At 56.6% G+C, this 56,044-nt stretch carries 49 protein-coding genes and 2 tRNA genes (1 of these 51 cut by a window edge); 34 read left to right on the top strand and 17 right to left on the bottom strand.

What is annotated here, in order from left to right:
* Positions 1-564: 564 nt before the first annotated feature.
* Entirely contained in the window at positions 565-1,500 is a 936-nt protein-coding gene (locus ACQQ2Q_RS18115; RefSeq protein WP_428188524.1) for a helix-turn-helix domain-containing protein, read from the bottom strand.
* A gap of 153 nt (positions 1,501-1,653) precedes the next feature.
* Here ACQQ2Q_RS18115 and ACQQ2Q_RS18110 point away from each other — a divergent pair, with 153 nt between their 5' ends.
* The 6 genes from ACQQ2Q_RS18110 (at position 1,654) to ACQQ2Q_RS18085 (ending at position 9,862) form a co-directional block, all read left to right on the top strand.
* Positions 1,654-2,886 carry an ABC transporter substrate-binding protein gene (locus tag ACQQ2Q_RS18110; RefSeq protein WP_428188523.1) on the top strand — a complete coding sequence of 411 codons (1,233 nt, stop codon included), beginning with the start codon at positions 1,654-1,656 and terminating at the stop codon, positions 2,884-2,886.
* 69 nt (positions 2,887-2,955) lie between these two features.
* Positions 2,956-3,879 (top strand): carbohydrate ABC transporter permease, encoded by a 924-nt coding sequence (locus ACQQ2Q_RS18105; RefSeq protein ID WP_428188522.1) that lies wholly within the window; start codon positions 2,956-2,958, stop codon positions 3,877-3,879.
* Positions 3,879-4,730, top strand: a complete 852-nt coding sequence (locus ACQQ2Q_RS18100; RefSeq protein ID WP_428188521.1) for a carbohydrate ABC transporter permease — start codon at positions 3,879-3,881, stop codon at positions 4,728-4,730. The genes ACQQ2Q_RS18105 and ACQQ2Q_RS18100 overlap by 1 nt, the downstream gene beginning before the upstream one ends.
* Positions 4,727-6,835 carry an alpha-galactosidase gene (locus tag ACQQ2Q_RS18095; RefSeq protein WP_428188520.1) on the top strand — a complete coding sequence of 703 codons (2,109 nt, stop codon included), beginning with the start codon at positions 4,727-4,729 and terminating at the stop codon, positions 6,833-6,835. The genes ACQQ2Q_RS18100 and ACQQ2Q_RS18095 overlap by 4 nt, the downstream gene beginning before the upstream one ends.
* Positions 6,828-7,925, top strand: a complete 1,098-nt coding sequence (locus tag ACQQ2Q_RS18090; protein ID WP_428188519.1) for an ABC transporter ATP-binding protein — start codon at positions 6,828-6,830, stop codon at positions 7,923-7,925. The genes ACQQ2Q_RS18095 and ACQQ2Q_RS18090 overlap by 8 nt, the downstream gene beginning before the upstream one ends.
* Positions 7,925-9,862, top strand: a complete 1,938-nt coding sequence (locus tag ACQQ2Q_RS18085; RefSeq protein WP_428188518.1) for a beta-galactosidase — start codon at positions 7,925-7,927, stop codon at positions 9,860-9,862. The genes ACQQ2Q_RS18090 and ACQQ2Q_RS18085 overlap by 1 nt, the downstream gene beginning before the upstream one ends.
* Before the next feature lie 121 nt (positions 9,863-9,983).
* Here ACQQ2Q_RS18085 and ACQQ2Q_RS18080 read toward each other — a convergent pair whose 3' ends face one another.
* Both ACQQ2Q_RS18080 and ACQQ2Q_RS18075 read right to left on the bottom strand, forming a co-directional pair.
* Positions 9,984-10,193 carry a cold-shock protein gene (locus ACQQ2Q_RS18080; RefSeq protein WP_428188517.1) on the bottom strand — a complete coding sequence of 70 codons (210 nt, stop codon included), beginning with the start codon at positions 10,191-10,193 and terminating at the stop codon, positions 9,984-9,986.
* Between the two features lie 441 nt (positions 10,194-10,634).
* Positions 10,635-11,555 carry a LysR substrate-binding domain-containing protein gene (locus tag ACQQ2Q_RS18075; RefSeq protein ID WP_428188516.1) on the bottom strand — a complete coding sequence of 307 codons (921 nt, stop codon included), beginning with the start codon at positions 11,553-11,555 and terminating at the stop codon, positions 10,635-10,637.
* 305 nt (positions 11,556-11,860) lie between these two features.
* Here ACQQ2Q_RS18075 and ACQQ2Q_RS18070 point away from each other — a divergent pair, with 305 nt between their 5' ends.
* The 8 genes from ACQQ2Q_RS18070 to ACQQ2Q_RS18035 all read left to right on the top strand — a co-directional run bounded on the left by ACQQ2Q_RS18070 (position 11,861) and on the right by ACQQ2Q_RS18035 (position 24,119).
* Entirely contained in the window at positions 11,861-12,655 is a 795-nt protein-coding gene (locus ACQQ2Q_RS18070) for an alpha/beta hydrolase fold domain-containing protein (protein ID WP_428188515.1), read from the top strand.
* A gap of 57 nt (positions 12,656-12,712) precedes the next feature.
* Entirely contained in the window at positions 12,713-13,912 is a 1,200-nt protein-coding gene (locus ACQQ2Q_RS18065; protein ID WP_428188514.1) for an efflux RND transporter periplasmic adaptor subunit, read from the top strand.
* A 119-nt stretch (positions 13,913-14,031) separates the two neighbouring features.
* The gene (locus tag ACQQ2Q_RS18060; protein WP_428188513.1) at positions 14,032-17,232 is read left to right on the top strand and encodes an efflux RND transporter permease subunit; all 3,201 of its coding nucleotides are present in this window, start codon (positions 14,032-14,034) and stop codon (positions 17,230-17,232) included.
* Between the two features lie 455 nt (positions 17,233-17,687).
* A complete protein-coding gene (locus ACQQ2Q_RS18055) occupies positions 17,688-18,794 on the top strand; it encodes a PAN domain-containing protein (RefSeq protein WP_428188512.1) in 1,107 nt (368 codons plus the stop codon).
* A gap of 562 nt (positions 18,795-19,356) precedes the next feature.
* Positions 19,357-20,250 (top strand): DUF5677 domain-containing protein, encoded by an 894-nt coding sequence (locus ACQQ2Q_RS18050; RefSeq protein ID WP_190235950.1) that lies wholly within the window; start codon positions 19,357-19,359, stop codon positions 20,248-20,250.
* 131 nt (positions 20,251-20,381) lie between these two features.
* Entirely contained in the window at positions 20,382-22,115 is a 1,734-nt protein-coding gene (locus ACQQ2Q_RS18045; protein WP_428188511.1) for a hypothetical protein, read from the top strand.
* A 222-nt stretch (positions 22,116-22,337) separates the two neighbouring features.
* Positions 22,338-22,772 carry a putative Ig domain-containing protein gene (locus ACQQ2Q_RS18040; protein ID WP_428188510.1) on the top strand — a complete coding sequence of 145 codons (435 nt, stop codon included), beginning with the start codon at positions 22,338-22,340 and terminating at the stop codon, positions 22,770-22,772.
* Between the two features lie 6 nt (positions 22,773-22,778).
* Complete coding sequence (locus tag ACQQ2Q_RS18035; RefSeq protein WP_428188509.1) at positions 22,779-24,119, top strand: hypothetical protein; 1,341 nt, start codon at positions 22,779-22,781, stop codon at positions 24,117-24,119.
* Positions 24,120-24,155: 36 nt separating this feature from the next.
* Here ACQQ2Q_RS18035 and ACQQ2Q_RS18030 read toward each other — a convergent pair whose 3' ends face one another.
* Entirely contained in the window at positions 24,156-24,782 is a 627-nt protein-coding gene (locus ACQQ2Q_RS18030) for a GrpB family protein (RefSeq protein WP_428188508.1), read from the bottom strand.
* Between the two features lie 233 nt (positions 24,783-25,015).
* Between ACQQ2Q_RS18030 and ACQQ2Q_RS18025 the strand changes: the two genes are divergently transcribed.
* Entirely contained in the window at positions 25,016-25,633 is a 618-nt protein-coding gene (locus ACQQ2Q_RS18025; RefSeq protein ID WP_428188507.1) for a hypothetical protein, read from the top strand.
* A 12-nt stretch (positions 25,634-25,645) separates the two neighbouring features.
* On the top strand, positions 25,646-25,858 hold the full coding sequence (locus ACQQ2Q_RS18020; protein ID WP_428188506.1) for a hypothetical protein: 213 nt from the start codon (positions 25,646-25,648) through the stop codon (positions 25,856-25,858).
* 92 nt (positions 25,859-25,950) lie between these two features.
* On the opposite strand, the gene ACQQ2Q_RS18015 is transcribed toward ACQQ2Q_RS18020, so the two are convergent.
* The 6 genes from ACQQ2Q_RS18015 to ACQQ2Q_RS17990 all read right to left on the bottom strand — a co-directional run bounded on the left by ACQQ2Q_RS18015 (position 25,951) and on the right by ACQQ2Q_RS17990 (position 30,469).
* Positions 25,951-26,361, bottom strand: coding sequence for a hypothetical protein (locus ACQQ2Q_RS18015; protein WP_428188505.1), 411 nt, complete (start codon positions 26,359-26,361; stop codon positions 25,951-25,953).
* 11 nt (positions 26,362-26,372) lie between these two features.
* Positions 26,373-26,606 (bottom strand): hypothetical protein, encoded by a 234-nt coding sequence (locus ACQQ2Q_RS18010; RefSeq protein ID WP_428188504.1) that lies wholly within the window; start codon positions 26,604-26,606, stop codon positions 26,373-26,375.
* A gap of 404 nt (positions 26,607-27,010) precedes the next feature.
* Positions 27,011-28,654, bottom strand: a complete 1,644-nt coding sequence (locus ACQQ2Q_RS18005) for a hypothetical protein (RefSeq protein WP_428188503.1) — start codon at positions 28,652-28,654, stop codon at positions 27,011-27,013.
* Positions 28,655-28,729: 75 nt separating this feature from the next.
* Positions 28,730-28,819, bottom strand: a tRNA-Ser gene (locus ACQQ2Q_RS18000).
* An 82-nt stretch (positions 28,820-28,901) separates the two neighbouring features.
* Entirely contained in the window at positions 28,902-29,933 is a 1,032-nt protein-coding gene (locus tag ACQQ2Q_RS17995) for a hypothetical protein (RefSeq protein WP_428188502.1), read from the bottom strand.
* Positions 29,933-30,469 carry a hypothetical protein gene (locus ACQQ2Q_RS17990; protein WP_428188501.1) on the bottom strand — a complete coding sequence of 179 codons (537 nt, stop codon included), beginning with the start codon at positions 30,467-30,469 and terminating at the stop codon, positions 29,933-29,935. Before ACQQ2Q_RS17990 ends, ACQQ2Q_RS17995 begins: the two co-directional genes overlap by 1 nt.
* A 402-nt stretch (positions 30,470-30,871) precedes the next feature.
* On the opposite strand from ACQQ2Q_RS17990, the gene ACQQ2Q_RS17985 reads away from it, so the two are divergent.
* The 6 genes from ACQQ2Q_RS17985 to ACQQ2Q_RS17960 all read left to right on the top strand — a co-directional run bounded on the left by ACQQ2Q_RS17985 (position 30,872) and on the right by ACQQ2Q_RS17960 (position 40,190).
* The gene (locus tag ACQQ2Q_RS17985) at positions 30,872-32,362 is read left to right on the top strand and encodes a type I restriction-modification system subunit M (RefSeq protein ID WP_428188500.1); all 1,491 of its coding nucleotides are present in this window, start codon (positions 30,872-30,874) and stop codon (positions 32,360-32,362) included.
* Between the two features lie 70 nt (positions 32,363-32,432).
* Complete coding sequence (locus ACQQ2Q_RS17980; protein WP_428188499.1) at positions 32,433-33,662, top strand: restriction endonuclease subunit S; 1,230 nt, start codon at positions 32,433-32,435, stop codon at positions 33,660-33,662.
* A gap of 7 nt (positions 33,663-33,669) precedes the next feature.
* Positions 33,670-36,684, top strand: a complete 3,015-nt coding sequence (locus ACQQ2Q_RS17975) for a type I restriction endonuclease subunit R (protein WP_428188498.1) — start codon at positions 33,670-33,672, stop codon at positions 36,682-36,684.
* A gap of 1 nt (position 36,685) precedes the next feature.
* Positions 36,686-37,429 (top strand): M48 family metallopeptidase, encoded by a 744-nt coding sequence (locus ACQQ2Q_RS17970; protein ID WP_428188497.1) that lies wholly within the window; start codon positions 36,686-36,688, stop codon positions 37,427-37,429.
* A gap of 1,068 nt (positions 37,430-38,497) precedes the next feature.
* Complete coding sequence (locus ACQQ2Q_RS17965; protein WP_428188496.1) at positions 38,498-39,259, top strand: DUF429 domain-containing protein; 762 nt, start codon at positions 38,498-38,500, stop codon at positions 39,257-39,259.
* 184 nt (positions 39,260-39,443) lie between these two features.
* On the top strand, positions 39,444-40,190 hold the full coding sequence (locus ACQQ2Q_RS17960; protein WP_428188495.1) for an NYN domain-containing protein: 747 nt from the start codon (positions 39,444-39,446) through the stop codon (positions 40,188-40,190).
* A 240-nt stretch (positions 40,191-40,430) separates the two neighbouring features.
* Here the strand turns inward: ACQQ2Q_RS17960 and ACQQ2Q_RS17955 are convergent, their stop codons facing one another.
* Entirely contained in the window at positions 40,431-41,015 is a 585-nt protein-coding gene (locus ACQQ2Q_RS17955; RefSeq protein WP_428188494.1) for a hypothetical protein, read from the bottom strand.
* A gap of 206 nt (positions 41,016-41,221) precedes the next feature.
* Here ACQQ2Q_RS17955 and ACQQ2Q_RS17950 point away from each other — a divergent pair, with 206 nt between their 5' ends.
* Complete coding sequence (locus ACQQ2Q_RS17950) at positions 41,222-41,806, top strand: recombinase family protein (RefSeq protein ID WP_428188493.1); 585 nt, start codon at positions 41,222-41,224, stop codon at positions 41,804-41,806.
* A 160-nt stretch (positions 41,807-41,966) separates the two neighbouring features.
* Here ACQQ2Q_RS17950 and ACQQ2Q_RS17945 read toward each other — a convergent pair whose 3' ends face one another.
* Positions 41,967-42,368 carry a hypothetical protein gene (locus tag ACQQ2Q_RS17945; RefSeq protein WP_428188492.1) on the bottom strand — a complete coding sequence of 134 codons (402 nt, stop codon included), beginning with the start codon at positions 42,366-42,368 and terminating at the stop codon, positions 41,967-41,969.
* Positions 42,369-42,527: 159 nt separating this feature from the next.
* Between ACQQ2Q_RS17945 and ACQQ2Q_RS17940 the strand changes: the two genes are divergently transcribed.
* Both ACQQ2Q_RS17940 and ACQQ2Q_RS17935 read left to right on the top strand, forming a co-directional pair.
* Positions 42,528-43,226, top strand: coding sequence for a hypothetical protein (locus ACQQ2Q_RS17940; protein ID WP_428188491.1), 699 nt, complete (start codon positions 42,528-42,530; stop codon positions 43,224-43,226).
* A gap of 692 nt (positions 43,227-43,918) precedes the next feature.
* Positions 43,919-44,071 (top strand): hypothetical protein, encoded by a 153-nt coding sequence (locus ACQQ2Q_RS17935; protein ID WP_428188490.1) that lies wholly within the window; start codon positions 43,919-43,921, stop codon positions 44,069-44,071.
* A gap of 462 nt (positions 44,072-44,533) precedes the next feature.
* Here ACQQ2Q_RS17935 and ACQQ2Q_RS17930 read toward each other — a convergent pair whose 3' ends face one another.
* Together ACQQ2Q_RS17930 and ACQQ2Q_RS17925 are read right to left on the bottom strand one after the other, a co-directional pair.
* Positions 44,534-45,526 carry a site-specific integrase gene (locus tag ACQQ2Q_RS17930; RefSeq protein ID WP_428188489.1) on the bottom strand — a complete coding sequence of 331 codons (993 nt, stop codon included), beginning with the start codon at positions 45,524-45,526 and terminating at the stop codon, positions 44,534-44,536.
* Between the two features lie 118 nt (positions 45,527-45,644).
* On the bottom strand, positions 45,645-46,706 hold the full coding sequence (locus ACQQ2Q_RS17925; RefSeq protein ID WP_428188488.1) for a PD-(D/E)XK nuclease family protein: 1,062 nt from the start codon (positions 46,704-46,706) through the stop codon (positions 45,645-45,647).
* A gap of 263 nt (positions 46,707-46,969) precedes the next feature.
* Here ACQQ2Q_RS17925 and ACQQ2Q_RS17920 point away from each other — a divergent pair, with 263 nt between their 5' ends.
* The 3 genes from ACQQ2Q_RS17920 to ACQQ2Q_RS17910 all read left to right on the top strand — a co-directional run bounded on the left by ACQQ2Q_RS17920 (position 46,970) and on the right by ACQQ2Q_RS17910 (position 50,415).
* Positions 46,970-47,824 (top strand): hypothetical protein, encoded by an 855-nt coding sequence (locus ACQQ2Q_RS17920; RefSeq protein ID WP_428188487.1) that lies wholly within the window; start codon positions 46,970-46,972, stop codon positions 47,822-47,824.
* 164 nt (positions 47,825-47,988) lie between these two features.
* On the top strand, positions 47,989-48,417 hold the full coding sequence (locus tag ACQQ2Q_RS17915; RefSeq protein ID WP_428188486.1) for a hypothetical protein: 429 nt from the start codon (positions 47,989-47,991) through the stop codon (positions 48,415-48,417).
* Positions 48,418-48,978: 561 nt separating this feature from the next.
* The gene (locus ACQQ2Q_RS17910; protein ID WP_428188485.1) at positions 48,979-50,415 is read left to right on the top strand and encodes a hypothetical protein; all 1,437 of its coding nucleotides are present in this window, start codon (positions 48,979-48,981) and stop codon (positions 50,413-50,415) included.
* Between the two features lie 64 nt (positions 50,416-50,479).
* Here ACQQ2Q_RS17910 and ACQQ2Q_RS17905 read toward each other — a convergent pair whose 3' ends face one another.
* Positions 50,480-50,728 (bottom strand): hypothetical protein, encoded by a 249-nt coding sequence (locus tag ACQQ2Q_RS17905; RefSeq protein WP_428188484.1) that lies wholly within the window; start codon positions 50,726-50,728, stop codon positions 50,480-50,482.
* A 350-nt stretch (positions 50,729-51,078) separates the two neighbouring features.
* Positions 51,079-51,168: transfer RNA gene (locus ACQQ2Q_RS17900), tRNA-Ser, on the bottom strand.
* Between the two features lie 303 nt (positions 51,169-51,471).
* Between ACQQ2Q_RS17900 and rplU the strand changes: the two genes are divergently transcribed.
* The 4 genes from rplU (at position 51,472) to ACQQ2Q_RS17880 (ending at position 53,430) form a co-directional block, all read left to right on the top strand.
* Complete coding sequence (gene rplU / locus ACQQ2Q_RS17895) at positions 51,472-51,786, top strand: 50S ribosomal protein L21 (RefSeq protein WP_428188483.1); 315 nt, start codon at positions 51,472-51,474, stop codon at positions 51,784-51,786.
* Positions 51,787-51,823: 37 nt separating this feature from the next.
* A complete protein-coding gene (gene rpmA / locus ACQQ2Q_RS17890) occupies positions 51,824-52,093 on the top strand; it encodes a 50S ribosomal protein L27 (RefSeq protein ID WP_428188482.1) in 270 nt (89 codons plus the stop codon).
* A 135-nt stretch (positions 52,094-52,228) separates the two neighbouring features.
* Positions 52,229-52,864, top strand: coding sequence for a GNAT family N-acetyltransferase (locus ACQQ2Q_RS17885; RefSeq protein WP_428188481.1), 636 nt, complete (start codon positions 52,229-52,231; stop codon positions 52,862-52,864).
* The gene (locus tag ACQQ2Q_RS17880; RefSeq protein WP_428188480.1) at positions 52,861-53,430 is read left to right on the top strand and encodes a GNAT family N-acetyltransferase; all 570 of its coding nucleotides are present in this window, start codon (positions 52,861-52,863) and stop codon (positions 53,428-53,430) included. The genes ACQQ2Q_RS17885 and ACQQ2Q_RS17880 overlap by 4 nt, the downstream gene beginning before the upstream one ends.
* A gap of 40 nt (positions 53,431-53,470) precedes the next feature.
* Here ACQQ2Q_RS17880 and ACQQ2Q_RS17875 read toward each other — a convergent pair whose 3' ends face one another.
* A complete protein-coding gene (locus ACQQ2Q_RS17875; RefSeq protein WP_428188479.1) occupies positions 53,471-54,331 on the bottom strand; it encodes an endonuclease/exonuclease/phosphatase family protein in 861 nt (286 codons plus the stop codon).
* A gap of 85 nt (positions 54,332-54,416) precedes the next feature.
* Between ACQQ2Q_RS17875 and obgE the strand changes: the two genes are divergently transcribed.
* Both obgE and proB read left to right on the top strand, forming a co-directional pair.
* A complete protein-coding gene (gene obgE, locus ACQQ2Q_RS17870; RefSeq protein ID WP_428188478.1) occupies positions 54,417-55,484 on the top strand; it encodes a GTPase ObgE in 1,068 nt (355 codons plus the stop codon).
* Positions 55,481-56,044: the 5' end (the start) of a glutamate 5-kinase gene (gene proB / locus ACQQ2Q_RS17865; RefSeq protein WP_428188477.1), read on the top strand. The gene runs 612 nt beyond the window's last position; only the first 564 of its 1,176 coding nucleotides appear in the window; the start codon lies at positions 55,481-55,483; its stop codon lies off the right edge, out of view. The genes obgE and proB overlap by 4 nt, the downstream gene beginning before the upstream one ends.

The following is a 56,044-nucleotide window of genomic DNA, read 5'->3' as shown; positions in this document are numbered from 1 at the left end:
CACGTTTCTCTTTCTTCCATATTCAATTGTCAAATAACCGACACTCATTCAAAAGCGTCAAACCTTCAATGCCCAAACACATAAAGCCCTGGGCCAAAACCAGCATCGCAGCCAATCTCAAATGAAGTCAACCGAAACAAAGCAGTCCGTCGCCAGAAGCGCCGCCCCTCTCGTTCGGTGAGCGGGTTCTAGAGCTACACCGACATGAAGTCAACATGACTTTCCAAAAAAAGTAAAAATAATCGCGATCCAGCACAAGACCGCAAAATGAGCGTCACAAATTGCCGGGCGACGCAATTTGGATGGCCATAAGGAGCGGTACTAGATACGTCCATTGATACCGATGGTTTCACAGCGTGTGGCGTGCGCCGATGGGCCCCTTCCGAGCATGACCAGAGACATATTGGAGCGTCAGGTCCGCGCAGGTTGAATGCGCCTGCCCAAAAATTCCACTCTCTCCTGCGATCAGGTGGCGGAACGGTCGCGCGTGTCGCCCGGTGCTGCAGAGCGTCACCCCCAAATCATGCGCGCCGGACGCCACGTTCAAAATTCCGCGTTCATCTCTCAGGCGCGCAGGTTCGTCGGTGTTGCCTTTTCGCGCATGCGCTTTTGAAAGGCCTTGGGTTTTATGTGAAAGCGTTGCGAGAAAGCCTCGTAAAAGCGCGAGACCGAGCCGAATCCGCATTCGAACGCGATGTCGGTGATGGGCCGGTCGGTGGAAATCAGTAGAGATTGCGCGGTATCCAGACGATGGCGCACGATCGCCTGATTGATGGTGTGGCCAACGGCGCGCTTGAATATCCCCATCGCATAATTGGGATGGAGCCCGACGCTTTTGCCGACGTCTTCGGCCGAGATACGGTCGAGCGCATGTTCGCTCACGAAGCGCAGCATTTTCTCGACATGTTCCATACGCTCTCCGTCATGGGCTGACAGATTTGCGATCGCCGCTCCCTCTTCGCGAAGGTCGCGCCAGCCGTCGCGCTCTATTCTCAGAACGCGTGCCGTCAACTCATTGCGGACAATCTCGATCAGGCTTTCATCGCCTGAGAGCAATTCCTCACGCCAGCGCGTAAAAATATCCCTGTCATAGGAGCGGATTTCCAGTGCCTCGATCATGGCACCGCGAAACACAGCGTCCCGAAACCGGTGCAAGTTGGCCAAACCCAGAAATACCGACATTGGCACGTAAAGACAGATGAACGCGGCACCCTCGCGGCGATCGATGACCTGATGCGGGATCATGCCCCAGAAGAGGCAAAGCCGGCCCTCGTTGACGGTGAGTTCGCGACCATCGAACCAGTATGTCATGTCTCCTTCAAGAACGAAATTCAGCTCGATCTGGCTGTGCATATGTGGGCCGGTCATGCGCTTGACTTCGGTGCTTTCGCCCGCACAGAAGCGATGGTCTCCAAATACGACGAGGGGATGCCGCGGATCCAGTTCTGGATGCGCGGGCACCGATTCATCGTGCTCTGCCTTGCCGAACTGAAGTCGCATCTTAGGATCCCGGAATTTTTTGGCCAAAAGTCGATAGAACTCTACCGCTTTTTTGCTGAAGATCAATGCGAAGTCTTGAGGAGAGGCTTGCGCTAGCCGTTCGCGGCTGCGTCGCATTTCATACCCTATGCTTGTGGTCGTTAGGAGGAGAACATGACCATTCTTAAGAACCTAAGCGGATTCACCTTTGCGTTTGCGCTGCTGGCGGGGACCGTCCAGGCAGGCCAAATCGTGCTCAATTCCGACCAGTCGGACCCTGTGCCGAAGAAGGCGATGGAAGAGCTGATCGCCGGCTTTGAAAAGGCAAATCCGGATATCACAGTCAAATGGAACAACTTTGACCACGAAGGCTACAAGGCCGCGATCCGCAACTTCCTGACGGCCGATCCGCCGGATGTGGCCGCCTGGTATGCCGGCAACCGCATGGCGCCCTTCGTTGATGCCGGTCTTTTCGCCGATGTGACGGATGTCTGGGAGAGTAACGACCTCGATCACCAGCTGAAATCGGCTGCCGCATCAATGACGATGGACGGCAAGAAATGGGGTGTGCCCTATACCTATTATCAATGGGGTATCTACTATCGGAAGGATATCTTCGCTGAACAAGGGATCACGCCGCCGAAAACCTGGGACGAGCTTCTGACCGTCTGCGAAAAGCTGAAAGCTGCCGGCATCACACCGTTCACGATCGGCACGAAGGCACTGTGGCCAACAGGCGGCTGGTTCGATTATCTCGATCTGCGCGTCAACGGCTACGAGTTCCACATGGATCTGACGGCTGGCAAGGTTCCCTATACCGATCCACGCGTCAAGGCCGTGTTCGACAAGTGGGCCGAACTGGTGAAACCTGGCTATTTCATTGCCAACCACGCAGCCATCGACTGGCAGGACGCAGTGCCGCAAATGGTGCAGGGCAAGGCTGCGATGTATCTGATGGGTAACTTCGCCGTTGCAACGATGGAAGATGGCGGCCTCAAGGAAGACCAGATCGGCTTCCTCCAGTTCCCGTCGATCAATGCCGACATTCCGATGGCTGAAGAGGCACCGACCGACACCTTCCACATTCCGGCAGGCGCCAAGAACAAGGAAGATGCCAAGAAATTCTTGGCCTATCTTGCGTCACCGGATGTGCAAACCAAGGTGAACGAAACGCTTGGCCAGCTTCCGGTCAACAACAAGTCCAAGACGCCTGAGGATCCTTTCCTGAAGCAGGGCTTTGAAATGCTGTCCAATGCCTATGCGCTTGCGCAGTTCTACGACCGGGACGCGCCGGCCGAGATGGCCAAGGCCGGCATGGAAGGCTTCCAGGAATTCATGGTGAAACCTGACAGAGTGGACCAGATTCTGGAGCGCCTCGAGAAGATCCGCGGCCGCGTCTACAAATAAACGCGATCCTCCCGGGTGGGGCGGCGGTTGCCCAACGGCGCCGTCGCCCGCCACACAATATCCCATAAGATGATAGGTGCTGTCGTGCCGAACGCCACATCCAGCCACCATGGTTTCTGGAAGCGAAATCAGCTCAAGCTCGCTCCTTGGCTGTTCCTGCTGCCAGCCATGGCTATGTTCGCAGTCTATGTTGTCATCCCCATCTTCCAGTCGATCTGGATCAGCTTTCATGACTGGGATGGCCTCGGCCAAATGACCTGGATCGGCCTTGGCAATTACGCAGAGCTATTGACCGACGACACATTCTATACGGCTCTCGAGAATAATGTCATATGGTTGGTGCTCTATCTGCTGTCGATCCCGGCAGGTCTGGCCGTAGCGCTCTTTCTCAACCAGTCTGTTTTTGGCATCCGGCTCTACAAGTCGCTGTTCTTCTTTCCCTTTGTGATCAGCCAGGTCGTCGTCGGTCTCATTTTCACCTGGTTTTATGCGCCGGACTTCGGACCGCTCTCGCTCCTCATCCAGAAGCTGACCGGCGAGCAGGTGGCTATTCTTGCCGATGAACGCTACGCCACCTATGGCATTATACTTGCGGGCCTTTGGCCGCAAACAGCCTATTGTATGATCCTCTACCTGACGGGGCTCAACAACATCAATCCCGAGCAGGTCGAAGCCGCACGTATGGATGGTGCCAAGGGGCTTTCCATGCTTTGGCATGTAATCTTGCCGCAGCTTGCGCCGGCAACCTTTATCGCTCTTGTGGTCACTGTCATTGGCTCGCTGCGATCCTTTGACCTTGTGTCGATCATGACAGCCGGCGGGCCTTATGGCTCGACGCAGGTCTTATCCTATTTCATGTATGAACAAGCCCTGTCGGAATACGGGTTCCGCATGGGATATGGCGCGGCCATCGCGGTTGTCCTGTTCCTGATCATGATGGTGTTCATCACGCTCTTCATTGTTCGCATGCTCGTCCAGGAAAGGAACGGCTGATGTTCCCGAAACCGATCGAGAAATCCGCACCGCTTGTCCAGGTTGGCTACAAGCTCTTGCTGCCCGTGGCGCTCGTTCTGTGGCTCTTGCCGCTGATTGGCGTTGCCATCACCTCCGTGCGACCGGCGGGCGATCTTGCAGCTGGCAATTATTTCGGCATTCCGTCCGGCTTTGCCGGGGTGACGAACTATTCCGCTGTGTTCGAAAATTCGCCCATCGGCTATTACATCCTCAATTCGTTCAAGATCACCATACCCTCGGTCATCGGTGCCGTGGCCCTATCCTGCCTTGCGGGCTTTGCTCTCGCCGTCTATCGCTTCAAGGGCAACCTCTTCCTGTTCTTCATTTTCGTTGCCGGCAATTTTATCCCCTTCCAGATCCTCATGGTGCCTGTGCGCGATCTGTCGCTGAAGCTTGGCCTTTATGATACCGTCACCGGTCTCGTTCTGTTTCATGTGGCCTTTCAGACCGGGTTCTGCACGCTCTTCATGCGCAACTTCATCAAGGGGCTTCCCTTTGCATTGATTGAATCAGCGCGGGTGGAAGGCGTGTCGGAATGGAAGATCTTCCGCCATATCGTCTTGCCACTCATGCGCCCCGCGATTGCTGCCCTCTCGGTGCTGATCTTCACCTTCGTCTGGAATGATTATTTTTGGGCAACCGTGCTGGTTCAGAGCCAGAATGCCATGCCGGTGACCGCCGGCCTCAATTCGCTCAACGGCCAATGGGTGGCCGCCTGGAACCTGGTTTCTGCGGGATCCATCGTTGCTGCCCTTCCACCGGTTGCCATCTTCTTTCTAATGCAGCGGCATTTCATTGCCGGCCTTACACTTGGAGCCACCAAGGGATGAGTAATATCCTGACGATCGGCGAGGGCGACCTTTGCCTGACCCTGAAATTGCCCGAAACCGGCATGCCGGAAATCGTGGCCTTCGGTAGCCGAACGCCGCAGGTGGACGATCCATTGCTGGATATCGAGCGTTCAAGCCGCAATAACGGCATGGACGAGGCAATGCCATCTGCGGTCCTGCTGCCAACCGGCGGGATGGGTTACTTCAACTGGCCCGCAATCTCGGGTCATCGGGACGGACGCGATTTCATTGTGCAGTTTTCGCAATGGACGTCCCGAACCGAGGGACGGAAAACCATCCTGACGGGTTGCGACGCGGTTTCGTTGATCGACCTCGAGATCATTCTGGGCACTCATGCCGGTGGGATCATTTCCATGGAGACCCGGTTGACCAATCGGGGTGCTGCGCCCTTCCAGCTCGACCGCTGTGCCGCTGCGACTTTCCTGATCGATGACAGCGAGGTGGCCGTCACCAGTTTCACCGGCATGTGGTGCCGTGAGTTCCAGATGCGTGAGGAAATGCTGGGCAATGGTGTCTGGCTGCAGGAAAACCGGCGCGGCCGTACCTCGCACGACCGGTATCCCATGCTGTCGCTGAGTGGAACGCAAACAAGTTTTGCAGTCGCACTCGGTTGGAGCGGAAACCACCAGATCGTGATTGATCGCATTGATGACGGGCGCCGTCTTGTCCATCTGGGTGAGCTGTTCGAACCCGGCGAAATCCGTCTGGCACCGGGCGAAACTTACCAAAGCCCGACTGCCTACGCTGCCTCCGACAGCATGGCCTTCCATGCGTTCTTAAGAGATGAGTTGCTCCCTTGGCCGAAAGGCCGGATGAGCCCGCGGCCAGTGACGCTCAACACCTGGGAGGGCAACTACTTCGATCACAAGGTCGACCACCTGAAGGCACAGGCAACGGCGGCAGCCTCGCTTGGCATCGAGCGCTTCGTGCTGGATGATGGCTGGTTTGGACGCCGCGATGACGACACGACGAGCCTCGGCGACTGGGACATCGATCCGCGCAAATATCCAGAAGGTCTGGGGCCACTGGTCGACCACGTCACGAGCCAGGGCATGGAATTCGGCATCTGGTTCGAGCCGGAAATGATCAATCAGCAATCGGAACTCTTCAAGGCGCATCCGGACTGGGCGCTGCAGATTGAAGGCCGCCCGCGTCTGCCATCACGCAATCAGCTCGTCTTGGATCTGACCCACAAGGATGTGGTCGAATATCTGTTCGAAAAGATCGACGCGGTGCTCGCCCATCATTCGATTTCATACATCAAATGGGACATGAACCGCGATCTGACCCATGTCGGTGGACGCGAAGGCTGTGCCCGCACATCCGCTCAAACCCACGCCGTTTACCGCCTTATGGACCGCATCCGCGACGCACATCCCCATGTAGAAATCGAAAGCTGCTCCTCCGGTGGTGGACGAATTGACTTTGGCGTTCTAGCCCATACTCACCGCGTATGGACATCGGATTGTACGGACGCACTGGAACGACTGGAAATTCAGCGCGGCGCCGGCCTTTTTCTTCCGCCGGAAATTCTCGGTAGCCATATTTCTGCAAGCCCCAACCACCAGACCGGTCGACGCCACAGCTTGGCCTTTCGAGCCATCGTTGCCATGGCCTACCATCTCGGCGTGGAACTCAACCCTCTGGAACTGACGGATGACGAGCGTGGCGAGCTATCGACTTATATCGAAACCCATAAGCGACTTCGCTCCCTACTCCATGCGCCGGGTGCCAATTTTCAACTGGAACCAGTGGACGGTAGATATGTCTGGGGCGCTGCCAGCGCAGACCGGATCGCCGTCTTTGTGGCACAGGGGCCGCAAATGGTGGGCGAACAACCGGCACCATTGAAATTACCGGAAAGCGTTACCGCCTATGGAGGCAAATGGCGCGTCGCCTCGATCCTGCCGGCGGCGCCTGAATTCCTGCGCTTCTCGGATGGCCAGCGGCGTCTGCTCAAGGGTGATTTGGCATTCGACCTCGACAGCCTCTCTGCGGTCGGTCTGCCTCTCCCTATGCTCAGGCCTGAAAGCGCGTTTTTGATCGAACTTGAACCGTCAAATGGAGGAACGGCCCATGGCTGATGTCAACTTGCGGAGTGTTGAAAAGCAGTTCGGTGCCGTCAAGGTGATCAAGGGCGTCGATCTCACCGTGAAGGACGGAGAGTTCTGCGTCTTCGTCGGTCCATCCGGCTGCGGAAAATCAACCTTGTTGCGCATGATTGCCGGCCTGGAAGACATCAGCGCCGGAGAACTGACAATTGGCGGCGAGGATATGACTACGGTTGGCCCCTCGGAGCGTGGCGTGGCGATGGTGTTCCAGTCCTATGCGCTTTATCCTCATATGACGGTTGCCGAGAATATCGGGTTTGGCCTGAAAATGACGGGCCACGACAAGGCTCTGATCGAGAAACGTACCGCACATGCGGCGGAGCTGCTGCAATTGGAGCCGCTGCTGCAGCGCAAGCCCGGGCAGCTTTCCGGTGGACAGCGTCAGCGTGTCGCCATCGGTCGTGCGATCGTGCGCGAGCCCGAAGTCTTTCTGTTCGACGAGCCTCTTTCCAATCTCGACGCAGCACTTCGTGTGCAGATGCGTGGCGAATTGTCGAAACTCCACGACGATCTGAAAGCGACAATGATCTACGTGACCCATGACCAGGTGGAAGCCATGACGATGGCTGACAAGATTGTGGTCCTTTCCGCTGGCCATATTGAACAGGTGGGCTCCCCGCTGGAACTTTATCACCGGCCGAACAACCTGTTCGTGGCCGGCTTCATCGGCTCGCCGAAGATGAATTTTCTCCCGGTCGAGGCAAGTGCGGTCAGCGAGGGCAAAATCACAGTGACATTGCCGGGTGGCAGCGAACTGCCCCTCGACGCGCAGGGGCAGACGTTTTCCGGCGGCAAAGTAACATTGGGCATCAGACCCGAACACCTCTCTGCTGGCGGCGAAGGTGATGCAATCGTCGCAGGCAAGATCCGTCTTTCGGAGCACTTGGGCTCGGAAACGCTGTTTTTCATCAATCTTGAGGATGCAACAGATATCGCCGTGAAGGCGGATGGTCTGGCGCAACAACGATCAGGTGATACGCTGTCGGTTGGCATTCCGGCAAAGGCTAGCCATCTCTTCGACGCGTCGGGCAAAGCCATCATCAATGGAGACCTGACCCGCTGATGCTTGGAGTTTGCTATTATCCTGAACACTGGGACGAAAGCCGGTGGGAGACCGATGCGCGGCGCATGCGCGAGCTTGGCATTTCCTTCGTGCGGATCGGTGAATTTGCCTGGTCGCGCATCGAGCCGAAACGCGACGACTTCCGGTTTGAATGGCTCGACCGCGCCATGGCTGTCCTGGCAGATGCAGGACTGAAGGTCGTGCTCGGCACGCCCACGGCCACGCCGCCCAAATGGCTTGTCGACGCGCATCCCGACATTCTGCCCTATGACGAAAATGGCAATGTGCGGGGCTTCGGCTCGCGCCGCCACTACACCTTCTCGTCTGAGACGTATCGACGCGAAAGCAAGAGAATCGTCGAAATCATCGCCAAACGGTATGGCCAGCATCCGGGCTTGGTCGGCTGGCAAACGGACAATGAATATGGCTGTCATGATACCACCTTGTCGTGGGGCCCGGAGGATCTAAAGGCATTTCGCTCCTGGCTGCGCCTGCGCTACCAGAGCGTCGATCAGTTAAACGAGGCATGGGCCACCGTGTTCTGGTCGATGGAGCTTGGAAGCTTCGAGGATGTCGAATTGCCGATGGGCACGGTGACGGAACCCAACCCGGCGACCCGACTGGATTTCTGGCGCTTTCATTCCGGTCAGGTCGCGTCCTATGACAAGATGCAATGCGACATCATTCGCGCGCATTCGCCCGGTCGCTGGATCACCCATAATTTCATGGGTTTCGTTTCGGACTTCGATCATTATGCCGTGGGCGACAATCTCGATCTGGCATCGTGGGACAGCTATCCGATCGGTTTTGTGGAGAAATTCCCGTTTTCCGAAGAGGAGCGCAATCGCTGGGCGCAGACCTCGCATCCTGATATCGCCCCCTACCACCATGACCTCTATCGCGCCGTCGGCCGGGGTCGCTTCTGGGTCATGGAGCAGCAGCCGGGGCCTGTGAACTGGGCACCGTGGAACCCGGTTCCCAAGCCCGGCATGGTCCGGCTCTGGACATGGGAAGCCATCGCACATGGGGCAGAAGTCGTGAGCTATTTCCGCTGGCGCCAGGCGCATTTCGCGCAGGAACAAATGCATGCCGGACTTAATCTTCCCGGACTGGACGAATTGTCTGTCGGCGGCAAGGAAGCCCAACAAGTTGCACAAGAACTCAAGCTGTTGGGCGAACTTCCACCGGTCACGAAGGCGAGCGTTGCTCTTATTTTCGACTACCAGACCTACTGGTCGACCACGATCCAGCCGCAGGGGCAGGATTTCCGCTACGAAGAACTCGTTTTCCGCTGGTATGAAAGCCTGAGACGGCTTGGGCTCGACATCGATTTTGTCCGACCGGGTGAAAGCCTGGCGGGCTATGACCTCGTTATCGTGCCGTGCATCACCGATGTAACGCTTGCGATGGAAAATGCCCTTGGCGAATGCAAAGCGACGATCCTGATCGGACCGCGCTCAGGAAGCCGCGATCGCAACTTCCAGATTCCGGATGTTCTTCCACCAGGCCCGCTTGCAGATCTGACCGGCAATAGAATAGTCCAGGTCTCGACCCTGAGGCCTGGCTTGTCTGATGCAGTATCGGGAGAGGTGTGTGGGGCGGGCATCCGGTGGCGCGAGACGGTGGAGGCAAAGACATCCTCTGTCCTCGCAGGCTTTGCAAACGGTGATCCGGCCCTGACGGTGAAGGGCAAGATGTATTATCTCGCCTGTTGGCCCGACGACATTCTGCTGGGCAAGGTGATGGAACTTGTTGCCAGACAAGCCGGATTGGCCACAATGGCACTGCCCCCACATATTCGCGTCCGCCGTCGCGGTGCACTGGCTTTCGCCTTCAATTACGGGCCGGAAGATTGGACGCTACCAACCGATATCGAGCCACTGATGGGAGCTTCTGTTATCGCCCCGCAAAGCGTATCTGTGTGGATGACTGGCTAGGGCGGTTCCTAGCCTCAGTGATCAGACACAAAAAAGGCCAGGCAAATTTTGCCTGACCCCGATTGGTAATTTGCTTTCAACAGTGCCAGTACATCCGTGGTCAAAGGAAAGCAGTTACCGATTATACGGCCTGCAGATTGCAAGCTGACATCTTGCCCGACTTGCTGTCGCGCTCAAGGTCGAAGCTGATCTTCTGGCCTTCAACGATGTCGCGCATGCCGGCGCGCTCAACTGCAGAGATGTGCACGAATGCATCGTCGCCGCCGTTGTCAGGCTGAATGAAGCCGAAGCCCTTGGTGGAATTAAACCATTTAACTGTGCCAGTGGTCATGATGAACCCTTTCATAGCAATAAGATGACCACAGCGCGGAAACGCTGCGGATGATGATCACGATTTTTGAAAGGAAGGTTCGTTCAGGACGCGGTGCTAATCGCGCAGTAACCAAAGCTAAGCAAGCAAATATCGACAGGCACATACCTATGCGCATTGAAGAGGCATGTCAACTTTTAGTTTTCCCGCACAAGAAATTCTACCATTGAGGGAGTTATTGCGCCGTGCACTTCATCAACAAGTGCGGCATATCTCTTTGTGAACCGGTGACATTGGACGGATTGAAGCTGTTGGGACCCAGGTTTTGATGGCGCAGCATTTTTCCAAACCCGGAGAGCAGCTCCATGGGATCGACGAAAGGCGGCTGCGAGGTGGAAGAAGCAGGTTTCTAACCCGATCTGGTTTGCCGGAACAAAAGCACGGCCGAGACTTAGGTTCAGATTATAAGGGGTATGTCGAATCCAGCTTCCTGTCTGCCAGCAGTCGAACAAGCCAGTCGACGAACACTCTTACTTTGTTGCTCAAATGCCGGTTCGGCGGGTAAACGATGTAAAGGGGAATGGGATCGCTTTGCCAGTCGGGCAGCACCTGCACGAGCTCTCCCTTTTTGATGAATTCTGCTGCCATGAAAGACGGCACGAGAGCAACGCCGAGACCAGCCAGTGCTGCGGTCAGATAACTGCGAGCATCATTGACAGCGACGACATGGCGCGGATCGATTTCCAGCTTCTCGCCTTCCCTTTCGAAGTTGAAAGCCATTGTTCGATTGTTTCCGCCGGTGAAATAGCTAACGCTGTGATGCTTCGTCTCCAGTTCCGATGGGTGTTCCGGCGTACCGTGTCGTTCCAGGTAAAGTGGCGCCGCGCATATGATCATCGCAACATCTGTGACGCGTCGTGCAATCAGAGACTGGTCGGCAGGCACCCCGCCACGCAGAGCGCAATCCACGTTTTCCGCAAGATAGTCGACGGTCCGGTCGCCAACGCCGAGGTCGACACGGATGTCAGGATATCTTTGGTAAAAATCGCATAGGGCCGGAATAACAAGCCAATCAGCAAAGGCGCCCGCCATCTCGATGCGCAGCCGCCCGCTGGGCGAGCTGTGCGAACTAGAAATGCTGGTATCGAGTTCGTCGATCTCGGAAATGATACCGATTGCGCGCTCGTAGTACAGGGCGCCATCGGTCGTGACCATGACGCGGCGCGTCGTGCGGTTCAGCAGCTTGGCGTGAAGATGTGCCTCCAGTCCCTGGATAAGATTAGTCACCGTTGCCTTCGGAAGACTCAAGGCCGACGCTGCCCGCGTAAAGTTGCCCATCTCCACCACCCGGACAAAGGCCCGCATCGCTGATAGCTGATCCATGTGACAGTTCCTGTCAGTATGCACTGCAAAATTGTTCGAAATTTGGAACAGTGCGCTCGCAATATGACGCTTGTTCAGAATAACGAATAATATAAATTATATTCAGACGCAACAGGTTGGTTCGTTCCTCGAATGCAACTTTTGGTGCCGGTTGGCACTTGTCGGATGATTTTCGATGCCCCGGCGATGCAGGGCTGCAATTTATGAAAGGAGATTGACGTGCGTATTCCTCGCTATATTCCATTTCCTGTCATGTTGTTCGTCAGCCTTGTGCTGGCACCATTGCGCTCGGAGTAGCAAGTTCGATGTCAGTTGAAGTCAAGGATATGGTGCTGGACCATGTTTCCCTCGGAAGCGTCGCGGTGCGCGTTTACGAGGGCGCCGCGTGTGACAAGGGTCCCCCTGTCTTGATCTATTTTCAAGGCGGCGCCTTTGGTAATCCCGCTTCAGCCCTATGCCCTATGGCGGAGTGTCTGGCCGACACGGGTGCGATCGTGATCGTACCGGACTACAATATGCAGGGATCGGTCTTTCCAAAGCCGCTGGAAGTTGGATTTTCTGTATTCTCCTACATGGCCAAGAAGCGGTCAGGGTTTGGCAACAGAAAATCTCTCTTGATGGTTGGTGGCGAGGAAGCCGGTGGCAATATAGCGGCGGCCGTCGCTCTGAAAGCCCGCGACCGTTTCGCAGATGAACTTGACGGACAGGTCCTGGCGTCGCCGCTTCTTGATCCATTCATGGGGTCGCCGTCGTCTCGAAATGCCGAATGCATCGGCATGAGAGAGCGTTGGTCTGAGGGTTGGAGCCACTACCTCAGTGGCGGCATGTGCCATCCATATGCTGCGCCATCGGTCTGTTCTCGACTGGCCGGTCTGGCGCCGGCACTTGTTCTGTCATCGAAGGACGATCCGCTCCTTGATGAGACAATTGCCTATGCCTTGCGATTGTCCACTGCGGGTGTCGAAGTTCATCAGCATGTTCTCCCCGCCGGGACAGGCTGGCCAGCACTTTACGGTGGGAAAACGGATGAACTGTCGAGTTGGCAAGACAGTGCAAAAAGCCAGTTCTCGGATTTCGTTCGCGAAATTGGCGTTAACTGATTTGATTTGAACACGATTTGATCTTGAGCGGTTGTTCCGGCCGCAAGGAGTTGAAACATGACAATGACATTTAAACGCTGGACCCTTGCGGGCACCGGCATAGGACTTGCTGCGTCCATTTCAGCCGCCGCCCTATTCTTCGATTTACCGGCTGGCACGGCCGCAAGTGCATCGGAAGAGGCAAGCGCACCTGCCGCGGCGCCGGCGACGCCCGTGACAGTGGCGGTTGTTCAAAGTCGCAACATCACCACATGGCAACAATTTTCCGGACGACTGGAAGCGGTCGAGCGGGTGGATGTGCGCCCTCGCGTTGGCGGTGCGATCCAGTCGGTGGAATTCCGCGAGGGTGCGTTGGTGAAGGCAGGTGACCTCCTCTTCACTATCGATCCCGCACCCTACGAGGCGACCTTTGCCCAGGCGGCAGGGCAGGTCGCCTCGGCGGAAGCCAAGGTTGCGCTTGCCAATACCGAGCTTGATCGCGGGCAGCGACTTGCCGGAAATCGCACCATCTCCCAGAGCGATCTCGACCAGCGAAAGAACGCTGTCGCGGAAGCTAAAGCCAATTTGAGGACGGCCCAGGCGACCCTGCAGTCTGCTCAGCTTGAGCTCGATTATACGAAGGTCAGGGCACCTATTTCGGGACGGGTCGGCAAGGTCGAGATTACCGTCGGCAACCTCGTTTCTGCCGGAACAGCCTCTCCGGAACTGACGACACTTATATCGGCCGATCCCATCTATGTCAGTTTTAACGCCAGCGAAGAGACCGTTGCGCGGATTCTTTCCGAGTTGCCTGCCACCGACGGCACCCTGGCACCGATCGACCAGATCCCCGTTGAGATCGGCACGCTCGCCGACCAAGGCACGCCGCGAAAAGGCAGGGTGCAGCTGATCGGCACTGAGGTCGATGTCTCGAGCGGCACGATTGCCGTTCGCGCCGTGATCGATAATCCGGAGGGTCGCCTGATTCCTGGGCAGTTCGTCCGCATACGAATGGGCGAGCCACACCCTCAGGACAAGATCCTTGTCAGTCAACGCGCTATCGGAACGGACCAGGACAAGAAGTTCGTGTTCGTGGTCGACGCAGACAACAAGGTGGCCTATCGGCCGGTTGAGCTTGGCGGTAACGCGGACGGCGAACGCATTGTCGAAAATGGTCTCGCCAATGGTGATCGCATTATCGTCAACGGTTTGCAGCGTGTCGGGCCGGGCGCGCTGGTTGATCCGCAAAGCGAAGAGTCGGTCGCAGCGGCAAAGTAACCTAAGGCGGAGCGCTCGCGCTCCGTCCACTATTCCCAAAACATCGGACCAGCTGGTGGACGCCGTTCCTCCGGCCATGTGTCGGTTTGTCCAAATTTTACCCTGGAGAGGGCCCTGTCATGAACATTTCCAGATTTTTCGTCGACCGACCGGTATTCGCGGGAGTGCTGTCGATCCTGATCGTCATCGCCGGCCTGATCGGTATGCGCATGCTGCCGATCTCGGAATATCCCGACGTCGTCCCGCCATCCATTGTCGTGCGCGCTGTCTATCCGGGCGCAAACCCGGTGGTGATCGCCGAGACGGTCGCAACCCCGCTCGAAGAGCAGATCAATGGCCTCGAAGGCATGCTTTACATGAACAGTCAGGCAACCTCTGACGGTGTGCTGACGCTCACTGTCACGTTCAAGCTTGGCACCGATCCCGACAAGGCTCAGCAACTGGTTCAAAATCGCGTATCGCAGGCAGAGCCAAGATTGCCATCGGAAGTGCGTGCACTCGGTGTGACGACCGTGAAGAGTTCGCCCGATTTCATTATGGTGGTCAACCTTGTGTCCACCACAGATCGCTACGACGTCACCTATCTGCGCAACTATGCCACCCTGAACATCAAGGATCGGCTGGCGCGGATCGAAGGTGTTGGACAGGTTCAGGTATTTGGTGCGGGCGATTATGCCATGCGGATCTGGATCGATCCACAAAAAGCGGCGCAGCATTCGCTGGCTGCAAGCGACATCACAAACGCCATCCGCCAGCAGAACGTTCAGGCCGCAGCGGGAATCATTGGCGCCTCACCGAGCCCAGCCGGTGTCGATCTGCAGCTCAACGTCAACGCACAGGGTCGTCTTCGCACGCCTGAGGAATTCGGTGAGATCATCGTGAGTTCGGGTTCCGAGGGCCAGATCACGCGCTTGAAGGATGTCGCCCGCATTGAGATGGGCGCTGCCGACTACACATTGCGATCCCTGCTGGACGGCCAACCGGCTGTCGCGATTGCTGTGCTTCAGGCACCCGGTTCCAACGCCATCGAGATTGCTGACAATGTGCATGCGACGATGGATCAGCTGCAGCTGGCCATGCCAGACGGCGTAAAATACGAGATCGTCTACGACACGACGGAATTCGTGCGTTCCTCCATCGAAAAGGTCATTCACACCCTGCTTGAGGCCGTGGCCCTCGTCGTCCTCGTGGTGATCCTGTTTCTGCAGACATGGCGGGCCTCCATCATTCCGCTGATCGCCGTTCCCGTTTCCATCATCGGCACGTTCGCGGTCATGTATGCGTTCGGCTTCTCGGTGAATGCGCTGACGCTCTTTGGACTCGTACTGGCGATCGGCATCGTGGTCGATGACGCAATCGTCGTCGTTGAAAATGTCGAACGTAATATCGAGGATGGGCTGAGCCCGCGCGAGGCAACCTATCGTGCCATGCGTGAGGTCTCCGGGCCGATCATAGCAATAGCCCTGGTGCTGGTTGCGGTATTTGTGCCGCTTGCCTTCATCAGCGGACTGTCAGGTCAGTTCTATCGACAGTTTGCGCTGACAATCGCCATCTCGACCGTCATTTCAGCCATCAATTCTTTGACGCTGTCGCCGGCGCTGGCTGCCCTCTTGCTGAAGGATCGTCATGCCCCGAAAGACTGGCTGACCCGCGGGATGGACCGCGTCTTCGGCGGCTTCTTCCGTGGGTTCAACCGCGTTTTCGGCGCAGCATCCAACGGCTACAGTCGCGGCGTCGGTGGTCTCATGTCCCGCAAAACGCTGGTGATGTTTGTGTATCTCGCGCTGATCGGAGCGACATATACGGTCTTCAGCGCAGTGCCGGGCGGCTTCGTACCCGCACAGGACAAGCAATACCTCATCGGCTTTGCACAATTGCCGGACGGCGCCAGCCTCGATCGTACCGAAGACGTCATCAAGCGTATGAGCGAGATCGCGCTGGAACAACCGGGCGTGGCTCATGCGATCGCCTTCCCCGGTCTGTCGATCAACGGCTTCACGATTGGCTCCAATTCGGGCATCGTTTTCGCTGTTCTCGATGATTTCTCAAAGCGCACGACACCGGAGCTATCGGGTGGCGCCATTGCCATGCAATTGAACCAGAAATTTGCAGGTATCCAGGACGCCTTCATTGCCATGTTCCCGCCACCGCCGGTCAACGGCCTTGGCTCGACAGGCGGGTTCAAATTGCAGATTGAGGATCGGGCCGGCCTTGGCTATCAGGCGCTCGATCAGGCAACCAAGGCGTTCCTTGGCATGGCCTACCAGACACCGGAGCTTGCGGGTCTGTTTTCGAGTTTCCAGATCAATGTTCCGCAGCTATACGCGGACCTGGATCGCTCGAAGGCCGAGCAACTGGGCGTGTCGGTGACCGATGTCTTCGAAACGCTGCAGATCTATCTCGGCTCACTCTATGTCAACGACTTCAATGCTTTCGGACGCACCTACAGTGTGCGGGTGCAGGCTGATGCCGCATTCCGTGCTCAGCCGGAGGATATCGGCCAGCTTGAGGTCCGTTCGCGCTCGGGTCAGATGATCCCGCTATCGGCTTTGTTGAAGGTTGACAGCGCCACGGGCCCGGAGCGGACAACCCGATATAACGGCTTCCTCGCCGCTGATATCAATGGTGGCCCGGCCCCAGGCTTCTCGTCCGGGCAAGCGCAGGCCGCGGTTGAGCGCATTGCCGCAGAAACACTACCGACCGGTATAGAGTTCGAGTGGACCGACCTGACCTACCAGCAAATACTTGCGGGCAATTCGAGCATTGTCGTCTTCCCGCTCGCTCTACTGCTGGTCTATCTTGTGCTGGCAGCCCAATACGAAAGCCTGACACTACCGATTGCGATCATCATGATCGTGCCCATGGGCGTGCTCGCGGCTCTGGCCGGAGTCTGGTACACTGGCGGAGACAACAACATCTTCACCCAGATAGGTCTTGTGGTGCTGGTGGGGCTGTCTGCGAAAAACGCAATCCTGATCGTCGAATTCGCGCGCGAGCTCGAGTTCGAGGGCCGTAGTCCCGTCAAGGCAGCGATCGAGGCAAGCCGACTTCGTTTACGTCCGATCCTGATGACCTCGATGGCCTTCATCATGGGCGTCGTCCCTCTGGTGATTTCGACCGGGGCCGGCGCAGAAATGCGGGCAGCCATGGGGCTTGCGGTGTTCTGCGGTATGATCGGGGTCACCTTCTTCGGCATCTTCATGACACCGGTATTCTACGTTCTGCTGCGCAGGCTGTCCGGCAATCGACCACTGGTTCAGCACCATGAAGACGTGCCGGCAGAAGCCGTCTCGGTTCCTCAACGCGCAGCGGCAGAGTAAACGAGAACGCTCCGAAGGCGCTCTCTCCCGGCAACGGACAAACCCGTCTATTTTGACGGGTTTGTCGAAGGGACCGGCATAAGCTGTGGCCTGCTTGCCTGAAATGTCCTCGCCATATAGTTGAAAAGACTCTCGGAAACCATTGTTCCTAATCCTTGACACCTGGCGCGCCATCATAAGTCGACCGGGATAATTCGTTCTCATGGACGTATCTTGTAGGAGTTGCGCACACGCAATCAATGCGCAGACGGAGTGAACCGAAAGGTAGCTCGCGCATGAAGGTTGCTCATCCCGAGCCAATATAGTTTGATGAGTCCCGGTCAGAGGTTGCATTTATGCGTAATAGATTTCGAGCTGTCGTCATCATCGCTCTTTTGTCTCTCATTTCAGTCGGCAGCGCGTCGGCCGATGAGAAAACCTTTGGACCATTCATCGTCGACGATGACTATCCCGATGTGATCATTCTCAATGGCGAAATCGACGTTAGCTCCGCGCTGAACTTCAGGCGCGTCCTTGATGCGGCTCCAAACGCCAAGGTGGTCGCTCTCAATAGCCCAGGCGGCAATGTGCAGATGGGACTTTTGATTGCAGACGATATCCATCAAAGGAAGCTGACAACCTACATCCCCAAGGGAAGTGGTTGCTATTCGGCCTGTGCTTACATCTTCCTTGCCGGCGTAGCGCGGGAGGTCGAAGGTGAGCTCGGCGTCCACCAGATCTCGTCGCAATCATCCGATCTCGTCGGCGCTCAGCTCACCATTTCAGATATCATCGACGTGCTTGGTCGCTTCGATACACCGCCTGAAGTGATGAGCGTCATGTTCAAGACGCCACCAGACGACATGCATGTCTTCACCGGCGAAGAGATCGTGCGCTATCGACTAAACAAGGCAGATGCCGCAAAGAGTGGTGTGGCTCGGCGTGACCCAGCAGAATCGGCCAGCGGTCTGGAAATCGACGCCCCGGCAACTCACTCATCGACATCAGAAGCCTCACATCCTACCGCCCAAACATCAGACCGACCAGATCGACTTGCGATCTACACTGGCCTCGATCTTTTTGGCGACGACATAAGTTCTGTGAGAGTTGCAGACGCTGCTGAATGTGCCGGGCAGTGTGCGACGCTGAAAGGGCAGTGCAAAGCCTTCACCTTCAATGTCAACCCAACCATCAAACGCGGCCCAAACTGCTTCCTAAAATCGGGCTACGGAAGAGTCGATGGCAACAGAGTCGCCTTTTCCGGGATGCTTTTAAGCGGCACCGAGCCAGATCCGACGGCATTCATCGTTGGCACGATTGATCCTCAGGATGCTCTCTACGACGATATCGACCTGCCAGGCGGCGACCTTTCCAACCGTCCCTTCGAAGAGGCAACGACGCCTCTTCAATGCAGGCTTGCTTGCATCGACAACAGCAGTTGCATCGCTTTCACCTATGTTAGCAAGAAGAGTGAATGTTGGCTCAAGGGAGCGGTCGGCAATCCACGCTCCCGGCAGGGTATGATAAGTGGTGTGAAAACCCAACAGAGCTTTTCGCCAGCGAAGATTATCAATCTCAATTGAAGGCATCAGCCGATCAACAACACGAATGAAGATGGCAACCTGCAAACAGGTTCAGGATTGGATTAAGACGACATACAACTTGACGACCAAGACGTGCTGGATTTTTCACGTGAAAGCAGAGAACGGGAATACCAATCGCGTTGCACCGAATAGAAGCGATCCGAAGAGCCGAAAGTACCCATGTCCGCAGGACAAGCAAATAGCTGTCGAAGCGGCGCTGCGGCATTTTGAATTTATCTAAGTGAGCCGATACCGGGAATGTGACCCTTGCAGCGAGGTTTCGACACAAACGGTTCAAATGTTAGTTTTTCTGACTTGAAACGCCGCATAAATAGCTGACTTTATTTACAAATCATGGCGGAGAGGGTGGGACTCTCTACCATTTTCCGCATAACATATTGATATTTGGTCACAGAAATTTCCGTTCGGGTAGACGAGTGGGTATTTGATACCCCAGCCATTGTCAACAATCAGCAGGATCTGCGGTTCAGCACATTGACTGCAATCTGAAACTGATGCTGGCTGCTCGCGGACTTCGGATCTGGTGTGAATGGGAAAGCAAATGACGGAGGATGAGAACGGAACTTCTGACTTCAAGGGAAAGACTACGCAGGTTGACTACTTGGAAAGACTGAGGCGGTTTGACGCCGCTGTTTGTGAAATGATTGCGGTCAGCCAAGCGACGGCAGGACGGCAAGAAAGCCCAGCAATCGGATATTCAACTCATGTTTTTGCGCGAATGTGTTCGCACGCCAGATCCCTGGTATCGTCGGCGCCTATGTCCCGATGGGTAAAGCGAGACTTTGAGACATGGGATGTCTCGACGGTGGCGTCGCATGCGCGCTCCCTCTTGGAGGGGTACGTCCTGTTCTACTATCTCAGCTCAGCCCCAGATGATGCCGAGGTGCAGCGCGCGTACGTGAATGTCATGCACCTTTACGACTGCTTAAAAAGAATAAAAATCCTCCCGTTTGTCCTATCTAATGAAGAAATTGAGTGGTTTAAAGGGCAAGCAGAGGAAATTAAGCAGCGCCTCGAAAGTATAAAATACTTTTCTGACCTCGATTCTAAAATTAAGTCTGACATCCTTGCAGGCAAATATATGATGATCACTCCGCAAAAGGATGTGATTAGGGCTGCAGGCATCGATCAGCAAGAATATGATTTCTATTGGAACTATCTTTCGCAATATACACATATACTTTCGTTTACTTTCTATAGAATGGAACCGAACGGACGCGGAACTGGGGTTGAAAACGGCTTCGATCGCGATGCCCTGTGCATGGTACTAGAGTTCTTTTCTGGGATATTGACCGTAGCCACGGACAGGATGATCGAGTTATTTCCAGACGCCGGCTGGGCGCGGAAAGGTAAGGACTCCAAGTTCTCTCCTGGCCCAATGCATAACCTCCCCAAAGAGGCGAAGAAGGTCAGAAAATCGCAAAGACGCCGTTGACCGATGCCCGCCATCGATCGAGCATAGAAAAACCGCCATCAACGGGCTCGCAACCCTCCGGCGGTTTTCACAAGGTGTTCCAGAATGCTGAACGACATCGCTGAACATGTAAAGTCGCCGTTGACGGCGAGTTGAGCCGGGGGCTCGGATATGACCCCTGCGATGCCGAGCCGAACCTTACCTACCCAATCAAAAATGTTGACGAAGCCCCGCTAGGCTTAGGCAAACTCGTTGCCGCCGCCGTTGCTGCGCTTGAGACGACCGTCGCCAGACCGGCGCGCACGACGCACGACGACGTCCTGCGGTCGAACACCGGCTGGGCCATGGACCCGGTCTCGTGGGCGCAGCGTCAAGCGGCGTCGGCGGAGCTGGAACGACAGACGGCGCACATCGCCGACGCGCTGGGCGGAGCGGGGGTGAACGTCGTCCTCGACGGCGACGTGACGTTTATCGGGGCGGTCACGGGCGTGGTCGAACAGCAGCGCGTCTACCGTGCCTGCCGGTTCTTACCGACCGTCGCCGCGCGCGACAGACGGCCTACAGTGAACGGACTGAAACTCTTCATCAGCGGACACAAAGATTCGAAGTACTTCAGATACGCCGTCATGACTTGCTCGGAGCCGGTCCCGTTCAGCGCGGACCTTCAAGGCGACATGCGCGGTGCGATCCAGGAACTGAACCGGCGCATTTCAAGATGGGCGCACAACGCCCAGAAGAAGTACGGGGTGGAAGTCCTCTATCGGGGCATTGAGTTCACACGCGCCACGGCTGCGGAGCGTGATGCTGAGGCTCATGCTCGCGGCCAGGCGTCGAATCTGTCGGAGCGGTACGGTGCGGCCACGGTGCTCTATCACGTCCACGCCAACGTCTTATACTGGCCAACGCGGGTGCTGAAGGAGAAGGGCAAGACTTGGGAAGACTTCCTTCGTTTCACACATGAGGCGACCGGCGCATGGTGGAAGGACAACGGCAAGATCGACTCCGTCGAGGAACTGGTGAAGTACTGCTCCAAGCCGAACGACACGCTACGGTCGTCCACCGATGAACTGGTGTGGCTGTACCAGGCCACCCAGCGGCTGAAGCTCTGCCAGCCACTGGGCGACTTCAAGGACTGGATGAAGACGCTCGACAAAGCCGGGGAAAAGGTCGTGCGCGTCCATATCGGTCGTGGCGACGGCCGGCTGATGCGCGTGAGGAAGAGGAAGAAGTCGGACAAGGATTCGGACGACGAGAAGAAGAAGGACAGCGAAAAATCCGACGCCGCGACCGACGTCGAGAAGAAGGCGCCGCCGTCGAACATGTTGCTCGGCATGACGCTACCCCAGTGGCGGCACTCGCCGTGGGCGGAGCCGCTGATCATGGTGCAGCGATACGATCCGACGAAACCGTTCGGCGAGGCCGGCGGCGACATCGAAGCGTGGAAGCGTGCCGCACGCGAGATGTGGGATGACAACTGGGGGCCGGAGCCGGAGGAGGCGCTCCGGGTGGCCCAGATGGCTCGCGAGGCCGTCCTGTCGTCCGACGATATACGTGAGGCTGCGGAAGCAGCCCCGTATATGGTTCACACATGTAGCCCAACTGTCCCCGCACCCGGAAACGATGACGAGGAAGTGCCGCCGGAAGAGCTTGACGAGGACGCGGCGGACCTCGCCGCGCTCTTCGAAGGAGGCACAGTCGTCCGTCTGACTCCCCGACCGCCCACCGAAGACGACGAAATTCCATTCGAGTCGCCCGCCATCGTGGCGCGATGGGCGAAGATGCGGGCAGACCTCGCCGCGAGCGAAGCCCGCTGGGCGGAATGGCGGGCGTCTGCCGCCCATGCTCCGGGCCAGTCCTCGGAGCATGGTTGCCGCATCGCGGCGTGACGGCGGTTGCCCGACGTCACCAGGACATAACGTGATTTCACGTTATGTCTCGTCGTCCTCCAGGACGGCGATAAGGCCCGGCCAGGCGCCGCGCGAGCGCCCTCGGAGAGCGGACGCTTTGAGCACCCCGAAGGGGAGCGGAAAAGCATTAGTCCGTCTCTACAGGTTTGTTTCCGGCTCCGCCGGCGGTCACGATTCCTCCACCGACACCGGAGGAACATCATGTTGAACGTCCAGAACATCATCACGTCTGTCATCGTCGCGGCGCTTCTCACGAATACGGCGTCCGCCAGCGAGGGGTCCGTCGTATGGAGATCGGCGTCGTCGGGCGTGCTGACGACGCCGGCTCCGACCGCCGAACCTCCGGCAACGCCACCTGCTGAGGTGCCGGTCGTGACCTACAGAGGCAACAGATACGCGTGGGGCGTCGGCGAGTCCGTGCTGCTGCTCCCCGACGTCTCGGGCGGTTCTGGCCGGTACGAATACGCGCTGGCGACCGCGACGCCGCTTCCTGCCGGTCTCTCATTCGACGGCGCGACGGGCATCTTCTCCGGGCGCTCCCGGACTGCCGGACAGTATCAGTGGTCGATCCTCATCCGCGACATGGCGACCGGGGCCAGGACAACAGCCGTGGCCGTTGCCTTCTTCGTGGAGTGAGCGGGAATGGCCTATCAGTTCGTGCACATGGAATGCTTCTCTCGAAAGGGAGCGAAAGGACGCTCCACGTCCTTTGTCCTCGGTGAGGCCCGCCGCGATCCCTCCGCCTCCCTTCATGTTGCGACGCCCTCGCCGCCGGTCATCGTGTACGGCGTGGGCGTAGACGAGGTGGAACGGATGCACGATGCCGCAGCCGACGCCGCCCGCACGACGCCGAAAGGCGGCAAGGAACGGCGCGTGCGGCAGGATCAGCACACACTGCTGACGGTTGTGGCTTCGCATCCCGTGACGATGGAGGCGGTTCGCGGCGACCCGGCGATGCGAGTGGAAGTCGAGCGCTGGGAGAGACTGACCGTTGCGTGGCTCCGGGAGCAATACGGCGACCGTCTGTCCTCGGTCGTCCGTCACGAAGACGAAACCCGGTGGCATGTCCATGCCTACGTCCTGCCCGACGATCCCGCGATGCGCGCGACCGCGCTCCACCCAGGCCAGTCTGCGAAGAGCGCCGTGATGCTGGCCGGTCCCGCCGACGGAGAGGATTCCAAGACGCTGAACAAGCGCGGCGACCGTGAATACAAGCGGGCCATGCGCGAATGGCAGGATTCGTATCATGTCGCCGTCGCCCAACCATGCGGTCTCACCAGGCTCGGACCAGGCGGACGCCGCCTGTCGAGAACGGAGTGGCAGCGGGAGAAGGTCCAGGCTCGCGCCCTCCGGGCGTCTCTCGATCGAGCGAACGCCGTGAAGGTCAAAGTTGAATCCTACGTGGCGGAGAAGAGGACAGAGACCGAATCCATGGTCTCGACGGCGACGTCGGAAGCCGCCAGGCTGCGCGCCGAGGCCGACGCCGCGACGGCGGAGGCGGCTCGACGTCTTGCGGAATCCAAGGCGGCGACGGAAGCCGCCAAGGCCGCACACGACGCCGCCGTTCGCGAGCAGCGCAAGGCGCGGTCCATGATGTCGCGCGTCCGGGAAGAGGCCATAAAGGTTCGCGCGGCGTCGGCCAGGCTGCAACGGCTGCCTGGCCTGCTTCGAACAGCCATCGACGGCTTCCGAAAGAGCCGTGTCGCCGACCGCATCCGCGCCGCCGTCGAGGTTGAGATGGAACGGCTCCGCGACCAGGCGACGTCTTCCGACCGTCGCGCCGACGCATCCGAACGCAGGGCTAGCGCCGCCGAGACCGCCAGCAGGAAGGCAGAGGAGCTGGTCCGGACTCTCGACACTGCACTCACGGAGACGGCTGCGCAACGCGACGCCGCACGGCGGGAGGTACAGCGCCTTCGTCCCCCGGAGGTGACGCCGTCTCTGGGGCCGGGATTCGGTCCGCGACCTACGCCGGGGCGATGACCAAAATTGTGTCCTTCCGCAATCGGCCCAAACCGGTCATTCCGTGCCTTTCTTTGCCGCACAGACGATCTCGGAAATGAACGCGCTCTTCTCCGACGTATAACGATCACCGTCATACGGGAACTGCTCTGCAAGGCGGCATTTCAGAGCAGAGTATGCCAAGGCCACATCGTCGTGTCGGCGGAGGTAGTTTCGGAAAAGCATCCGCCTTTCGTGGGTCTCGTTTGAGGGCGGACAAAGGTAGACCCTTAACTGCGGCGATGGGCGTTTTGAGAGGAAGGCCCAAACATCGTCATCGTAGCGATTGCCACGAGGTTCGAAGCCAGCATCAATGAGAACCGCGCTTGCATCCGGAATGTCTCCGAGCCCCGATACAACGACATCCACGTCAACTATCGGCTTTGCGGACAATCTTGGCACTGCGGTGCTACCGATATGCTCGACTGCGATCACGCATCCGCCGAGCAGTTTTCTCAAAAAGGCTTCGGTCTCCGCGAAAACATCTGCCCATTTCGGGTCGTAGGGAACAATTTCAACCAAGGTCGGCATCATAGCATCCATGATCGAGGAAGACCGATCATTTTTTAACCTATCCAACCTGCGAATGTCTCCTCTTAGCGCGAAGCTGCCATGAGTTCGCAGGCAAGGACCGGCGGCGCGCACCTGCCTGGCCTCTCTGGCTCCCGGTGCCCAAAGGCCCGAAAATCTCCCGGAATCGCCGGAATCCAAAAATGAGGACGCCGGAAGTGGCCTTCTAAGCTCGTCCGAACGCCGCCGACGTATCCCAACCTACCCGGAATCGGCGTCGAATCCTTCGTCCGGGCGTCGCGACGCCCGTCCGGGTTTGCCTCGAATCCAGCCGGCGCGCATGCTGATCAGGGATTGGAGGCGTCGGCATGAGCAAGGATTCGGCAGAGAAAAAGCGGCGGCGTCGAACTTGCGCCGACCACATGCGGCTCGAACTCGCTCGACGTCGGGAGCGCCGGAGCGATCCGGCGGGCAAGGTGATGCTCCAGCTTCTGGCCCTGCTCTCCGTCGTGCTCGCCCTTGCGCCGCCGGTCCCGGCTCCGGCGTTCGACCTTCCCCGGCTCCGCCCTCGACGATCGCCATGGGACCCGCCGGCTGGCTACCCCAATGGGCGCGAAGCATGGGCCAGAGAGCGCGGGCTCGATCCAGAGCCGGGGCGGGCGTCTCTCCCGACCGCGACGCCGCGCCTGCGGCCGATGCCAAGGCCTTGGAAACGGCTGGTGAAGGACCTCGACAGTCGCTTGGGCCGACGTCGCGAGCAAGCGCGGGATACATTGCTGCAGCGCGTCCCGGACGAGGCGCAGGCATGGCTCCGGGGGCTGATCGCATCTGAGGATCGGACGGCACTCCGCATGCTGGGGATCGGTGCTGACCGGACAACGCTGCGGGAACGCGCGCTCGTGGGGGCACGGGTCGCGCCGACGTTCGAAGATGAGCCGACGCCCGCCGTCGATGTCGACGCCGCGCCGGTCCCCGGAAGGAAGTAGGAGGAGAACGACATGGAAATGGAACTTCACGCCGACGCCGGGGCGCTGCTCTCTCATCTGACAGACGACCAGCGGCGGCGTCTCGACGCGCTCGACGCCGCGTACATCGACCTGATGTCGAGCGGCATCCCAGATAGGGCCGACGTCGAGGCATTGGCCGAGGCCATCATCACCTTCCACGACGAAGTCGCGAAATCGGGCGTCGGACCCGAAAACAGGGCCTGATGGCCCCGTTCTCCAATTCGAAGGCGTTTAAACGGCCCGTACAGCGCGTCCGATGAGCCGGGTGGTATCTTTACCCACCGGAATCCGGGACGCTATCGCTGTCCCCGGCTGGCCGCTTCGTTGATCGCCGTCAGCATTCCCGAGGCGACGGTGGTCACCCAGTCTTCCGCGCGCTGGATTCGGCGGCCGGCAATGCGCTCGGCAGCATGCCACGCCGACGCCTCTGCGGCGCGCTTCGCATCCGCGAGCGTCGACGCCTCACCTTGCGCCAGCGTCTCGCTGGTATCGCCATCCATGACTTCCCATGAATGGGCGAACCCGTCGCCGCGCCGGACGATCAGTAGCTCGAACCGGGCTTCCGCTTCGTCCTCGTCGGCGATCACACCGTTGCGGACGGCGACAAGCTCTGTCGTCATTCCGAGGGCCGACGTCTCGCTTCCGGTGAAGACGCCCGCGTCCGGCTCCCAAGGGAACCGAGTCTCGTAGATGTATTGCAACTGCATGTCCTTCTCCTTCACGCTGCCAGCTTGTCGAGTACCCGAACGCCCATTCGCTGGACGTCGCGAGCGATGGTCTTCCCTGTGCCCGGAATGCGGGACCGGCGGGCGATCCGCTCGACGCCTGTCTTGCGGCTCCTGATGGTGATCGTCGCGAGGTAGAAGAGGACACCCACGGCGTCTCGGTGCGTTGTCTCCTTCACCAGAACGTCGAACGTGAGGCCTCGGACTGTTGTCGTCGTCGTTTCCATGAAAATCTCAATAAACCATTGTTTTACAAGGCGTTTATAGCAGATTCGCAAGATGGAGCCCAGGACGAAACCGGTCTTGTAATGAAGAATGCCGGTAGATCTAACAGGGATCTAACGACGCGAGCCCGGCGTCTCGATGTGCGGCATCTCTCCCCGGCTCCGGGTACGACGGTAGGCGGGGGTTGACTGTCAGCGCGGCGGCATAGGCTCTTGTTCCGCCTTGGCCAGAATGGGCATGGCGGTGCCCGAAGGGCATAAGAGCCGCCGCGCTGACAGTCACTGAGCGAGAAGGTTCCGCGACTATTTTTTCCCCAGTCCGCTTGCGGATCGGATCGAGACACGTGGCTCGATCCGAAGGATAGGAAAAAATCGTCGTGGAAAAGAGCGAGGCTACCCGCGCCGGATCACGATGCAGCGGCCCCCGGTTCCATGTATGGGGTGAGGTCGAGACCATCGGGGAGCGGCAGGCTGCGCAGCACTTCAAGCTCTTGCTGCGCGAGATGCTTCAGGCCGTAGCGTTTCGAGACCGTGGCGAGTGCATGTCCCGTCTGAAGATCGTGGGTCCTCTCGTCCACGCGGGCCATTCGCATGATGTCCTTGGCAGTGTGCCGGCTCGAATGGAACACCTTCTCCATATGCTTATGGATGCCGACGTCTTCCAGCATGCGGTTCATCCGCTTGCTTGCCGCATCGGCAGGGTCTTTGACTCTGCGTTTTCCGTAGTAGAAAGCAGCAGGGAACAGCCATTCATCGCCTCGGCGGGACTGCGCATACTTTATGAAGCCCACCTTCTCGAAGGTCTCGTGAAGGGCGATCAGGCGCCGCGAAGGCTTGTTCTTGGTCTTGCGTTTCAGCGTTCCGCCGCCCTCGGCGATGAGCTCTGTGCGAAGGTCGAGCACCCAGCACTCCAAGCCGCCGTCGTCCTTCATCCGATATATGTCTTTCCCTTGAAGGAAAATGAGCTCCGCGATACGGGCTCCAGTGATGGTTCCGAGCAGGGGGAGCCACTTCATGTCTGGCCGCTCTTCCTTGGCCGCATGCGCGAACCAGAGGTTCAGTTCCGGGACATCGAACGGCACACGTTCGACAGACGGTGTCGCGTCTGCGGAGATTCGAATCTCGACGTCGGTCAGTGGCGACCGAAAGCTGTGTTGAGCCCCGACGTCGCGGAACAAGACCCGTAGCGGAGAGAGATAGTTGTCCTCGATCGACTTCACCGAGAGGGTCGGCAGGCGCTGGTCGTCGGGGAGGCGGTCGTTATAGTCCGCCGCATCCTGTCGAGACTTGTTCTTGAGATGCGGAATCTTCGAGTAGTTCCCCGGCACCCGGACAAGCAGGTTCATGAAACGCTGGATGTCGAAGTAGGAGTACTTGTTCGCAGGCTTGTCGCCCGCGAACGCGATGAAATCCAGAATGCGATTCCGGTCGGTACTAACCTTCTTCGGATCGATACCGAGGCCGTTGCGGACGCCTATCCAGTCTTCCAACGCCTCCGACAGGAGAGGTCGAAGGGGCCCTCCGTCGAGCGACATCTGGACGGCCTGGGACAGCGACGTCATCTGCTCTTGCAGACGGGCCAAGGCGTCCTCGACGCCGCCCTGCTCCTTTCGGGGCAGGCTGCGCACCTTTGCCTCCAGCGCCTCCATTCCATCGGCGACGGCGCCCAGATGTTGGCCGATCGGCACGACGGTCGCCAGCACCTCGTTCTGACCCGTCAGGCGGGCGTTCTCGGTCTCCACAGCCAGCAGCCGCTCGGAGTTCGTCCGGTACTCCGCGAACTGGTCTGCCATCTCGGCAAGCTGGCCCTGTAGTTCCGATATGAGGGCGTCGCGAAGGTCTGCTTTCGACATGGCATTCATCTCCTGTGATCTCGCGGCGATGAATAGGCGCTCGGCGTGACCGGACAGTAAACGAACGATGCGTCTGGCGGACATGGCCGAGATCATCCCCAGCGGGATTCGGATCGGGGTTCGCCCGAGTCGGGCATGGAGATCAGCAGGGACGGCGATCTGGAAACGGACGCCGGATTTTCGATAGGTGAGATACATGATTCGCCGGGTATTTCCGTGGGTAGGAACATCCCAAAAACGGCGAATTTCGCTTTAAAATCAAGTATTTACCAGTGGCGGAGAGGGTGGGATTCGAACCCACGATACGGTTGCCCGTATGCCGCATTTCGAGTGCGGTGCTTTCGACCTCTCAGCCACCTCTCCGCGTGATTTGGTCGACGCATTGCTGCGCGGGGTGGAGACAATGGAGATAGAGAGTTACGTGGGGATGTGCCGCTAACGCGGCTCAATCATCTTCATCCGTTGCGACGATTCTCCAAACCACGCCCCTGTCTGAATCATCATTCTTTTGCAGAGACGCTACACGTGACATTGTCGAGCCGGGTCGGCTTCTCTCTTGCTTCGCAATACAGGCTTTCATAAGGGCCTCTTCAAGAGACCCAACCGGATTCTTATCACCGCCTTCAAACCCCAAAAGTTCGAGAATGAGCGAGGCATCTAGTTTGGAGCTGAGGCGCTTTAGGACCAGCTTAAGAGACGAAGCCCAAGAGCTGTTTGGAGACGAGTGGCGCTCAAAAGCGCACGCGGCTTCCAGTGCCGCATCTCGCCTAGAAGAAGCCAAGTAGTTGAAAACACGAAACTCTGAGAAACGGGTCTCGTCTTCATCAGAATCATCAAGTTGTCGCTTGAGAATGTATCTGTCGTTCGCGTCTAGACGATCGCCGAATTGTTTTGCTTCGAGTATGAAGTATCCATCGCCAATATCGTCTGCATTTGAGAAATATGTTTTCACTACAATGTTAGGCTCAATAATTGAGCTCCTTAAAACACTCCTCATTCTTGAATCCGGCGACAATACACAAGACCAAATGTATTTATCGCGCTCAAAACTGGATATATCAGGATACGCGGCAAAAAACCAACGGAGATTCCTCAAAGATTGAACTGTTGCACATCTATCGTCCGATTCTAGATCCTTCGTCCAGCTGATATAATTCTTTATTGAGCGAGCTGTTTGCTCTGACGCAAGCTCGTCGACCATGAAAGGCGTCACCATCGTGTCTACGTCAACAGCCTCAAGAATAACTTCTGCGAAATGAGTCAGCGCGAACCGCTCTCCATGCTTGGTGCGAAGGAGGTTATCCTTATATAGATCTCGGACCATGCTCCTCATCAATATTTCATCGAGTGAAAAATTCTCCAATATATCCCGCAGCGTAGATGGTCCGCTTTGATAAAGCCAGCAAAGCAGAGTAAATATATTCTCGTCGTGGAACACAGAAGTGCGGTATTTTTTTAGGGAATCAACTACTTTCATCAACGCCTCCCTGAAAGATACATTAATTCTTGGAGGCGTCGAACTTGATCTAATGCCTTGTCAATAATGCAACCAGGAAGGTCAGATGCACTGTAAACCTCTATTTTACAGGAAGCGCTTGTCTGTGTTGCCATAAGTGACTGCGGCGAATAACCATTAACGTGAGCCTGGTCAACAAAGGCTATTAGTTTATGCGCTATACCCTGAAGACGAGCAAAATCATGTATCTCACCCACAGCCCCGAAAGAACTAGGCATCGAGAATATAATGTCATAGGCCTCAGCTTGAGCAACTTGCTGGGCTAAATTGCTCAAGGGTGATGCTGGGTCGAACAGATCTTCGCTGAAGTCCGCAAGGTGGCCACGCTGAGAAAGTGAGTCCCGAAGCTGGACGCGTATTTCAGCCATTGGACTACCTGACGTAGGGCTCGGCCCCCAAACTAAGACTGCGATTGGAACGCGCTCAATACGCGCCAGTGCTTCTTGGCGCTTCGCTTCGATAGCTCGCTTAAACTGATCAGAAACTATTGGTTTCATGCACTCTGCCCTGCCCACCTATGGCAGTTATCATCCAAGACGATGAATATGTGAATGGCAAAAAAACGTGCTTACCCCTGGAAATGAGAACATCAAAGATCTGCCCATCGATCTATATCGACTAAAGGCGAACAGAAAGGCCACGGTCGCTAGAAATAGCCCGAGTGCGACGTCTTCGACATAGCTGACGCCGACAGCTCATGACTGGCAAATCTCAAAGCCAACGGGCCCACCGTATCCTTTCTCTAAACTAAACAGTTTGATATCGCTCAAGATTCACCTCGGATGTGACCGCAGATTGTGCTCAAATTTCTATTCGCTTTGCAGCCTTTGTCCAGATAATTTGCCGGTGCGCGGCGATTTGGTAGGATCGGCCTGCGGCTGAGTGAGGGATGAGCATAAATGACGACGTTGAGCCTGGCGCAGCTAGAGGCCCACCTCTGGCGGGCGGCGGATATCCTGCGGGGATCGATCGATTCCGGCGATTACAAGCACTACATTTTCGGCCTTCTGTTCTTCAAGCGCCTCTCGGATGTCTGGGAGGAAGAGTATGAGGAGCGACTGGCTCGCTATCATGATGCCGATCTGGCAGCTGATCCGGATGAACACCGTTTCGATATTCCCAAGGGCCATTTCTGGAAGGATGTGCGCAAGCATACGACTGATATCGGCACGCATCTGAACGCCGCATTCCGCGCCATTGAAGACGCGAACATGAAGCTGCGCGGCGTCTTCCAGGATGTCGATTTCAACAACAAGGAGCGCTTTCCGGATGCCATGCTGGAAAAGCTGCTGCAGCACTTCGAGACCCACCGGTTGCGGAATTCCGATGTTGAGCCGGATGTGCTGGGCCAGGCCTATGAATATCTGATCGCGCAGTTTGCCGATGATGCCGGCAAGAAGGGCGGCGAGTTCTACACGCCGAAAATGGTCGTGCGGCTGATCGTCGAATGCCTGAAACCGGAAGAAGGCATGTCGATCTATGACCCGACCTGCGGCTCGGGCGGCATGCTCTTGGAAGCTGTGCATCATCTGGAACGGCAGGGCAAGAACCCGAAAAGCCTTTCGCTGTTCGGCCAGGAGCGCAACCTCAACACCTGGGCCATCTGCCAGATGAACCTGTTCCTGCATGATATCGACGATGCGCAGGTGGCGCGCGGCGATACCCTGCTGGAGCCGAAACATCTGACGGGTGATAGCGTGAAGGCCATCCGCACCTTTGACCGGGTGCTGGCCAACCCGCCGTTTTCGCTCAAAAGCTGGGGCCATGATGTCTGGTCTAAGGGGGATGCCTATGGCCGCGACCGCTATGGCTGCCCGCCGAAATCCTATGGCGACCTTGCCTTCGTGCAGCATATGGTGGCGAGCCTGAAGGAAGATGGCGTGTGCGGCGTCGTGTTGCCGCATGGCGTGCTGTTTCGCGGTGGTGCCGAGGGCAGGATCCGCGAGGGGCTGATCAGGGATGATCTGATCGAGGCCGTCATCGGCCTGGCACCCAACCTATTTTACGGCGCTGGCATTCCGGCCTGTATCCTGATCCTTAGGAAGAAAAAGCCGGCCGAGCGGCAGGGCAAGACGCTGTTCATCCATGCGGCCGACGAATTCATCGCCGGCAAGAAGCAGAATCTGCTGACGACGGAGCACCTCGGCCATGTCGTAGAGTGCCTGAACCGCTTTCAAGCCAGCGAGCAGTTCTCTTATGTCGCGGACTATGCGGAAATCGAGGGCAACAATTTCAGCCTCAACATTCCGCAATACGTGGATTTGGGGAGCGATGAGGACACGGCAGACATCGCGACGGATTATGCCAAACTGCTCGATCTGCGCGCCGAGCGGAACGATGCAGAAGCTGTGTTGGACATGCACCTGCGAGAGCTTGGCTATGGCGCGTAGCTCTCTGTTTCCGCCAAGTGTTCAACCAGGCAAGCCGATCCTTCCGCTCTGCCCACCAGGGTGGACGACTGTGACTTTCGGCGATGTTCTCGAGATTGTAGAGCGACCGATCGATCTCATCGACAATGTGAAATATCAACTTGTAACGGCGAAGCGTTCGCGTGGTGGCGTGGTGGCACGCAGCCGCTTGATGGGTCGCGAAGTCCTCACAAAAACGCAATTCCAAATCGCGCGAGATGATTTTCTGATGTCGAACCGTCAGATAATCCACGGAGGCTGCGGGATCGTTCCCCCGGCGCTCGACGGCGCTGTCGTGTCGAACGAGTATTCGGTGCTCAGACCGAAGTCGAGGCTCTTGCTCGAATTTCTGGGCTACTTCAGTCACTCGATCTACTTTCAGCAGACATGCTTCCATGCAAGCGTCGGCGTCGATGTGGAGAAGATGATCTTTGATTGCGAGCGCTGGCTAGATTTCAAGATCCATCTCCCCCCACTCCATGAACAACGCCGCATTGCGGAAATCCTATCCAGCGTCGATGAGGCCATCGCGGCAACGCGGGCTGTGATCGAGCAGACCAGAAAGGTCAAGCGGGGCGTGCTGGAAAGCCTCCTCGCCAACGGCATCGGACACACGCGCTTCAAGCAGACAGCCATCGGGGAGATACCGGAGGGGTGGGAAGTTGCCGCACTTGGAGAATTATCCGAGTTCGTCACCAGTGGATCTCGTGGGTGGGCAGCATACTACTCTGACAACGGTGATCTATTCCTTCGTATAGCCAACCTGACACGTTCCAGCATTCGAATGCGCCTTGATGAAGTCCAAAAGGTCTCACTGCCTCAGGGTTCTACTGAAGGTGCCCGGACCCGAGTTGGTGTTGGTGACATACTTATTTCAATCACAGCCGATCTCGGCATCATCGGCCACGTATTTGAGAAGTTTGAACACCAAGCATACGTGAACCAGCATATCGCCCTCGTCCGACCCCTTGCGGGGCAGGTTAGTTCTGCTTTCTTAGCCTATGCGTTGTCAGGACCGGTCTCGCAGAGAAAATTCCAGCACCTGAACGATGCGGGGGCTAAGGCGGGACTGAATCTGCCTACTATTCGACGTTTCTCGGTTCCTTTGCCACCTTTGGACGAGCAGCGGCGAATAGTCGAAAGCCTGTCATCGATTGACGACTCTATCGACAAAGAGGAGAAACAATTGAGGGCGCAGATTGCACTCAAATCCTCCCTGATGTCCGACCTCCTCACTGGCCGCAAGCGCGTCACCGACGCTTTGCCCCTGGCAGCAGAGTAAGCGCCCCATGAGCCACGGTCCCGAATGGCATTTTGCCGAGCGCCCCACAATCGAACATCTCAAGGCCATGGGCTATGGTTTCGTGGTGCCGGCGGAGCACGCGACCCTGCGCGAAGGCGAGAACCAGGTTCTGTTTCGCCCGCAGCTGATCGAGGCGCTGATGCGCATCAACGGGGTCGACCGCGCCTCTGCCGAGGCCGCCTATGGAGAACTTGCGGCAATCAGCGACAACGAGGCCTGGCTGAAGGTGCTGCGCGGGGATTATGCCCGCAAGGTGGCCGGCCAGGAAACGCGGCAGACGCTGCGGGTGATCGATTTTCTCGACCCCGACAACAACCTGTTTTCCGTGACGCATCAGCTCAGGGTAAAGGCGGAGAACACGCGAAAGCCGGATGTCGTGGTTTATGTGAACGGCATTCCGCTGGTCGTCATCGAGGCGAAGAGCCCGCTGAACGTGAAGGACAAGACCGGCGAGGCCTTCGAGCAGATCCGGCAATATGAGCAGGACATTCCGCGCCTGTTCTTTTCCAATGTCTTCAACATCGTCACCGATGGCGCGCTGGTGCTCTATGGCGCAACCGGCTCCGGCTCGAAATACTATGCCGAGTGGCGCGATCCCTGGCCGAAGCTGGAGGCTGATTTTCCCGATCCGCTCGCCAAAGGCCTCTGGTGCCTGCTGGAGCCCAGCCGCCTGCTCGACCTGATCGCTCATTACGTCGTGTTCGAAAAAACCGAGACAGGCACGATTAAGAAGATCTGCCGCTACCAGCAGTTCCGCGCCGTCAACCGCATCGTTGACCGCGTCATTGAGGGCAAGCACCGGCAGGGGCTGATCTGGCACACCCAGGGCAGCGGCAAATCGCTGACCATGGTGTTTGCCGCGCTGAAGCTGAAGACGCACCGGACCATTCAATCTGACGCGCTGACCAATCCGAACATTCTGGTGCTGACCGACCGGGTGGATCTGCACGGCCAGATCAGCGGCACCTTTGTCGCCTGCGGCCTGCCGAACCCGACGGCGATTGAAAGCATTCGAGATCTGCACGCGTTGATCCGCAGCGGCAAGGACGGGCACACGGCGCTTTCCACCATCTTCAAGTTCCAGGGCTCGAAGGAGGCGATTGCCAATTCGGAAAACTGGATCGTGATGGTGGACGAGGCGCACCGCACCCAGGAAAAGGATCTCGGCGCATACTTGCGCGCGACGCTGCCGAACGCCCGCTTCTTCGGCTTTACCGGCACGCCGGTGAAGAAGGACGACAAGGACACCTACCGAAACTTCGGCGTGCCCGGCGAAGGCTATCTCGACAAATACGGCATCGACGACGCCGTGGCCGACGGCGCGACCGTGCCGATCTACTATACCGGGCGCAAGACCGACTGGCATATCGACGAGGCGAAGATCGACATTCTGTTCGACACCTGGTTTACCGAGCTGGACGACGACAAGCTCAACGAGATCAAGAAGCGCGGGGTGCAGATCGAGGATCTGATCAAGCATCCGCGCCGCATCGAACTGATCGCCTACGACATCTGGTCGCATTTCAAGCAATACGCCCGCCCCGATGGTTTCAAGGCCCAGATCGTCGCCATCGATCGCGAGGCGGTGATCCTCTACAAGCAGGCGCTGACCAAGGTGATTGCCGAGGATCTGAAGGCCGAAGGCATGGAGCCCGCCGAGGCGCTGGCCCGCGCCGACGCCATGTCGGCATGCGTCTACTCGATCAATCAGGAAGACAGCAAGCCGAGCGAGGACGCCCACAGACAAGCGATCCGCACCGAGCTCAAGGCGCACTACCTGGATGCCGAAACGGAAAAGCTGGCGAAGAAGGCTTTTGGTCGTAAGAGTGATGATCCGCAGTTCCTGATAGTCTGCGACAAGCTCTTGACAGGCTTCGACTGCCCGATCGAAAGCGTCATGTATCTCGACAAGCCGCTGAAGGAGCACGGGTTGTTGCAGGCGATTGCCCGCACCAATCGTGTTTCCGACGCGAAGAAGCGCAACGGGTTGATTGTCGATTACATCGGCGTTTCCGGCCACCTGGAGGAAGCGCTCTCCTCCTATCGCGCCGATGACGTGAAGAACGCCATGCGCGACCTGGACGATCTGCGCAACCAGCTACGGGCAGCCTACTCTGCCGTCGCGGCATTGATGAAGCTGCTGAAACGCAAGGCGAGCGACAAGGACGCGCTGAAGGCGGAATATGACGCCTTCGTGAAGCTGCTCGGCACCGAGGACAAGTGGTTCGACTTCAAAGCCAAGGCCCGTAGCTTCATCGCGCTCTATGAAACGCTGAGCCCGGACCCTAGTGTTCTGGAGTTCACGGCCGATCTCAAATGGGTGGCGAACTTCCTACTCTATGGCACCCAGCACTTTGAGAAGCGCCAGGCCTTCGACCAGATGAACTACAGCGAAAAGATCCGCGAGATGCTGGAGAAGCATCTGGAGGCAACGGGTCTCAGCGTCACCGTCAAGCTGCGCCACATCACCGATCCGGAGTTCTGGGAGGATTTCGATCCTGAGGGCAAGACCGAGGAAGACCTGATGACCGCGGCGATCCGCAAGACGACGGAACTGCGCAAGACCGTCACCGAGCGGATCGACGACAGCCCGCACCAATACGGCAAGTTTTCCGAGCGCCTTCGCCAGTTGCTGGAAAAGCTGGAAAGCGCGCAGCTCTCATGGAGCGAGAAGCTGAAGGCAGCCGAAGAGCTTGCGAAGGACATTACGGCTGAGGACACCGCGCATGTCGAAGCAGGTCTTTCGCCCGGCGCCTATGGAATCCTGCAGATCCTCAACGGCTTCACCTCTGGACCAGAAGGCGAGGATCTGGCCATCCGGCTGGAGGGTCTCTACACCGATCCGGTGACCGCTCCCAACGGCTGGTGGGAGAAGGACGGGCTTCGCAAGAGCCTGCGCCAGCGGGTGCGTTCCATGGCGCATCTGGCGGGCCTGACCCAGCTCAGGGAAATCCCGGAAGAAGTCGAGGCCTACGCGCTCAAGCATTTCGCGGGGCAGTGACATGGCAGTCTATCGCATCGGCAGCCAGGAGATCGAATACACCCTGCGGCGCTCGCCCAGGGCCCGCAAGGCGAGCCTCAGCGTCACGCCGAAATCCTTCGAACTCCTGGTGCCTGACAACGCCACCGACGAACAGATCAGCGCCGTGCTGGACCGTAGGCGAGGCTGGATCATCGAGACTGTGCAGCATATGGCGCAACGTGCCAAAGCGCAGGCACGCGTCTATCAGTTCGTGACCGGCGCAAAGATTCCCTATCGTGGCCGGATGGCAAAGCTTACGATCGAGCCCTTCGATGGCTCCCTCATCGAGATCAGCTTCCGCAACGGCTTCCAGATCCGCAAGCCCTCCGACCTCGCGCCGGAGTCATCCGATTCCATCATTGAAAGCGCTCTCCGTCTCTGGCTGAAGCGCCGCGTGCGCGACGACGCCAACGACTTCGTCCGTAAGCATGGCGAGCGCCACGGATTGAAGCCCCGTGGCGTGCAGATCAAGGACCAGAAGCACATGTGGGGCAGCTGCGGCCAGGACCGGCAGATCAACCTCAACTGGCACCTGATCTTCGCGCCAAAGCCGGTGCTGGAATACGCCGTCGTCCACGAAATGTGCCACCTGAAGCACCGTAACCACGAGCCGGAGTTCTGGGACCTCGTGGGGCGCGTGCTGCCGGAATGGCAGGAGCGCAAGGCCTGGCTCGACAAGAACGAGCATATGCTGGGGTGGGAGAAGGTCAAAATCTCGGTCTAACGATGTGCTCCAAGCATCCTTGTAGACTGGTTAAATTTCAGTTGAATCGCAAAAGTATTAGGCTAACTTTAGCGTGTAAACTTGGCCAATCGATGAATTGGGGGCTCGTGATGTCCGAATTTTTCATCAAGATTCTTACAAGCACTGTTACATGGATAGTTACCGGTGTTGTTGGACCTATAATTATTGCAGCGATTCCCAGACTGAGACGCTGGTTGCTAGATCCCTCTCACCCCGTTCGGATCGCGTTCTTTGCAGGTGTCTTCACTTCTATTGTTGCGTCGTCACTGCTTTGGTCGGTGATACGACAGGATCTTGACAATATATCCCGGACGAATACCCAAATGCAGGAGTTGCGAGTCCAGCTCGCTAGCTATCCTGACGGCCCGCCGACGGTCGGGAATGTATCGGGTGGCGGCGATGCCAAGCCCCCCACAGAATGTCCAACCGGATATTATGCAACTGGTATAAATTGGTGGGGCTCGCCTGGGTCAACAAAATACTGCATTGGGTGTCTCAGTGGAATTCAGGTCATTTGCCGCAAAATCAGAACGGAGTGAATCATACCTTCACGTATTATGGAGAGGCGGGACACAGTCTTCGAACTAATGGAATACCATGCAAACCCCAGGTTTCAGAAGCGGAGCATGGCTTTTGACACAGGGGCGCTCACTGGCTGGCTCCCAGCTGTTGATCGATGTCGGACAGCGGAAAGCGGGCGACGCGCGCCGGTGAGTCATCTTATCAATTTTGTCATGCTAGCCGGTCTGGACGCTACGCAGAACACGAGCCAGTGTTTTCGGATGAACCTGATACCTTGCAGCGACCTCGGTTATCGGCTCCTGGTCAATCTCGATTGCTAGCCGAGCGGCATCGGTCTGCTCCGGCGTCATCGAGCGCCGACGTCCGAGGCGAGATCCTCTAGCTCTGGCAGCTGCCATCCCCGCTTTGGTGCGCTCGCTGATACGACGGCACCGGATGGTTCGCAACAGGCGTCCGTTTTCAACAGGGCAAAAAGCAGATTTAAGTGACAAAAAGATATAGACGGCAGCGCAGCAGGGTAAGCAGATGAACATCGGAAACATAAACCTATTGGGGATCGATGTCGGCTTTTCGCAGTCTCGTCCCACCACCGGGATAGCCTGGACTGCCGACGGCACCTTCGGCGTGGCAAAGACCCATACAGATTGGGAACGGCGGCGCCTGCACTTGCCCCCCTCGACCAATTTCTCGGTCATTGCGATTGATGGGCCTTTGGTGCCCGAGGGGTCGCCTGATTTGCTTGTTCGGACCTGCGAACAGCTGCTGGCACGCGGCACATTTCAGAAACGCTGCAAGCCCGGCTCCAGTCATTTTGGCACTGGACTTCAGTTGAAGCGTGCGGCACACGAAACCGCGAAGCAGGTCAGGCATTTGACGTCGGCACCAGCTTTCTCGAATGCCGTCTTCCTAGATGCGGCGATCGTCGAAGCATTTCCAAATGCATTTCTGGGCGTCCTCCTCTCCGATCAGACCTTTGCAGCAGATAAAATTAAGCGCGGCAAAAAGTTTGACTGGATGTATGAGCACACAGTTAAGGCTGGCAAGTTCGGTGAATTACTCGCTTTCATTGGCTGGGACGCACCCGACTTGCTTAATCTGATCGAAGTTGAGCGGGACCACGAGAAACGCGCCGCATACCTTTGTCTCCTCACTGCAGCCTGTGCAACAGTGGATAAGGCAGAGGTAGTGGGTGACGTCTCGACCGGATGGATCTGGCTACCTCCAGCAGAACTGTGGGCACCATGGGCACGCGACGCGCTTAAAAGGAACCGATTGGCTCTGGTGTAGCTGCCTTTGTCTCAAGGATAGTCACTGGCTGACTTGACGGTCGGAAACCTTGCTTCGTCAATGTCGACGTGCCGAATGCGCCGGCGTGTTCCTCTAGATGATTTACCCAAAGTGATTGACCGCATAGAAGGACAACTAGAAGCTATCGGGCAGGACTATGAGGTCCGACAAGGAATGACAAAACATGCCAACTGAACCGCGCTCGCCGCGTCTCGCCGTCCTGATCGACGCAGACAACACATCTGCCAAGATCGTTGATGGCCTGTTCGAAGAGATTGCAAAGATCGGAGAGGCAAGCGTCCGTCGCATCTACGGAGACTTTGCCAGCACGCGATCGAAAGGCTGGATTGAGGTTCTCGCCCGCCACGCGATCATTCCCCAGCAACAATTCGCTTATACGACAGGCAAGAACGCCTCGGACATCACGTTGGTTATCGATGCCATGGATCTGCTTCACAGCGGGCGCTTCGATGGCTTCTGTCTGGTCTCATCGGACAGTGACTTCACACGGCTTGCATCCCGTATCCGCGAGCAGGGTGTCGACGTGTTCGGCTTCGGCGAGCAGAAGACACCGGAGAGTTTCCGGCAGGCATGCCGTAGATTTATCTACACCGAAAATCTTCTACCAACGCCCGCGTCTAGCAATTCAGACATCTCGGATGCCTCGAAATCACTCCAGCCTCCGAGCGCCGCAGTTCCAGTTCTGAGGAAAGTCATCGTTCAAATGGACAGCGAAGACGGGTGGGTGCCTCTCGGCGCTTTGGGCACTCAGCTAGCCAATCTATCCTCCGATTTTGATCCTCGCACATACGGCTTCCGCAAGCTCAGCGACCTGGTGCGGAAGACAGGCGTGTTCGAACTTGACCATGGAGAGGGGAAGACGTTGCGCGTCCGAATCAAGCCCTCTGATCGAAAGAAAGCTGAGAGCTGAGGGCGAAGCATGCGCCAGTGACTCACAGGCGGTCCCTGGCTGGCTCCGAGCTATAGAACGATGTTGCGCAGCGTAAAACGTGCGGTTCGCGCCTGTGACTCGCTCTGGCGCTATTGTGGTGCCGACACTAGAGACACCGTGAGGACTGGTTGTAGTCTGACGTGGTTGCAGCAATAGAGCAGTGGTTGTCTGCAAATGCTTCAATCTAGATTGGGCTATTTTCGCGAATACGAAAATTGATTAAGTCTCGGCCAGGATCTCGCATGCTCGGACGAGCGTAGCTACTTGCGTTCGAAATGCTGCACTGCTGCTGCCGGGAAAGATGACGAGGTCGAGGTCACTCAGATCTCCGCCGGGGGCGGCGGTCAGCTTGATCGGGAAACCCTGAAGCCAAGAGCGCGCTACATCTTCTGCTCGACCGGTAATGTCTATGTTGAGATCCAGAAGATGCAACCTGCGCGAAGCACTCATGCGAGTGGCCAGATCTGGGAATGCTCCCGTCTGCGAAATCAACTTGCTATCGACCTCAATGTGTTGATCGTCAGTGATAGAAGGCCAGGGATCGAGATCGTCGGCAGTGTCAATGCTCATGATCTGGCGACCACTGTCCTGACAGGTTATCCAAACTCGAGGCGTGCGCGCGAAGTCACGCTCTTTCTGATCTTTGTCACTGAGCTCGGCTCTCAGCATGACATTCAAGCCGTCGAACTTCGTTTCTGCGGTCTCCTCGTCAAGGAAGAGATAGACCGATGAGTGCTCTGAGAACGCCGAAGTCAGAGGGATCGAGACGAGAGCAACGACGGTCAGCACTTTGATGATTTTCACGTGGCGTTCCGAAGATTTTCGGCCGACAAAAGGGAACCTTTATCCCATAGCTCGCGACTAGAACTCCTTCGGAGCGTAAGCCATTGTTTCCGTTCGGCTCGCGTGGAAGGCGCACAAGAAACCCATCGTCGGACAAAAAGGTTCCTTTTAGTCAATGGCTTAGCGGGTAGAATGACGACCGTTGAGGAGTAGAACAGAAGGTTGTTGTGAACAAAATTGGCTATGCCCGCGTCTCGACGAACGAGCAGCATCTGGACCTGCAGCTGAAAGCGCTGGAGGCCAGTGGCTGCCATCGCACGTTCACGGATCAAGGCATCTCAGGCTCTACCTTCGATCGGCCTGGATTAGCAGAAGCCTTGAACATGGTTCAAGCAGGCGACATGCTGGTCGTGTGGCGCCTCGACAGACTTGGCCGGTCGCTGATCGACCTGATCGGCGCAATCAACGATCTTGGAAAGAGGGATGTCGAGTTCCGTTCTCTCAACGAGGCTATAGATACGTCCACCTCCGGCGGTCGACTAACATTCCATATCATGGCAGCCATGGCTGAATTTGAGCGCGCCATCATCAGCGAGCGCACAAAAGCAGGGATGTCAGCAGCGCGGTCTAGGGGGAGCTTCATCGGCAGGCCGCCGGCGCTCACGCCAGAGCAGATAATTGAAGCCCGAGAAGCCATGACTGTTGGCAAGGTTTCGGTCGACGATCTTGCCGAGAAATACAAGGTGCATCCCCGCACTCTCGTGCGGGGACTAAAGCAGGGCTTACTGCTCCCTTGCGATACAGTTGTCTGAACGGTCCGGAAGCGACCACCGGTATGAGGTCGCCCTCACGCGGATCCTGGGCTTAAGCGGCATAGGGTTGGGGTTATCGATCCTCCCCAGCATATCGAGAAAATCCAATTCCTGCTGGCGATACTTCTCGACGAGTGCGGCCATCCGAGCCTTCAGGTCATCACTCAGCATCGGCTGAGCTCCTTCCAGGGATTTCGACAGACCACTGTGCAGAGGGCCGGGTGATACGAAGCGCCTTCGCGACCCACATCCCCTGGGGCCGGACCGGCCGACCGTGCTGTCCCATCACCGAATGGTCAATGTGATAAGCAGCTGCACGAGCAGCTGCACCCCAAGTTCCTCCTAAGCGCTCCCACGCCTCGAACTCATGACCGCAGACATCGCGCATGTGTGAGCTGAACTGCCTGACATATCCGGTGTCGTCATCCCACAGGTGGCTGCAAAGAATCTTGACCGACACGATCCGATCGTTAATCCGCTCCGCGGCCGTATGTCCGCTTCCAAGATAGCGATCGAGGAAGGTAAGGAACTGCATCCTGTTCGTCTGTTCCACATCATTCATTGGGCATTCTCCTTGTTTTGCCAACTAACAATTCCATTGTAGCGAGGCTGAATGTGGAGATGCACAAGTCATGAGCGAGACAGAGGACTGGATGCCGCTAGAAGGATGAGCTATCTGACGGTCCTTAATTAATACGAATTCTGCAAGTGGATTTTTAGCATGCACTTCGCCTTCTTATTCGCGTTCGTGGCGAAAACTCCAGCGTCTAAAAACGAGGCGTTAAAAATTCGAGCCATATACGAACAGATCAATATCATTAGAGTATTCAGCGCTAGGAATGGCATTTCGAGCCCCAAGTTTATGGCTGGCGTTACCACCTATCGGCGGGCATCATTCACCGACGACCCAGTATTCCATGAAGCCACAGTGCTTGCCGAAAGCGCAGGGCAACAGGTGATTGTCTCTGACATTCACGCCTTGCTCCGCGCCACAGATCCATCCAAAATTCTCCGCGTTTTAGGCCGGCTGGATGAGATAGGCGGAAGGCTGCTCGATTGCATGACCGGTAAGAGCTGGGACCAGTTTAACGATCAGGATCGTCTGCGCGTCATGCAGGAGGCATCAGCACGTAAAGCGCTCGCCCAACTCAAGAAGCCCAGCAGGCATCAAGACGAATATGACAGGACTCCGAATTCATCAAAAGGAGCTGACGCCAATCGGAAACGGGCAAATCAAGAAGCCGCTCGATTGAGGCCGATTATATCGTCTCTTGAAAGCTCACTGCCAGCCGGCAGCAAACTGACGCCTTCAAGGGTGATGCACCATCTCAATGAAATTGGCGAGAAGCCTCGCCGGGCGGACGCTTGGTCAATTAATGCCGTAAAACATCTATTGGCGCGCCTTGCGCCACCGGAATGAGAGCAGACGTGAAAACATCTATACATTTAGAGTTTTCACTTTGATGAGATCTTCGTTGCCAGAAGGATGAGTGTCCGGGTAGGGGAAGAGGAGGTTTCGTCGTCTATTATTTATATTTGTAATATATATATATAATAGACGACAGACGGACGGGAATAGGAACACCTCCGGCAACGGTTTTTGTCACCCGCGCTCACCGGCGAGCATGAGCAATCCGACGCCCAACTAGATGTTCGTCAACGCGGAGCCAGCCCTGGAGCAACCTCGAAGATCTGAGCGCTGCTCAGCAAGCAATCAGTCGCTTCAGTCAACACGACATGTCATCCCCAGCGCTGACACCTCAATTTCTGTGTCGGCGGTGCAGAAAACTCGATTGGAACGGGAGGCGAGGATGCTTTTTGACAGCTTAAGGCTTGTTCGTTCGCGGCCGGACGCCTCGTTCCCCGTTCTTGTATGCCGCTCTTTCGATAAAGATTTGTGCGGGCAAGAGTGAACGGTAGCTTATACCCGCCACATGATCACGCCTCGATTCATGACGCTCCCGGAGGAGATCAGAGCTTTCTCTTGTCTACACCGGAATATGTTTCTCGCGCTGGGGTGTATGACGTTCTGGTTGACTCGAGGTTTGCTCACCAGCGCTTTGGGTGTGCGTTTAGCTAGATCGTTCGCTCTCTATGCAACGGACGCTCTGTGTGAGCTTCTATGAGCGTTTGCGTATTAATGGTCTTGAGCGCTTCGATGTTGTCGGTTTGCTGAAAAAGAGTGTTTTTGGGCTGAAAGTGTCAACCTTTGGGAAACATCGTGTTACGTTTGCGCCGCAGAAGGTGGGTTTTGGTTATGAGTGATGTTTACGGATGTAAACCTGATTTGGCCTTAACTGTGGGCCGGGCTGGTCTAAGTTTACCTTTTTGAGCCCAAAAATGGGTTGTATGTAAACTTTAGGCAACCAACCTATGCGAGTCTCACGCATTCACCGTGCAGAATATCGGGCGCTTCGTTATAGCCTTCACCTGCCTCTTCCGGCGTGCAGTCGTAACCAAGTTGGGTCAGGTTGGTCGAGGTGTTTCGCTAGAAGACGTCAATGTTGCGGACATCGGTGAGCGTTCTCCGCTGCTGAGACTGTCATGGACCCCTCTGATTGTCATGCCGAGCCGATCGGAAAACATCGGCAGGAACGGCATGGGAGGTTTGGCTCACCCCAAGCTCTAGGCCACAAAAGGCATCCCCATCGCAATCACTTGCCTATTCTAAGACTTCACGTTTCAAAAATCGGCTCGTCATGTCTCGATCTCCCGCACGGGAGAGCCCTACCCCAATCGAGCGACCAGATCGTCGGCTGATAGGTGCGAGTAGCGCCGAAGCATTCGGAGTTCTTTATGTCCGCTGATCGTGGAAACCTCGATCACGTTCAAACCGCGCTCGAAGAGACGGCTGACGCCTTCGTGGCGCAAATCGTGAAAGCGTAACGACTTAATCCCGACCCGGATCAGCAATCGACGCCACGCCTGCTCCAGCGCCCCAGGCGTCATTGGGAAAACCGTAGATTGATCTACCGGTGCGCACCCCTTCCAGTCCATAAGCGCATCGAACGCACGCTGGGACAGAGGCACCTGGCGGCCAGAGCCGTTCTTGGTAAGGGTGAGCGTGATCACCCGGCGGTTATGTGAGATGTCGACCCACCGCAGTCCGAGGATCTCACCTCGGCGCATCCCGGTCTCTATCGCCAGGATGAGCAGCGTCTTGAGGTATGGCGTCTGCCCGCTGTCGCAACCATCGAGCAGACGCTGCTCCTCGTCGCCTGCCAGTCTCCGGCTGCGCTCATTACGTATCACCGGACGACGAACCAACTTCACCACGTTCTTTGCGAGCGGCAGACCCCAATCGCGGATGGCAACCTCAAGGACATGGCTCAGGATAGCGAGCTCGCGGACAGTCGTAGATGGAGCTACCGACTTCAGACGCTCGTCGCGGAACGAGGCGATGTCCTGCTGGCTCAGTCCGATCAGCGTGCGGTAGGCGAGATCATGGCGACGCAGCACGTCGATCCGCTGGATCTCCTGGACGGACCCGCGCTTGGTGGGTGAGATCTCGCGCTGGTAGCGCTCTAGGAGTTGTCCGAGTGTCGTGTTTTCAAGGATCCTCGTGTCCGGAGCAGCGCCGAAGCGATCAACCTGGGCTTCCAGATCACGTGCCCATTTCTCGGCTTCGAGCTTGCTGTCGAAGGACTTGCAGCGCGGCTTCATGCCGCGACGACGCACCTGCGCTTGCCAGCGCCCTCTGAGCTTCCGGATTGTCGCCATGTGACCCCCAACTGTTGTTGAAGATCATGCGTAGGACGCCCCCGGCGGGGTGCAAAGGATTATACTGGCGCTTCTCGGGCCGACGAAGAGCGCTACTCGAACATCGGGCGCAGATCCGCTATTTGTCCTCAACGAGCCGGCCCCACTTAGCAACTACCTCTTTGTGAGAGATTAGCCATTCTCGCAGTTCCTTGGCCCTCATGATGCCCGTCTTCAGACTTTCAACTTGGATGTCAAAGTCCGTTTGATTGTCCACTGGCTCAGTCGACAGCGCCATAACCAAGCCAGGGTTGGGTCGCACCTTGGTTGGCTTCTTAGATGAGAATAACGCCCCCAATTCTTTGGCATCAGCGGTCAATTGCTGAATGGCCGACGCTGGAGCAGATCCCCACCCCGCAAAGGTCACGGCCACATAGTTGGCCCTACGATCCGAACCCTTCCCTAGTTCGTGTGCAAAACGTCGAGGCCGAATTGCTTCTGGAAGTTCAGAAAGCGATGCCAGCTGATCGTAGATCATGGAAGTGCTTTCACGTGGATTGGCAGGTTTGCGCATGCTAGCGCCTGGAACAATCTCCGGAGCCAAATCCTCAAGCAAAGAAATATACCTAGCATTGAAGTCTCCGACAATCTTGTCCGGAATTGCTGTGTAACCACGACGATGCTTGTAGATTGCCTGGTCAACTATTTCAGCTCTAAAACCATATCGAAGAACAAGATGGCTTCCGGATTCATCTCGTATTTCTCGTAAATAGTTAGAAATAGACTCATACGAAATAATATTATCGAATTTGCCCGTGAAATCCGGAAATTGCCTAGCGTAGGCTTCCGGACAGATTATCAGCATTGATCGTTGGTGATAACCTTCTCCTAAGGCCTCTATCTCCTCGCGATAACTCTCGGCTTGATCTGGCTGTTCGGTTGCATCCAATTTGTTCTCAATCAGAAGCGCTGAACGACCGTTGTCGGAATGCCGAATATCAACGAATATGTCGATCTCTCGTCGAGATCGCGTGCGTCGCTTGCTGTGTTTAACGTCCCAGGAAGATATCGGTAAAACAACGCCTGCGTGAGCAGCCATCCAAGTGACGAAGTCCGACGAAGCGTGAAGCTCCTCTACCAAAAGAAGATCTATGTCGCGCTCGGTGGCGTGGCTCAGCGTAGGTATGTATTCATCTTCCACTACGTCTCTCTCCGGCTGTTGCGCCTAGAAAGTAGAGCACACTCAACCTCCACCTGCCAACGTCCTCTGAGCTTCCGGATCGTTGCCATGTGACCTCCAACTGGTGTTGCAGGTCACGCGCAGGATGCCCCTGGAGGGGTGCCAAGGACTATCCCGGCACAGTGATGAGTTGCGGATCGGCGCAGAAGTCATCTAATGATTGATCGGTGTGGGGCGTCCCGATGCAATTACTAGTATCCAGGACATAAGAAAGAGACAATGCGATGGGATCGAAATTGACCGTGGGACGCGGGGCGATTGCAACTGCGTGCGATCTTTTGGGCTATATAAGGACGAACGCGGAACTTGAGGGTGTGCTTATTGAGTATGGCATATCGGACTATGTGCGGCCGAGTGGCTCGATAGCTAAGACGATACTTAATCTCAAGGAATTCGCAGTAAAGAACCCTGGTCATCAGTTCTCGACTGACTTCGGCATCAAGCCTCTTGGCATCCTTTTGGCTGAAGAGGTCATAAGGAGGGTTGAGCAATCATCTAAAACGGAAAAGCTTTGGGAGAAACTGGAGCGCTACCTCAATCTTGATGGGTATTCCCTTCTCAGGGGCACGACAAGCACGTGGGGAGCAGTAACGCTTGAGATAACTGGACTCACAGTCGCGATGCCACAGTTCGCTGAATTGCCGGAAAGTTCGAACGAAGTGGAGATCCTGATTGATAGACATGGATTCCACATCGCTGAACGCCATCTTTCGAGCGCAAAGGAGAACATCACTCAAGGCGATTGGGAGGCGGCGAACAGCCAGTGCCGGACCTTCCTCGAAGCTTTGACCGACGCTATCGCAGAAAGGCTCTACCCGACAGAATCATGCTCAAGAAGCAGTGGCCTTCAGAAGCGCCAGCTTTTGGCTGATAGGGGGTTTCTATCGCGTGAGAAACACGAATTTGGTGACGGACACGGCCAGACGTTCTTGCCCGGCCTGGCAAAACTGCTGCACCCGGACGGAGCACATCCAGGCATTTCCACCCAGCATGACGCCATATTCAGACTCCAACTTGTGCTTGTCACGGCGCGCTGGCTGCTAAAGCGCCTAGAAAATTCGACAGGCGGAATCACCTAACCGCAGCGCTTACACGCCTGCACTTGCCAGCGTCCTCTGAGCTTCCGGATCGTCGCGATGCTGATCTCCAATAGTTATTGAGGATCACGCGTAAGACGCCCCTGGAGGGGTGCCAAGGGTTATCCCACTATCAACCGAATATTGACCATGGGCTCAACTAAAACTTGTCGAACAGCATTCAACACGGTAGCCAGCCAAAAAATGTTTTGGAGCAAAAAGATCGCTTCGATGCCGTAAAATACATTTCAGATTACATTGCAATGATCGCACGACTTATTGCGGCAGCTGTATTCCTTCAGATAGTTGAAGATAATTACGCCAAACTGTCTTCCTCTGTATCGAGCCAAATCGCATTTTTAATATGGTTAATACTTTGGGCTGCTGTAATTGCGATGTTCTTGGGAATTATTAGCATTGCCCTTGGCATCGTAATCAGGATCTTTCGGGCTCGACCTCAAAAAGATCAAAAAGCGCTCTCCGATGTGATTATTCACGGTTTCATGGCGGGTGTATTTGGAGGGAGCGGAATTTACTTTTTGTCGGGTTTGCCTTCGTTGCTTTTGTTTCTGATTCAGCAGCAATTATCAAAATAATTAAAATTAGTAGCTAGGTGGATGTGTGGCGACCACAGAAAAGCTGCCCGCAGCTGTTGAACTGTATTGCCTGCCCTCTCCTGCTACCAAAAGACTCAGCCGCGAGAAAAAACCTACCAAATAGAACGATTGATCGAGTCAGCTCTTGTAAAGAATCAGGAGTTCAGTTTCCTTAGCACATACAACCATACGTAATTCATCGTCGAAACGGCGACCTGTGAGATTCCATAGATGAGAAGTCAACAGTCAGTAGAGCGCATCCTTCAAGCTGTATTTCCTCGAGGGACCACGCCGACACGAGACGGATCAATTGATGTAATGCCCATCCTCCCCACTGACGTCTTCGCCGGCGTAGGGACGCTAATCGAATACTCTGGCATCTATCATAGACTGAAGCCCGCAGCGCTATCGACCGCGAATATAGCTGCTGGGGAGAGAATCAATCGACATTTGGCCACTCGTCATAACAAGAAACCTGGAGCGATAACCGCTAGCGATATTATTGAAGGCGGGCCGAAATATTGGGTCAAGCTAGGCAAAGCCTGGCGCGCAAGCTCCGGAATGTATGATGTCATTTCCTTGCTTTGGATCCAGATTATCAAAGAGCGTCTTCAATCTGTGGTCTCGCTCGAAAAAGGCACAACAGACCTGACGTGGCTGAAAGCAGCTCTGGCACTCTTTGCAATCTGTGATGAGGCCTGCGAAGGGCTTGGTTATGTTGATGGCAACTGGATAGACTTCGCTTTCCAGCGCTCCCAGAGCAGGCCCAAAGCCGAAATTATCGACAAAAACCATCCATCGCATCTTAGATCAACGGCAAAAGACGGCTCCATGTGCGTGCTGGCCGACGAGAACGTTGTCTGCGTTATGCCCAAATCAAGAACACCAATGGTCGGCTGCACATTGAGAACGCTTAGCCACAACCTGGCTTTGCTCCCTCCCCCATACAAGGCCTCCGCTTTCTGGTATCGCCCTCCGCTCAAACTGGAGAAGAACACCAAGCCACTAAATATACTACTTGTCCCCTTCCCTTACCAAATCGATGCAAGAGACTTTAGCGCCATCGAGGTGGAAGGAAGCTATGCTCCTGAATTTGATCGTTGGGGCGAATTCGAGTTGCACCAATCCTGGCTCCAGAAAGCCAAAGTTCCTACGCTTGTGGAGGAGCTGCTTGAGATTGGGTTGACGAAAGGCACAACGGTGGAGGGCATTGTGTTCCCGGAGTTCTCTTTAGATTGGCGAACTTACAGCGAGCTAGTTGAATCGTTGCGGAAGCCTGAGCATAAGAACGTCAAGTTTCTGGTAGCGGGAAGCTCTGAAGACGGAACTGACGGTGATGTAAAAAAGGGCAACTTCGTTCTTACAACCATGTTCTACGACGAGCCAACTGGCGGAGAGAGAGTTGCCGTAACATCCGCTCGCGGAAAACATCATCGATGGCGGCTAAATGGCGCCCAGGTGGAATCTTACTGCTTAGACAATGTTTTAGATGCCAATACGTTTTGGTGGGAAAACATTGATCTCACTGAGCGCCGGATAAGTAGCACGGTATTCAGGGAAAGCTCTGTATTTACGACATTGATATGCGAGGATTTGGCGCGAAGCGAGCCGGTGCACAGCGTATTGCAAAGCATTGGGCCTAATTTGGTGTTCGTTCTGCTTATGGACGGCCCTCAGCTGAAAGATCGATGGGCTGCACGGAATGCAACTGGCTTGGCAGAAGACCCCGGTTCATCCATTCTGACCTTCACATGCAGAGCTCTATTGCAACGGCAGTCAGAGCGAGTTGATGGATATCCGCCCAACTATACAATTGCGCTTTGGAAAGATGACACTCAGCGCATTAGAGAAATTAAATGCGAGCCAGACATTGATGCTGTGATTGTTACCCTATCAGCGGCAAGAGCCAAGGAAACGACCTTGGACGGTAGGGCGAACTCAGACGCGTGGGCTTGGCGAATGAGCGGCTATGTTCAAGTCAAGCGGAAAATCACTTGAAGATTAGGACCTCCGGTTGCGGTATCTCGTCAACCTACTATTTTACTTGCAGTGACGCGCTCCATTAAGAACGACTTGAAGACCAGCCGGTAATCGTCTCAGACATGGCGCGCTCGTATTCGTCGCGATCCTGCCTGTTCTCTTCAATTATGCTTGTCAGAGCATCGAAATCATTATCGCCCGGCACGAACTTTTCACCGCGAGATTTCAATTCGCTTTCGATAAGCTCATCTGTGTTGGCCCACATCATCAAAAAAGATTTCACCGCGTTATCCCTCTGCTCACCGCGTCGCAGCCGCTCGACTTTCTTCATAACTTCGACCTCGCGTAGGCAAGCATATCATGCAGACACTCTGACGACTTTCCCTTAACAGAACATTGTTAACTCCCGACAGAGCCGAGAGTTCCTTGCCAGTAGAGGATCGAGTCGATCATACAAACCTAAAAGCGCGCGAAAGTTGCGTTCCTCGATGACACCGAAGCACTCTTAGATATTAGACTCTTTTTGAGCGCTTACAACATCTAAACTGATCATCTTTTCGCATAGCTATTATGCGTCCTCTGGCTACGCCTCCATTGTGGCCCCGACCAATTTAGACACGAGCCTCGACGATCGAGAAAATTCGGAGACTCTTCTGATCCCTTGCACCCCAAGGTTCAGAATGGCGGAGAGGGTGGGATTCGAACCCACGATACGGTTGCCCGTATGCCGCATTTCGAGTGCGGTGCTTTCGACCTCTCAGCCACCTCTCCGCGTGATTTGGTCGACGCATTGCTGCGCGGGCTTTCACATAGCGACAGTTGATCTAGCTGGCAAGGGCTTAACATGACGAATTTCCAGCATTTGCCTTGACAGTTTTTACTGCCTCACGTATGCGAGCCGTGAATTAGACACGGGCTTACTGTGTCTTGATTTCTCCGCCCCATTGGGCAGAGCTCCATCGGCAGGTGCCGGTGGCCTTGAATGGCTGCTTTTACCTGCTCAACCGACTGACAAGAAGACGGCCGCAACGGGTATACCCGCGCAGAGCCGGAACGAACATGAAAGGATAAAAAATGTTCGCAGTCATCAAGACCGGCGGTAAGCAGTACCGCGTAGTGGCCAACGACGTGCTGACCATCGAAAAGCTGGAAGCCGAAGCTGGTGCAACCATCGAATTCACTGAAGTTCTCATTGTTGGCGTTGGCGCCGACGCAACCATCGGCGCACCTTTTGTCGCCGGCGCATCCGTCAAGGCCGAAGTTGTCGAGCAGAACCGTGGCAAGAAGGTTATCGCGTTCAAGAAGCGCCGTCGCCAGAATTCCAAGCGTTCGCGCGGCCATCGTCAGCATCACACCGTCGTGCGCATCACCGACATCGTCGCTGCGTAATCGGTCAACGAGAAACAAGGTTTAAAGGAGAACTCCAATGGCACACAAAAAAGCTGGCGGTTCCTCGCGCAACGGTCGCGATTCCGAATCCAAGCGCCTTGGCGTGAAGAAGTTTGGCGGCGAAGTCGTCATTCCAGGCAACATCATTATTCGTCAGCGTGGCACGCAGTGGCATCCCGGCGCCAATGTCGGCATGGGCAAGGATCACACGATCTTCGCACTCACGGCAGGCAATGTGAACTACCGTACGAAGGCCAATGGCCGCGTGTACGTGTCTGTGGCACCGAAAGCCGAAGCAGCGGAATAAGCCGGTAGCGCTCAAAAACAGCCGGCGTCTCATCGACCCGGCTGACCGCATCAGGTTCAGAAAAGTAAAAAGGGAAGATGGGGCAACCCGGCTTCCCTTTTTCTTTTGTCTTTTCAACCGAAAGGAGACTGAACCATGCAGAGTGAATTATTGAGGGATAGGCCATCCAGGCCGCCCGAGGAAAGGCTGAGGCCTGACCGGTTAAGGAGCGATTGCCCCGTCTTGTTGTCGCAAAGGCTTGTCCTGCGCGCACCCCACGAAGAAGACATCGACGCCCTTGCCCATCTCGCCAATAACGCCACAATCGCGACGATGGTGTCGCGTATGCCCCATCCCTATACGGCAAAAGACGCCGCGGATTTCGTGCGACGTTCGAAAAATGGCGAGATTGGCAAATGCGTCTATGCCATTACCAAGGGTGAAAACGGCGAGTTCCTCGGTTGCTGCGCGCTCGAAACCCACGCTGAAGACGAGGGCACACTGGAACTGGGCTATTGGTTGGGTGAACCCTACTGGAACAAGGGATATGCCACCGAGGCAGCGCATGCCCTGATCGATATGGCCTTTCGCACAAGACAGATCGTCCAGATCGACGCGCGTTGCCGGGTGACCAACATCGCCTCCAGGCGCGTTATCCAGAAATGCGGCTTCCAGTTTCAGGGGTCTGGAATGGTCGGCAGCCTTGCCATGGGTGGCATGATGCCGGTGGAGTGGTTCCGGCTGGACCGCAAGACGTGGATTTCGCTGAAGAGTTGGGGAGAGATGCGATGAGCCCCGTCATGGAAAAACATGTCTTGCAAACGCCGGGGCCCTGCCCGACGATCGAAACATCGCGGCTTATTCTGCGCCCTCATCGCATGAGCGATGCAGACGCCATCGCCCAGTCCCTGTCTGATTTTGCTATCAGCAGAATGCTGACACGCGTTCCCCTGCCATTTCATCGGCAGGATGCAATCGACTGGCTCAGCCAGTCGACATCAGCTCTGTCAAAGGACTGGTCACTGGCCATCACCACCGGCGACGATACCCATATCGGTGTCGTCTCCATCGAGCTGAGACACGGTCTGTGGAAAATGGGCTATTGGCTGAACCGCTATTATTGGGGCAAAGGCCATATGAGCGAGGCCGCTTATGCCGTTACCGAGCGCTTCTTCATGCGCATGCCTGAGGTAACACTTCACAGTGGCGCCTTTGCCGATAATGCGGCCTCGCTGCGCATTCAGGAAAAGCTCGGTTTCGCAATCACGCGAACGGATACGCTTTATTCCATTGCTCGGGGTATCGCCTCACCGCATATCGAGACAAAGTTGGCGCAGGCTGGTTTCCGCCGGCCCTGACAATCACCAGGTCCGGCGCAGGCGCAACAACTGCGCCGGATCAACCCAATTCGACCCAGATCGGCAAATGATCGGAACCCTCCGCCTCAATGTCGATAAAGGCATCCTTGAGCCGTGGCACAAGACCCGGACTGAGAAAGCAGTAATCCAGATGTTTGCGCTCGGCATGGTTATCACAATCGATCCAGGTGACGCTGTCGGCGGTCACCGCGCCGCAGCGCGCCAGAGCATCGACCGGAAAGCCGGCTCTCAGCACCCGACCGTAGAATGCGTCGCCATAGCCTGTCATCGCACAGTATTCAGGCGATTCGGGCTCCATGTTGAAGTCGCCCAGGATCAGGAAGTCCTCGGGAAGCGGCGGATCGGCAACGCCAAATTCCGTCGCGCCGGTAATGGCGCCACCTTCGTTGACGAAGTTCAGGACCCGCTCCTTGAGAAAATCGATCTGATCGATCCGTTCATCGGGCGAAACGTGATCGAGATGGACCGAATAGACCCGCAACGGTCCATCCGGTGTGGCGATCACGGCTTCGGTTGCACCACGCTGCAGGTTGAGCTTGTCGAAGGTGCGATGACGCGGAAGAAGAAGCATGCGATGCGCCAGAATCGGCCAGCGCGACAAAACCATATTGCCGAACTGATAGCGCTTGTCGACCAGACGACCATCGACACGTTCGGACGAAAGGTGAAGATCGCAGGCGGGACCATAAATGAAGTGATGATCGGGAAAGAGATCCGCCATCACAGAAACGAGATCGACACCACCATTGTGAGGCATGCCGCGGGTAACCTCCTGCAACGCGATGACATCAGCCCCCTCAAGACTTCTGGCAATGCGCTCGGGGTCAAATTGACGGTCCAGACCCAACCCAAACTGGATGTTGTAACTTGCGAACTTCACGATACTCTTTGACCTCCTGCCCATCCGGCGATATCGATGGCGCCGATTGCAGGAAATACCCTGACATGGAAGTGATAGCTGTACTATGAAATTTCTCGACGAAGCCAAGGTCTATATTCGCTCCGGTGACGGTGGCGCGGGCAGCGTGTCTTTCCGCCGTGAAAAATTCATTGAATTCGGCGGCCCGGATGGTGGCGACGGCGGACGCGGCGGCGATGTGTGGGTGGAAGCCGTCAATGGCCTCAATACGCTGATCGACTTCCGCTATCAGCAGCATTTCAAGGCCACGATCGGCACCCATGGCATGGGCCGCAACCGCACGGGCGGCAATGGCGATGACGTGACGCTGAGAGTGCCGGTTGGCACCCAGATTTTTGAAGAAGACAAGGAAACGCTGATTATCGACCTGACGGTTGAGGGTCAGAGGTTCCGTCTGGCCAAGGGCGGCAATGGCGGCTTCGGCAACGCCCACTTCAGATCGTCCACCAATCAGGCTCCCAACTGGGCCAATCCCGGTCTGGAAGGTGAAGAAAAGAATATCTGGCTTCGGCTGAAACTGATTGCGGATGCCGGACTTGTGGGTCTGCCCAATGCCGGCAAGTCGACATTCCTGGCGACCGTGACGCGGGCGCGCCCGAAGATCGCCAATTATCCATTCACCACGCTGCATCCCAATTTGGGTGTCGCCACCGTGGATGGACGCGAGTTCATTCTGGCCGATATTCCAGGCCTGATCGAAGGCGCCCATGAAGGTGTCGGCATCGGAGACCGGTTCCTGGGTCACGTGGAGCGTACGCGCGTTGTCCTGCATCTCGTTTCCGCACAGGAAGAAGATGTGGGCAAGGCCTACAAGACCGTTTGGCACGAACTGGACGCTTACGGTCACGGCATTACAGACAAGCCGGAGGTTGTTGCCCTGTCCCAGGTCGACGTTCTGGACGACGCCGAACTGAAGAAAAAGGCGAAGGAACTGGAAGAGGCCTGCGGCCGCAAACCGCTTCTGTTGTCCGCCGTAACCGGCAAGGGCATGACGGATGCCCTGCGGGCTTTGCGCGACGTGATTGTTGCGGAAGGAACGCAGCCAGTCGACGAAGTTCCAGAACGCGTGCAGAAGATCCGCCATCGCGATCTGCCCAAGGACGATGATCAATGACGTCGAGCCCCAAAGCTCTTGACCAGTATCGGCGCATCGTCATCAAGATAGGCTCTGCTTTGCTTGTCGACCGGAGCAGCGGGCTCAAGAAGGCTTGGCTCGATGCCATCTGCGACGATATCGCTGCGCTGCGCGCAAAGGGTGTCGATATTCTCGTTGTGTCCTCCGGTGCCATCGCGCTTGGTCGCTCGGTGCTGGACATGCATGCCGGCGCTCTGAAACTGGAAGAAAGTCAGGCTTCTGCGGCCGTCGGCCAGATCTCGCTTGCGCGCCATTGGTCGGAGAGTCTTTCGCGTACGTCCATTGTCGCGGGCCAGATCCTGTTGACCCTTGCAGACACTGAAGAGCGCAGGCGCTATCTCAATGCTCGCGCAACGATCCATCAATTGCTGAAAATCGGTGCAGTCCCGATCATCAATGAAAATGATACGGTGGCGACCACCGAAATCCGCTATGGCGACAACGACCGGCTTGCCGCCCGCGTCGCCACCATGACTGGCGCAGATCTCCTCATTTTGCTGTCGGATATCGATGGTCTGTATACGGCGCCTCCGCATCTT

The sequence above is a fragment of the Agrobacterium sp. ES01 genome (genome assembly GCF_050320885.1).
GTDB lineage: Bacteria > Pseudomonadota > Alphaproteobacteria > Rhizobiales > Rhizobiaceae > Allorhizobium.
Note: the sequence above shows the minus strand (reverse complement) of the source record. Positions and strands in the feature narration are given on the sequence as shown.

Excerpts from the sequence above, each read along its gene's own strand:
- ACQQ2Q_RS18105 (WP_428188522.1), top strand. The coding sequence starts at position 2,956 with ATGATAGGTGCTGTCGTGCCGAACGCCACATCCAGCCACCATGGTTTC.
- obgE (WP_428188478.1), top strand. The coding sequence starts at position 54,417 with ATGAAATTTCTCGACGAAGCCAAGGTCTATATTCGCTCCGGTGACGGT.
- ACQQ2Q_RS18080 (WP_428188517.1), bottom strand. The coding sequence starts at position 10,193 with ATGACCACTGGCACAGTTAAATGGTTTAATTCCACCAAGGGCTTCGGC.
- ACQQ2Q_RS18085 (WP_428188518.1), top strand. The coding sequence starts at position 7,925 with ATGCTTGGAGTTTGCTATTATCCTGAACACTGGGACGAAAGCCGGTGG.
- ACQQ2Q_RS18070 (WP_428188515.1), top strand. The coding sequence starts at position 11,861 with ATGTCAGTTGAAGTCAAGGATATGGTGCTGGACCATGTTTCCCTCGGA.
- ACQQ2Q_RS17930 (WP_428188489.1), bottom strand. The coding sequence starts at position 45,526 with ATGGCGACAATCCGGAAGCTCAGAGGGCGCTGGCAAGCGCAGGTGCGT.
- ACQQ2Q_RS18065 (WP_428188514.1), top strand. The coding sequence starts at position 12,713 with ATGACAATGACATTTAAACGCTGGACCCTTGCGGGCACCGGCATAGGA.
- ACQQ2Q_RS17975 (WP_428188498.1), top strand. The coding sequence starts at position 33,670 with ATGAGCCACGGTCCCGAATGGCATTTTGCCGAGCGCCCCACAATCGAA.
- ACQQ2Q_RS18005 (WP_428188503.1), bottom strand. The coding sequence starts at position 28,654 with ATGTATCTCACCTATCGAAAATCCGGCGTCCGTTTCCAGATCGCCGTC.
- ACQQ2Q_RS17990 (WP_428188501.1), bottom strand. The coding sequence starts at position 30,469 with ATGAAACCAATAGTTTCTGATCAGTTTAAGCGAGCTATCGAAGCGAAG.
- ACQQ2Q_RS17920 (WP_428188487.1), top strand. The coding sequence starts at position 46,970 with ATGGGATCGAAATTGACCGTGGGACGCGGGGCGATTGCAACTGCGTGC.
- ACQQ2Q_RS18095 (WP_428188520.1), top strand. The coding sequence starts at position 4,727 with ATGAGTAATATCCTGACGATCGGCGAGGGCGACCTTTGCCTGACCCTG.
- ACQQ2Q_RS17970 (WP_428188497.1), top strand. The coding sequence starts at position 36,686 with ATGGCAGTCTATCGCATCGGCAGCCAGGAGATCGAATACACCCTGCGG.
- ACQQ2Q_RS17905 (WP_428188484.1), bottom strand. The coding sequence starts at position 50,728 with ATGAAGAAAGTCGAGCGGCTGCGACGCGGTGAGCAGAGGGATAACGCG.
- ACQQ2Q_RS18010 (WP_428188504.1), bottom strand. The coding sequence starts at position 26,606 with ATGGAAACGACGACGACAACAGTCCGAGGCCTCACGTTCGACGTTCTG.
- ACQQ2Q_RS18040 (WP_428188510.1), top strand. The coding sequence starts at position 22,338 with ATGTTGAACGTCCAGAACATCATCACGTCTGTCATCGTCGCGGCGCTT.
- ACQQ2Q_RS18025 (WP_428188507.1), top strand. The coding sequence starts at position 25,016 with ATGAGCAAGGATTCGGCAGAGAAAAAGCGGCGGCGTCGAACTTGCGCC.
- ACQQ2Q_RS18090 (WP_428188519.1), top strand. The coding sequence starts at position 6,828 with ATGGCTGATGTCAACTTGCGGAGTGTTGAAAAGCAGTTCGGTGCCGTC.
- ACQQ2Q_RS17940 (WP_428188491.1), top strand. The coding sequence starts at position 42,528 with ATGCACTTCGCCTTCTTATTCGCGTTCGTGGCGAAAACTCCAGCGTCT.
- ACQQ2Q_RS17885 (WP_428188481.1), top strand. The coding sequence starts at position 52,229 with ATGCAGAGTGAATTATTGAGGGATAGGCCATCCAGGCCGCCCGAGGAA.
- ACQQ2Q_RS17965 (WP_428188496.1), top strand. The coding sequence starts at position 38,498 with ATGAACATCGGAAACATAAACCTATTGGGGATCGATGTCGGCTTTTCG.
- rplU (WP_428188483.1), top strand. The coding sequence starts at position 51,472 with ATGTTCGCAGTCATCAAGACCGGCGGTAAGCAGTACCGCGTAGTGGCC.
- ACQQ2Q_RS18115 (WP_428188524.1), bottom strand. The coding sequence starts at position 1,500 with ATGCGACTTCAGTTCGGCAAGGCAGAGCACGATGAATCGGTGCCCGCG.
- ACQQ2Q_RS18075 (WP_428188516.1), bottom strand. The coding sequence starts at position 11,555 with ATGGATCAGCTATCAGCGATGCGGGCCTTTGTCCGGGTGGTGGAGATG.
- ACQQ2Q_RS18060 (WP_428188513.1), top strand. The coding sequence starts at position 14,032 with ATGAACATTTCCAGATTTTTCGTCGACCGACCGGTATTCGCGGGAGTG.
- ACQQ2Q_RS17960 (WP_428188495.1), top strand. The coding sequence starts at position 39,444 with ATGCCAACTGAACCGCGCTCGCCGCGTCTCGCCGTCCTGATCGACGCA.
- ACQQ2Q_RS17880 (WP_428188480.1), top strand. The coding sequence starts at position 52,861 with ATGAGCCCCGTCATGGAAAAACATGTCTTGCAAACGCCGGGGCCCTGC.
- ACQQ2Q_RS18015 (WP_428188505.1), bottom strand. The coding sequence starts at position 26,361 with ATGCAGTTGCAATACATCTACGAGACTCGGTTCCCTTGGGAGCCGGAC.
- ACQQ2Q_RS18110 (WP_428188523.1), top strand. The coding sequence starts at position 1,654 with ATGACCATTCTTAAGAACCTAAGCGGATTCACCTTTGCGTTTGCGCTG.
- ACQQ2Q_RS18020 (WP_428188506.1), top strand. The coding sequence starts at position 25,646 with ATGGAAATGGAACTTCACGCCGACGCCGGGGCGCTGCTCTCTCATCTG.
- ACQQ2Q_RS18050 (WP_190235950.1), top strand. The coding sequence starts at position 19,357 with ATGACGGAGGATGAGAACGGAACTTCTGACTTCAAGGGAAAGACTACG.
- ACQQ2Q_RS17995 (WP_428188502.1), bottom strand. The coding sequence starts at position 29,933 with ATGAAAGTAGTTGATTCCCTAAAAAAATACCGCACTTCTGTGTTCCAC.
- ACQQ2Q_RS17945 (WP_428188492.1), bottom strand. The coding sequence starts at position 42,368 with ATGAATGATGTGGAACAGACGAACAGGATGCAGTTCCTTACCTTCCTC.
- ACQQ2Q_RS18100 (WP_428188521.1), top strand. The coding sequence starts at position 3,879 with ATGTTCCCGAAACCGATCGAGAAATCCGCACCGCTTGTCCAGGTTGGC.
- ACQQ2Q_RS17910 (WP_428188485.1), top strand. The coding sequence starts at position 48,979 with ATGTATGATGTCATTTCCTTGCTTTGGATCCAGATTATCAAAGAGCGT.
- ACQQ2Q_RS17985 (WP_428188500.1), top strand. The coding sequence starts at position 30,872 with ATGACGACGTTGAGCCTGGCGCAGCTAGAGGCCCACCTCTGGCGGGCG.
- ACQQ2Q_RS18035 (WP_428188509.1), top strand. The coding sequence starts at position 22,779 with ATGGCCTATCAGTTCGTGCACATGGAATGCTTCTCTCGAAAGGGAGCG.
- rpmA (WP_428188482.1), top strand. The coding sequence starts at position 51,824 with ATGGCACACAAAAAAGCTGGCGGTTCCTCGCGCAACGGTCGCGATTCC.